This window comes from Levilactobacillus brevis ATCC 14869 = DSM 20054, assembly GCF_001433855.1.
Classification (GTDB): domain Bacteria; phylum Bacillota; class Bacilli; order Lactobacillales; family Lactobacillaceae; genus Levilactobacillus; species Levilactobacillus brevis.
On sequence record NZ_AZCP01000007.1, the window covers coordinates 71,121 to 118,231 of the forward strand.

At 46.6% G+C, this 47,111-nt stretch carries 39 protein-coding genes; 35 read left to right on the forward strand and 4 right to left on the reverse strand.

The window, feature by feature from the left end; genetic code table 11:
• From FC61_RS12430 to FC61_RS11860, 14 genes are all read left to right on the forward strand, one after another.
• A partial coding sequence (locus FC61_RS12430; protein WP_420890110.1) for a mucin-binding protein occupies positions 1–1,477 on the forward strand: 1,477 nt, incomplete at its 5' end.
• A gap of 343 nt (positions 1,478–1,820) precedes the next feature.
• Positions 1,821–3,107, forward strand: coding sequence for a UDP-N-acetylglucosamine 1-carboxyvinyltransferase (locus FC61_RS11800; RefSeq protein ID WP_024525692.1), 1,287 nt, complete (start codon positions 1,821–1,823; stop codon positions 3,105–3,107).
• A 99-nt stretch (positions 3,108–3,206) separates the two neighbouring features.
• The gene (locus FC61_RS11805; RefSeq protein WP_011667279.1) at positions 3,207–3,458 is read left to right on the forward strand and encodes a type B 50S ribosomal protein L31; all 252 of its coding nucleotides are present in this window, start codon (positions 3,207–3,209) and stop codon (positions 3,456–3,458) included.
• A 184-nt stretch (positions 3,459–3,642) separates the two neighbouring features.
• Entirely contained in the window at positions 3,643–4,356 is a 714-nt protein-coding gene (locus tag FC61_RS11810) for a class A sortase (RefSeq protein WP_021741638.1), read from the forward strand.
• A gap of 442 nt (positions 4,357–4,798) precedes the next feature.
• Positions 4,799–5,374, forward strand: coding sequence for a WxL domain-containing protein (locus tag FC61_RS11815; RefSeq protein ID WP_052256212.1), 576 nt, complete (start codon positions 4,799–4,801; stop codon positions 5,372–5,374).
• 318 nt (positions 5,375–5,692) lie between these two features.
• On the forward strand, positions 5,693–6,316 hold the full coding sequence (locus tag FC61_RS11820) for a WxL domain-containing protein (protein WP_035464465.1): 624 nt from the start codon (positions 5,693–5,695) through the stop codon (positions 6,314–6,316).
• Between the two features lie 493 nt (positions 6,317–6,809).
• Positions 6,810–7,442 (forward strand): WxL domain-containing protein, encoded by a 633-nt coding sequence (locus tag FC61_RS11825; protein ID WP_052471859.1) that lies wholly within the window; start codon positions 6,810–6,812, stop codon positions 7,440–7,442.
• Positions 7,443–7,986: 544 nt separating this feature from the next.
• Positions 7,987–10,416: a WxL domain-containing protein gene (locus FC61_RS11830; RefSeq protein WP_021741643.1), complete on the forward strand. Its 2,430-nt coding sequence runs from the start codon at positions 7,987–7,989 to the stop codon at positions 10,414–10,416.
• 606 nt (positions 10,417–11,022) lie between these two features.
• Entirely contained in the window at positions 11,023–11,442 is a 420-nt protein-coding gene (locus tag FC61_RS11835; protein ID WP_024525686.1) for a hypothetical protein, read from the forward strand.
• Between the two features lie 27 nt (positions 11,443–11,469).
• A complete protein-coding gene (locus tag FC61_RS11840) occupies positions 11,470–12,153 on the forward strand; it encodes a WxL domain-containing protein (RefSeq protein WP_021741645.1) in 684 nt (227 codons plus the stop codon).
• A gap of 34 nt (positions 12,154–12,187) precedes the next feature.
• Complete coding sequence (locus FC61_RS11845; protein ID WP_024525685.1) at positions 12,188–12,862, forward strand: WxL domain-containing protein; 675 nt, start codon at positions 12,188–12,190, stop codon at positions 12,860–12,862.
• A gap of 82 nt (positions 12,863–12,944) precedes the next feature.
• Positions 12,945–13,988, forward strand: a complete 1,044-nt coding sequence (locus FC61_RS11850; RefSeq protein ID WP_021741647.1) for a WxLIP family cell surface protein — start codon at positions 12,945–12,947, stop codon at positions 13,986–13,988.
• 362 nt (positions 13,989–14,350) lie between these two features.
• Positions 14,351–16,486: a lectin-like domain-containing protein gene (locus tag FC61_RS11855; RefSeq protein WP_042516667.1), complete on the forward strand. Its 2,136-nt coding sequence runs from the start codon at positions 14,351–14,353 to the stop codon at positions 16,484–16,486.
• Between the two features lie 338 nt (positions 16,487–16,824).
• Entirely contained in the window at positions 16,825–18,975 is a 2,151-nt protein-coding gene (locus FC61_RS11860) for a lectin-like domain-containing protein (protein WP_021742951.1), read from the forward strand.
• Positions 18,976–19,056: 81 nt separating this feature from the next.
• On the opposite strand, the gene FC61_RS11865 is transcribed toward FC61_RS11860, so the two are convergent.
• Positions 19,057–19,527 carry a low molecular weight protein-tyrosine-phosphatase gene (locus FC61_RS11865; RefSeq protein WP_035465148.1) on the reverse strand — a complete coding sequence of 157 codons (471 nt, stop codon included), beginning with the start codon at positions 19,525–19,527 and terminating at the stop codon, positions 19,057–19,059.
• 168 nt (positions 19,528–19,695) lie between these two features.
• Between FC61_RS11865 and FC61_RS11870 the strand changes: the two genes are divergently transcribed.
• The 10 genes from FC61_RS11870 (at position 19,696) to FC61_RS11915 (ending at position 29,149) form a co-directional block, all read left to right on the forward strand.
• Positions 19,696–20,271, forward strand: coding sequence for a LemA family protein (locus FC61_RS11870; protein ID WP_011667284.1), 576 nt, complete (start codon positions 19,696–19,698; stop codon positions 20,269–20,271).
• Between the two features lie 8 nt (positions 20,272–20,279).
• Complete coding sequence (gene htpX / locus FC61_RS11875; RefSeq protein WP_021742948.1) at positions 20,280–21,176, forward strand: zinc metalloprotease HtpX; 897 nt, start codon at positions 20,280–20,282, stop codon at positions 21,174–21,176.
• 74 nt (positions 21,177–21,250) lie between these two features.
• A complete protein-coding gene (locus tag FC61_RS11880) occupies positions 21,251–22,036 on the forward strand; it encodes a hypothetical protein (protein WP_021742947.1) in 786 nt (261 codons plus the stop codon).
• A 186-nt stretch (positions 22,037–22,222) separates the two neighbouring features.
• Positions 22,223–23,608, forward strand: coding sequence for a UDP-N-acetylmuramoyl-tripeptide--D-alanyl-D-alanine ligase (locus tag FC61_RS11885; RefSeq protein WP_021742946.1), 1,386 nt, complete (start codon positions 22,223–22,225; stop codon positions 23,606–23,608).
• Positions 23,609–23,797: 189 nt separating this feature from the next.
• Positions 23,798–25,369 carry a degradosome RNA helicase CshA gene (cshA, locus tag FC61_RS11890; RefSeq protein ID WP_011667289.1) on the forward strand — a complete coding sequence of 524 codons (1,572 nt, stop codon included), beginning with the start codon at positions 23,798–23,800 and terminating at the stop codon, positions 25,367–25,369.
• Positions 25,370–25,598: 229 nt separating this feature from the next.
• Positions 25,599–26,741: a baeRF6 domain-containing protein gene (locus FC61_RS11895; RefSeq protein WP_024525681.1), complete on the forward strand. Its 1,143-nt coding sequence runs from the start codon at positions 25,599–25,601 to the stop codon at positions 26,739–26,741.
• A 192-nt stretch (positions 26,742–26,933) separates the two neighbouring features.
• On the forward strand, positions 26,934–27,302 hold the full coding sequence (gene acpS, locus FC61_RS11900; protein WP_011667291.1) for a holo-ACP synthase: 369 nt from the start codon (positions 26,934–26,936) through the stop codon (positions 27,300–27,302).
• Positions 27,296–28,417, forward strand: a complete 1,122-nt coding sequence (gene alr, locus FC61_RS11905) for an alanine racemase (protein WP_021742942.1) — start codon at positions 27,296–27,298, stop codon at positions 28,415–28,417. The genes acpS and alr overlap by 7 nt, the downstream gene beginning before the upstream one ends.
• An 88-nt stretch (positions 28,418–28,505) precedes the next feature.
• Entirely contained in the window at positions 28,506–28,733 is a 228-nt protein-coding gene (locus FC61_RS11910; protein WP_011667293.1) for a hypothetical protein, read from the forward strand.
• Positions 28,734–28,768: 35 nt separating this feature from the next.
• Complete coding sequence (locus FC61_RS11915; protein WP_011667294.1) at positions 28,769–29,149, forward strand: type II toxin-antitoxin system PemK/MazF family toxin; 381 nt, start codon at positions 28,769–28,771, stop codon at positions 29,147–29,149.
• Positions 29,150–29,295: 146 nt separating this feature from the next.
• Here FC61_RS11915 and cbpA read toward each other — a convergent pair whose 3' ends face one another.
• The 3 genes from cbpA to FC61_RS11930 all read right to left on the reverse strand — a co-directional run bounded on the left by cbpA (position 29,296) and on the right by FC61_RS11930 (position 32,942).
• Positions 29,296–29,937 (reverse strand): cyclic di-AMP binding protein CbpA, encoded by a 642-nt coding sequence (cbpA, locus tag FC61_RS11920; protein WP_021742941.1) that lies wholly within the window; start codon positions 29,935–29,937, stop codon positions 29,296–29,298.
• Positions 29,938–30,240: 303 nt separating this feature from the next.
• Positions 30,241–31,629 (reverse strand): L,D-transpeptidase family protein, encoded by a 1,389-nt coding sequence (locus FC61_RS11925; protein WP_021742940.1) that lies wholly within the window; start codon positions 31,627–31,629, stop codon positions 30,241–30,243.
• A 347-nt stretch (positions 31,630–31,976) separates the two neighbouring features.
• Entirely contained in the window at positions 31,977–32,942 is a 966-nt protein-coding gene (locus FC61_RS11930) for an L-lactate dehydrogenase (RefSeq protein WP_015473349.1), read from the reverse strand.
• Positions 32,943–33,271: 329 nt separating this feature from the next.
• Here FC61_RS11930 and pth point away from each other — a divergent pair, with 329 nt between their 5' ends.
• The 11 genes from pth to dusB all read left to right on the forward strand — a co-directional run bounded on the left by pth (position 33,272) and on the right by dusB (position 46,795).
• Positions 33,272–33,829 carry an aminoacyl-tRNA hydrolase gene (gene pth / locus FC61_RS11935; protein ID WP_021742938.1) on the forward strand — a complete coding sequence of 186 codons (558 nt, stop codon included), beginning with the start codon at positions 33,272–33,274 and terminating at the stop codon, positions 33,827–33,829.
• 17 nt (positions 33,830–33,846) lie between these two features.
• Positions 33,847–37,389: a transcription-repair coupling factor gene (gene mfd, locus FC61_RS11940; RefSeq protein WP_035465145.1), complete on the forward strand. Its 3,543-nt coding sequence runs from the start codon at positions 33,847–33,849 to the stop codon at positions 37,387–37,389.
• Between the two features lie 11 nt (positions 37,390–37,400).
• Positions 37,401–38,981, forward strand: a complete 1,581-nt coding sequence (locus FC61_RS11945) for a putative polysaccharide biosynthesis protein (protein ID WP_021742936.1) — start codon at positions 37,401–37,403, stop codon at positions 38,979–38,981.
• Between the two features lies 1 nt (position 38,982).
• Positions 38,983–39,255 carry an RNA-binding S4 domain-containing protein gene (locus FC61_RS11950; RefSeq protein ID WP_011667302.1) on the forward strand — a complete coding sequence of 91 codons (273 nt, stop codon included), beginning with the start codon at positions 38,983–38,985 and terminating at the stop codon, positions 39,253–39,255.
• A gap of 109 nt (positions 39,256–39,364) precedes the next feature.
• Positions 39,365–39,775, forward strand: coding sequence for an FtsB family cell division protein (locus FC61_RS11955; protein WP_021742935.1), 411 nt, complete (start codon positions 39,365–39,367; stop codon positions 39,773–39,775).
• Between the two features lie 260 nt (positions 39,776–40,035).
• Positions 40,036–40,581: a S1 domain-containing RNA-binding protein gene (locus tag FC61_RS11960; protein WP_011667304.1), complete on the forward strand. Its 546-nt coding sequence runs from the start codon at positions 40,036–40,038 to the stop codon at positions 40,579–40,581.
• Positions 40,582–40,651: 70 nt separating this feature from the next.
• Complete coding sequence (gene tilS / locus FC61_RS11965; protein WP_035465143.1) at positions 40,652–42,004, forward strand: tRNA lysidine(34) synthetase TilS; 1,353 nt, start codon at positions 40,652–40,654, stop codon at positions 42,002–42,004.
• 16 nt (positions 42,005–42,020) lie between these two features.
• The gene (gene hpt / locus FC61_RS11970) at positions 42,021–42,563 is read left to right on the forward strand and encodes a hypoxanthine phosphoribosyltransferase (protein ID WP_011667306.1); all 543 of its coding nucleotides are present in this window, start codon (positions 42,021–42,023) and stop codon (positions 42,561–42,563) included.
• 108 nt (positions 42,564–42,671) lie between these two features.
• A complete protein-coding gene (gene ftsH, locus FC61_RS11975) occupies positions 42,672–44,771 on the forward strand; it encodes an ATP-dependent zinc metalloprotease FtsH (protein WP_011667307.1) in 2,100 nt (699 codons plus the stop codon).
• Between the two features lie 112 nt (positions 44,772–44,883).
• Positions 44,884–45,771 carry an Hsp33 family molecular chaperone HslO gene (hslO, locus tag FC61_RS11980; protein WP_011667308.1) on the forward strand — a complete coding sequence of 296 codons (888 nt, stop codon included), beginning with the start codon at positions 44,884–44,886 and terminating at the stop codon, positions 45,769–45,771.
• Between the two features lies 1 nt (position 45,772).
• Positions 45,773–46,795, forward strand: coding sequence for a tRNA dihydrouridine synthase DusB (dusB, locus tag FC61_RS11985; protein WP_021742933.1), 1,023 nt, complete (start codon positions 45,773–45,775; stop codon positions 46,793–46,795).
• Positions 46,796–47,111: the final 316 nt, after the last annotated feature.

The window sequence follows — 47,111 nt, forward strand, 5'->3', positions numbered from 1 at the left end:
CCAAACTGATAACAAGGTCATTAAGACGGAAACCTTACAAGGGGCGTACGGGACAACGGATGCGTATCGGACGGCTGATACGATTGCCGCGTATGAGAATGCGGGCTACGACCTGGTCAGTGATGGTTATCCAACAGCCGGGGTAGTCTATGACCAGGACGGAATTGTTCAAGCATATACGGTAACTTTGAAGCATAAATTGATCACGGTCACCCCGGACAATCCCGGAGTGGCGGGTGATCCAATCAACCCAGATAATCCGGATGGACCGAAGTACCCAAACGGAACGGCAGCAAAAGATTTATCCAAAAAAGTTAGTCGAACCATTAGGTATCAATTTGAGAATGGCGAGTTAGCTGGTATGGATAATGTTCAGACAGTCTCCTTTAGTCGTAATGTAACTATTGACGTCGTAGCCGGCACGAAAGTCTATACGGATTGGTTGAATGATAGTAGTTTAACCGGAAGCTATAAAGCGGTCGATTCACCGATGATTGCGGGCTATACGGCCGATAAACCGAGGGTCGGTAATACGTCAGTGTTGGGAACTGATCAAGATAACGATATCGTTGTGACGTACACGGCTAATTCAAAAGAAGCCACGGTGACGTACGTTGATGCCACCACGGGTACCGTTCTTACTACGGTGAGCTTGACCGGTAGTCCTGATACACCGTCCGATTATCGCACGGCTACGACGATTGCGGCTTACGTTAAACAAGGCTACGAATTAGTGAGTGATGACTACCCAACTTCAGGGGCGCCGTTTAGTGAGGGTGGTGTTAACTACACCGTTCGTCTGGCCCACGCAACTGACACGACGCCAGAGACTAAGACAATTACCCAAACGGTTCATTATCAAGCTAACAATGGCACACCACTGCATACGGATACGATAAGCACAATTACTTTTACCCGGACTAAAGTGGTTGATCACGTGACGGGGGCCGTTGCTTATAGTGGTTGGTCAACGAGTAAAGATGACAACACCTTCGTCAGCGTACCAGCGATAGCTATCGCTGGCTATCATCCGTCCGTCACTGGGACGCAGGCCGTAACAGTCACGCCAGATAGCGCTGATGATGTCCAAACGATTAATTATGTTGCCGACACGGTTACCATTAAGACGCCTGATCAGCCGGTAAAGGCTAAAAAGTCACAGAAGAAGCAAAAGAAAGTCGTTCAGGTAAAACAACTGAAAAAGATTAAGCAACCAGTTCAGATGGCCGGTGCGACTGCCGCGGCACTTGAATTAGGAAAGACGACTAGGCCTATAAAGCAAGCTGAAAAAAACAAGCAAGCTGTAGAAAATAAGCAAGTGACAACGCGTGAGCAGGCTACGGCACAGAAGCGAGCGACTTTGCCACAAACGAATGATAACCGACAAGCGAGTGTTACAGCCGAAATTCTTGGGCTAATTGTAGCGGTTCTACTAGCGGGACTAAGCACAATGCTTAAAAGACGTCATGAAGGCTGATAGGTGTCGATTTGTTACATGGATTATGGCGCAATTAGGTTACGGTTGTTTTACATCAGAATCTAGCACAATGCTAGATTCTTTTTTATCAGTTTAATTAGCTTTAAGCTCAAACTGGTAACGTTAGAGAATCGCTAAACGAGTTTGATTAATAACCTTTCTAACCGCAATTTGGTAGGCAAAAATTAAATTTTGCGATGATTTTCGCGCTTTTTTTGGATGTTTATATTACAATTTCGGCGAAATAGTGGGAAACGGTTGTCTTTTAGTGCGGGATTATTTATTATTGTATTTGACTGTATGGAATTATATGGAAGTAAATTTAAGTGAGGAACACATCACAATGAAGAAAATGATTATTCATGGCGGCCAACGGCTCACTGGTGAAGTGACGATTGGCGGCGCGAAAAACAGCACAGTAGCGTTAATTCCGGCAGCGATTTTGGCTGATACACCGGTGCGTTTTGATATGGTACCGGATATTCTTGATGTCCACAATTTGATGTTAATTTTGAAATCAATGAACGTACATTCTACGTTTGAAGACGGGGTCTTAACCATTGACCCCACTGAGATTGTTGAAGCGCCACTCCCAAGTAAAGCAATTAAGAGCTTGCGCGCGTCGTATTATTTTATGGGGTCCTTGTTGGGGCGGTTCCAACGGGCCACGCTGAGCTTTCCTGGTGGAGACAATATTGGGCCACGGCCGATTGATCAACACATCAAGGCGTTTAAGGCGCTGGGAGCAAGTGTTACTGAACATGATGGCACAGTGAAGATTACTACGGGTCCGGAAGGCTTACATGGCGCGCGGATCTTCTTAGATATGGTGTCCGTGGGGGCTACGATTAATGCCATTTTGGCTGCCGTTAAAGCGGTGGGCACTACGGTGATTGAAAATGCGGCCAAGGAACCAGAAATCATTGATATTGCCACGTTCCTTAATAACATGGGCGCGCACGTCCGTGGGGCTGGTACCGATGTTATTCGAATTGAGGGTGTGCCAACGCTACGGGCGATGAACACCCACACGATCATTCCTGACCGCATTGAAGCGGGAACGTATTTGTCGATGGCGGCAGCCATGGGTGATGGGATTGTTGTGAAGAATGTGATTCCGGAACATTTGGAATCTTTCACGGCTAAGCTTATTGAGATGGGTGTGCCACTAGAGATTAGTGAAGATAGCATCTATGTTCCCCGGGTGACAGAACTCACGCCAATTCAAGTGAAGACAATGCCATTTCCTGGTTTTGCGACCGACTTACAACAGCCCTTGACGCCACTCTTGTTCCGGGCAGCTGGTAGCAGTGTCATCATTGATACGATCTACCCCAAGCGCATCAAGCACATTGCCGAATTGCGGAAGATGGGGGCTAACATCCGATCTGAAGATGGGATGATTGTGGTTGACCCGAGTGATGACTTAATTGGCGGCCATGTGCAGGCGGGCGAGATTCGCGCCGGGGCCTCCTTAGTGATTGCTGGACTGATGGCAACGGGCGATACGGAGATTGATCAAGCCGATAATATCTTACGGGGGTATGACCGGATCGTGGCTAAATTAACAGCTTTGAATGCGAACGTTGAGATCGTGGAGGATAGTTTAGTTGAAAATGGTCGCGATTAGCCATTGATGGCTGGCGTAATCCATGGTATAATTCAACGGTTGACGATTAATCAATCTCTGGTTCAGTCAATGAATCAGGGCAAAGGAGCGTAATACATTATGAAGCAAGGAATTCATCCAGATTACCGCGAAGTTGTGTTCCAAGACTCAAGTACTGGTTTCCAGTTCTTGTCTGGTTCAACGGCAACTTCTGACGAAACGGTTGAATGGGAAGATGGCAACACTTACCCATTGATCCGTGTCGAAATTACTTCTGATTCCCACCCATTCTACACAGGTAAGCAAAAGTTTACCCAAGCCGATGGTGCTGTGGACCGTTTCAACAAGAAGTACGGTTTATCCAACGACTAATTATAAAGTTTATGATTTGTCTGGCCGGTGGGCAGCTTAGCTGTCACCGGTTTTTTGTTTGGCCTGGTTTGGCTGTTGGATAGCCTATCTGGTGGATTGAAGCGCCGGGCTTTGTTTTTAATCGTAAATGGCGTAAAATTCAGAACCGAAGAGATTATGAAATTGGGGATTGGAGTAAAGTAAAATGGCAGAGAAAAAACAAACACCCAAGAAGCACCGCTGGCGGTGGCTATGGACCGTTTTGTTTATCTTCTTATTAGCAATCTCGTTGGCCTTAATCTTCAACGAGCAGATTAAAAATTGGTTGATCTCTTCCTATCAACCACGGATTTCACGTAAATCGGTTCAAAGTAATCAAAAGAAGAAAGCGTCATATGACTTTAGTAAGGTAAAATCGTTGGATTTCTCAACGGTGGCCAATGCCCGCTGGAATACAGCGGATATTCATGTCGTTGGTGAGATTTTGATGCCCCAGTCCAAGGTTCATTTGCCAATCGCTAAGGGGATTAGCAATGAGGTCTTGGCTCTGACCGCGGGAACCATGCGACCGGACCAGAAGATGGGGGAAGGTAACTATCCGTTAGCTGGGCACCATATGGCCTCACAGACGATTTTATTCAGTCCCCTGTACTGGAAGACTCGGGTTGGACAAAAGATTTATCTGACGGATGCTAAGCGTGTCTATGAGTATCAGGTGAGCGTGCGGAAGTTCATTCCGGCAACGGACGTGCAGGTTATCGCACAAACCAAGCAAAAACTGGTCACCTTAATTACGTGTGATGCTACCGGTGCAAACCGCTTGATGATTCGGGGGAAATATGTGAAGCAGATGGCCTATAAGGACGCACCAACGTCTGTTCAAAAAGGGTTCCATGGTAGCTTTAACAACCGAAGTTAAAACTGATAAGTATGAGGTAATTACCGCAATGACGGCGATTGCCTCATTTTTTATGCTGTAAATAAGGATATAGGACGATTGAAAGCGCATACTGTGTTGCTTTTTTTAATCAGTTTTGGTATAAGGTATAAACGACGCGGTACATCTTTAATTTGTGTCCACATTTTGCTGAACGGCTAAAAGTAAGGTCGGTTAGTAATCAAACGATAATCTTTGAAATGCTTATACGTAGGCGTTTTACGAAAATAAACAAGATAATTGTTTATGGTCCAATCATTTTTCAAAAAAATCTCTACCACAGAAGAATAATTGTGGACAAAAAATTAATACCATGATATTATAAGTGTGGATATTGAGAGGGCCATGATAAGCTTCTGATGACTAGCAGGAGCGGCCGACGGTGAAAGCAATAGAGTGTGTTTCTGGAAAAGGGGGAGCAACGATGACCCACAAAATTTTAAAAATGTTGATGTTAACAGCTTTGTTGGCGGGCATTGGGACTAGCTCTCTGACTAATGCGCAGGCTGACTCAACCCAAAAGACCACAGCTTCAGCAACATTGGTTTCGGGGGTTAATGGTGGGATCAAGTTAGACTCCGCCCCAGATGTTAGTTTTTCCGCGCAGTTAACCGGGAACGAGATCAAAGATTTAGCTGGCGCCCAAACGGATGATTTACAAGTAACCAATGCCGGCTCAGCAACTGGTTGGAACGTGAAAGTTGCTGCTTCGGCCATGACGGACGCTGATGGTCAGCCGTTAGCTGGTGCAACGTATGGATTCACAACTACGGCGGCTAAACCTTTGGATGAAAACAATAACTCTACAGCGACTGCCAACAACCTCAGCTTTGACGGTGCTGGTAGTGGCGAACAAATTGCCATGCAGGCTGCCCCAAAAGAGGGCTTGGGAATTTGGCAAGGTAACTATGCCAAACCACAAATGACGGTGCCGGCTAACGCCATGGGTGGTGTGTACACGGCAACATTGACGTGGACGTTGGGTAACACGCCAGAATAGACTAGTTGACTGTATGTGGTAGTTGACGAGGGATTTTACAATAACTAAGGTGAACCGTGAGATGACGCTTTTATCAGCGCTGCTATCGAGTTTTGCCTTAGCTACTAGTGAATTTAACTTAAGCTAAATAAAGATTGATACCACAACTAATAAATAGTGGACAAATAGCACAAAGCGTGCTAATATGTAAATGAATCGTTGATAGGCACGAAAGATGAGCGGCTAACAGATACGCTTTAGCCATCTATAATTACGTTCATTGAGGTGCTCGTAAGTTACTAGGGGATTACAAGCAAGGATATAAAGGAGATAATGATAATGACTAAGACGACTGTGAAATTTGCTGCGATTGCTGCTTTGGTTGCTGGATTAGGATTGGTTTCTGCTACTACCGCGAATGCGGCGACGTTTGGCACAGATGCTAACAGTGGGAGCACGACAACTAAGACTACTTTGAAAGCCAGTGATACAACAACGGGGGATAATGGGGTTGTATTGAAATCTGCTCCAGACATCGACTTTGGAACGATTCAATTGAATGGTGATGCGGTTACTAGCACTGCGGATAACACAAACGTAACTGATACGTTAACGGTGGTTAACGCCGGGCACAAAGATGGTTGGAATGTTCAAGTGCAAAACGATGCCATGGTTAGTGGTTCAGATACCTTGACTGGTGCAACGATCACGTTGCCAACGGTTACACCAAGCAATGGTGTTGCTGGTGATACCAGTGTTGGTGCTACCACGAAGGTTGAACTGCCTGGTGCCGGCTCTCAAGGTGCTACTAATGTTATGACTGCGCCAGCTAAAGGCGGGGTCGGGACTTGGAATGCTGATTACTCATCAACCAAGCCAACGTTATCTGTACCAGCTAACTCAGTTGAGGGTGCTTACACCTCTAACTTAACTTGGAGCTTGGTTGATTCCGTAAAGGCATAAGCGATATTAATTGAAATCTGTTAAAGCTTGGACGATTGTTCAGGCTTTTTTTATTTTTAGTAAATACTGAAAACCAAAACTAAATTGCGGTAATAAAGCTTGCTATTTAGCGAGTAGTTTAACGTGTCGTTTATAGTGTAGTTACATTATGCAATGATACATCGAGCCTGGCAATTAGCCATATTACGGAGATGATTTCGCTACCAAAATCTATAGACAAGACCTATCCTATGGGGAATTGCTTGGCAGATTGGATACGGTGTGAAACGTATGAATGGGATTCCTGATTAATCGCAAATAATGTTGTTACCACATAAGATTAATAGTGGACAAAAATATGATTATGCGTTATACTGAATTCGAAGGTTAGGAATGAGTTAAGCAGCTCGATGAAGATAGCGAGAACAACTAGGGTATTCTCGAGCCAAGCACCTGAACTAGCCATAGTAGATAAGTTAAAGCCACTGAGGATATATTAAAGGGGATAATGATAATGAAAAAGACTTTAAGCATTATTGCGACGGTTGCTGCTTTTGCTGGTTTAGGTTTGGCTTCGGGAACAGTTGCTCACGCGGCTGTTGATTCAACTGGTACAGGGGCGACAACGGATGCTAACATTACGTTGAAGACCGGTGATACAACGCAAGGTGCCGGCGGGATTACGTTAACGGACGCACCAAGTTACACGTTTAACGCCGCTACCTTGAATGGTGAAAAGCAAGCAACTAATACGACGGCTACGGGTAACTTAACAGTTAAGAACCCTGGGGTTGCTTCTGGTTGGAATGTTACAGTGGCTAATGATGCAATGACTGACGGTACACATACTTTGGATGGTGGTAGCTTGGTATTGACGTCTACCGGGGCTACAACGACTGATTCAAAGAATACAACTACGCCGGCTACACCGACAGCATCACAAACGGTGACCCTGGGAACAGGCGCTGACGGTACAGCTGCTCAATCCGTAATGACTGCTGCAGCAGAAAAAGGTTTAGGTATTTGGAACGCCAACTATACGAATGCGACTTTGAACATTCCATCTTCTGCGATTGCTGCAGATTCAACGACTGGTTCAGCTTACAAGACGAACTTGACTTGGACGTTGGCTAACACACCAGCATAATCGACTCATTTAAATATTGAATTCAAAGGCATAGGCATTCTTAGTGAATGGTTTCTATGCCTTTTTTATATGGCATGTAATTGGTTATAAGTTCCAGTATGGCTCACTTGCAGGAAGAAACTAAATTAATGATCTAAGTATAGTGGATGAATCATTTCGACTAATTACCTAATTAATCGTGGCATTATACTAACATGCTACGCATGCAGGGGTAGCTAAGCCAAAGATTAATCCGTCAATGGAATATATTGGAATAGTTAGATTGGCCAATTGGAAAAAGGGGTTACATTTAATCTGTTATAAATGTTTCTTGCACATATGATTAATGATGGACAAGAATTGACGTCGGTTGTATACTGAACGTAGAAGTTTGAACGGTATTATGTGATTGGTTAGGTAAGATGACTAGGGTTTGCTTAATCGGACGAGCAACAAGCTAAATGACATTAGGAATACTGGAAAGACTGTGATCTTCCAGTACTAAAAAGAACAATTACATAATAATGAAGATTTATGGTTTTCGGTAGTTGAGGAGGAATCACTCATGAGGAGTAAATTACTAGGGCTAAGTGTTGTGATGATGACAGTTTTATTTGATAGTTTGGCAGGGGCGAAAACGGCACAGGCGGCGTACACAGATGATAGTGATGCGAAGAACGCTTTGGCAACTATGCCCAAGGGATTGCCGTTGTCCACTTACTTTGCTCCCGGACAAGATTACGATTCGACGGGATTGCAAGGCGGCTTTACGCCTGAAGTCCGTGATTCAAATAATAGCAGTAGTAGTGGTACCCAGGCCATGCAGTTAACGGCCGATAGTTATAACGGTGGAGCCGCAGTATGGTCCAAGGACGGCTCCAAGTTTAATTTGTATAAAAATCAAAAAGCCAGTATGTGGTTGTATTTTGGTAATAAGGGAAGCAGTGCTGGCGATGGAATGGCATTTGTTCTTCAGAATAATAGTTCGGGTGGCACAGGAACTTATAGTGACAAAGGGCAGAGCCTAGGCGTTTGGGGAAAAGATGTATCAACTGATTCCAATGGGACTAAGACACAAAAAACGATAGCCGATTCAGCGATTCCCAAGAGTTGGGCGTTGGAGTTCGATACATTCGTTAACTCGGCGAAACCGAATGGGACGGATTTTGTACTTCCAAGTCCTAATCCGGATGGAATCACCAAGATTTCTGGTAATATAGGTACAGCTACTCTGTTCAACACGAACGCACCAACTACGGCTGCTAATAATACATTAAAAGTAGCGAATAATAATATTGCGGATGCGGCTAATGGATACGATGCCAATGCGGGGAATGTTAGTTCCTATCCACACATTGCTTCTAATTATCCCGGAGAGCCAAGTACGTATACTCTTAATTCGTTAGGCTCAGTGTATATTGGTGGGTATAAGGCCTTTTTGTCAGGGACACCGACGGATACACAGCAATTAACCTACAACTGGGCTACTTTAAATCACGAAGGTGTATTATCCTATCCAAACACTGGACGTGGTGGAAAGCTATCAAATGGTAAATGGCATCACTTGTCGATTGATTACAAGGCAGCAACATCTACTAGCGATGGCGTTATGACCTACACCTATGACGATAAAGATCCGGACACAGGCGCTAAGCAAACCAATGGGACCGATCATGGTGCACTGGAAGAGAATAAAATGTCACAACAGTTTAACATTACGCCCTCAAAGCTAGGTGCATCGGAAGCTAACCCAACTGTTTGGTGGGGCTTCACTGGGTCGACTGGGATGGCAAGTGAAAACAATTTAGTCGCGTTTGAACAAATTCCTAATGTGGCTAACATTAACTCTAGTGGAACTATGACCGACACGACCACCAATAAAGATGTTACGGACAACGCTACTATTCAAGGTAATGACCACGTCAAAGTTAATTACAATGTGTCTTATGATAGTGGGACGTCTGCCTGGGAGAACATTAAATCAAAAATTGCGGTACCACAAAACATTACGTATAAAACGGCTAAGATTACCTATACTAAAAAATCCGGTGCGACCGAAACAGTCACTTTAGATTCATCAGATATTTCACAGAATGGAATCGATCTACAACTGGATCACGATCTGAACAACGAAAGTGACAGCGACTACGTTTCCGCTGATATTACGTTAACGGGGGTGGCGAAGAACCCATCGACGCAAACAACTATTGCTGCGACTACTGGGAGCTTCACGGGGACGCAAGCAATTACTTCTGTTGATATTCCGTCATTTAAGATTGCGCCATCAACGTTGAATCTGCAGTTGGATCAGTCAAAAGTAACGGCTTCCGGTGATAGTGATGTGCAGTTGACTGGGAAGATTACCTCAACGGCTACTTTGGACAGCAATGATAAGCTCATCTTGCACCCGTCTATTAACGGGAATGATTTGGCTACCAGTAAGCTGAGCGCGACTGATAAACCGGGCATCTTCACTGTGTCGGTTCCGATTAAACAGTTAAGCAGTGGCGAGAATACGTTTGAAGTTTATGCGACCGATAGTACGGGGAACTCGTCTAACACGGGTACCGTGACGATCACGCTGGGGTCGTTGTCTTTTGGCACCGTCTCTGATAGTGCGGCTTTCAAAGATACAACGTTAGATGGCAGTCAGCAGACTGCTGGTACGAATGGCGATTGGAACCTTAATGTCCAAGATACTCGGGCCGTTGGTAGTCAATGGACGTTATCTGCCAAGATCTCACAGCCGTTTAAGGTCAATGATCAAGCTTTAAAGGGCAGCTTGATGTATAAGACGGCCAACGGAACAGAAGCCATCACGGCGGATAATACACCGATTGTGACGCACACCAAAACGGCTAATGACAGTTCGACAACGAATGTCGCTGGTAGCTGGAATACGGATTCTGGCTTGCTATTAGATGTGGGTAGTAGCAATACGGCCGGCACTTACAGCGGGCAATTGACATGGACCTTACAGGACGCACCACAATAAGTTATTAATTAGGAGCAGTTTTAGCAATCAGCTAAAGCTGCTTTTTTGTCGTGGTCAACCAGCTGTGACCACTGAAGGTTGCGCCGGCTAGCTACGATTATGGCTCATGGTTCATAGAATGAATGCCCAAAAAGGTAGGGTCGATTAAGCTGGTCAGTGATAGCGGGTAAGGATTGGGTGAGGATAATGGGAAAAGATAGTTATGACAGGCAACTATCTGCCTTTGAAGATCTGCGGTATGAATGGGTGTAACTGGAAACTATATGAACGACTTTAAAAAGGGCGGATTTTACATAATCCTGATAAAAAAATATTAGTGAAATCGAATTCAATTGATAATTCAAACAATGAACAAGCCTTGACGTACCAGTAAAAAAGACTAATGGTTAGCATCAGAACGAAAGAAAGAATACCAAATTATCGAAAAAAACCGGCTATCCATTTCGATAACTATGGACAAAGTAAAAAAGACGTGCTATTCTATACATGAATCATCGATGAGTTCAACGAAGAAAGTTATAGATAATGTTGGTCTGTAAGTTAGTTAATCACAAGTTGAGAATTTGGTTTGCCATTTTCTCACCTAACGTGAGGATGGGGACAGTGATGAGATTTAAAAAAATCTGGTTGTTGCTGTTAGGCCTCCTAATCGTTGCTGGTGGGGGACAATCCGTAGTGGCTTTAGCGGATGTTCAGCAATCTACTTACCAAGTGGAGCTGACACCGAGTAAAGATGCGTCCGGCGCAATTGCCGGAGGGGATGGTGACTTTGGCGTTGGCGATAGCGGGAATCCTAGCAATAGCTCAGCAACGAAGTCACCGAGTGGTAGTCGGGTCACACCGACCGCAGCTCAGGGCCAAGACGGTGACCAGGTATCTGGAACACCGACGCGGTCCGGTTTGAGTGGACGTTTACCACAATTGTCAGAAGGCCAGTGGTACGGTTTTGGGTCAATGGCAGGTATCATCATATTATTGCTGATTTGGATCGGCATGTTGTTAAAACGTAGGAAGCAAGAAAATTAAAAAACTTTAAGTTGAGGGGATAATATTATGACTAAGAAAACTTTACAATTTGTAGCAGCTGCAGCTATGGTAGCAGGTTTGGGCTTTGGTTCAGTTTCCACCGCCTTTGCGGCTAGTGACAGTGCCAGTGGGACTAACACGGGGGATTTGCACACGACTGCTAAGGTTTCATTGACTGCCGGTTCCACTTCTGGTGGGGACAACGGTGATGGCGGTAACGCTGGTGATGGGGCATTGGCCTTAGTTAGCGCACCAAATTACACGATTGATGGTGGTGAACTTGGCGGGTCAAAGGCATTGAAATTAGCCGGTACTGCTGACGGCAGTACGCCAGTTCAAACGGTTAACCCTGGTCTTAAGACCAACTGGGGCGTTACTGTGAAGAGTAGCCAATTCGTGACAACTAGTAAAACAGAATTGCAAGGTGCTGTGTTGACCTTAACTAAGACTGGTGTTACCTCACCAACTGGTTCAACTTCTTCGACTGCACCTACTGCCGAGGATTCTATTGCATTGAATGGTGATGGGACTTCTGAACAATCTGTTGTTAAGGCTACTGGTAATGAAAATATTACTGGTGATGCCAAGGCGGTTGGTGTTGGTACATGGAACACGAACTTCGATACCGCTAGCTTGGCTGTTCCAGATGGGAACACGGCCGGCGATTACACTTCTAACTTAACTTGGACTCTAAAGAACGCCCCATTCTAAGACGTTTAGGCATCGATAGTGAGGAGGCGTCGTCGTGAAACGTTTGTTATGGTTTATGGCCTCGCTAACTCTAGGGATCATGTTTACGGCGCAGTCGAATGCCCTGGCCAATTCAGGGTCATTATCGACCACTGCTAAAGTAACCTTAAGCGGAGATGGAAGTACTAAGCCGGTTAATCCCGGTGGACCAACCGATCCAGATGATTCTGGGAATAACGGGACTGGTTCCAAGGGTAAATTAACTTTGGATTACGTACCAAATTTAACGTTCAAGCAACAGCGGGTTACTAAAGGGCAAATTGTAACGACGGCCACCAATCGTGGTGCTTACGTACAAATTAGCGACCGCCGTTTCACGGGTGCGGGTTGGCAGTTACAAGTCAAACCCAGTCCCTTAGTTGGCGAAAAAGATTTTTCTGAAATTTCAGCGGCGGCCTTACAGTTGGGTTCAGCTTCCTTTGCTAAGGCAAGCACAACCAATGTGAGTGCTAGTCCGACGGTCACCGACTCGGCGACCAGCTTGATTCCGATTGGCAGCTATTCACTGGTTGCTTCGGCGAACAAAGGAACTGGTCTGGGGACGTGGTTGTTACAGGTAAACCGTAGTACGATTGCACCAACCAAGCTATTGGTAAATAATGCTGATGTCAAGCAACAGCAGACTTATCAGGGTGCATTAACTTGGTTACTGACTGATACGCCGCAATAAGTAGAAAAGTTAGTAGCGGTGGCGACAGCCACCGCTACTTTTGTTATAATATAGGTAAAAAGTGGGAATTGGAGGCTACATCATGAAGCGTTATTGGCAATGGATTTTGGCATTGGGGGCACTGCTAACTTTTGCGGGCTGGCATACCACGACAGCCCACGCTGAAGGGGTTGGCTACACCGTATCGGCAAAGCTGCCAAAGAACCAGGATGATAAGAATGTCACCTATTTTGCTCTGCGGGTTAAACCTAATCAGCAAGAGAAATTAGGGGTGGTTATCTCTAATCAAAGCAAGAAGTCAGCAACTTTCCAATATGGTGTCAATCAAGCGATTACGAATAACAACGGGGTTATTGACTATAGTAATAGTAATCCGAAGCTTGATAGCTCATTAAAAGTGGGTATTAAGGACGTTTTTAACGAACAGAAGCTACAGAAGGTAACGGTGCCGGCGAAGACGTCTAAGACCGTTTACGTGACCTATAAGATGCCTAGCAAGAAGATTGACGGGATGATCTTAGGTGGTGTTTACGTCAAGAAGATGGCCGGTAAGGAAGCCAAGGCGAAAAAAGGGGTTACGATTACCAATCAATTCGCCTATGTAATTGGTGTTCGCCTGCGTGAAAGCAGTGTCGATGTCGCACCTGACATGAAGTTAAATGAAGTTCGGGCTGGTCAAATCAACGCCTATAACCAGGTGGAAGCGAACCTCCAAAACCCACGTCCCGGTCTGATGTCTCAATTGAAGGTTAAGACCAAGGTCACTGAGGTTGGCAAGACCAAGGTTGTCTTACAAAACGAAAAGTCGAATATGGCGATGGCACCTAATAGTAACTTTAACTATGCCATTCCATGGGGCGATACCCAATTGAAGGCGGGAACGTACACGTTAACGTTGGACGCAACAGCTAAGGGCGGTTATCACTGGCATTTCGTTAAAAACTTTACGGTGACCCAAAAGCAAATCAACAGTTTGAAGAATAAGATTAATACGCCACAACAGCACAACTACCTCTGGTGGTTTGTTGCTGGCGGGATTCTGATTATCTTATTGTTAGCGATTATCATTTACTTGTTGCTCAAGCGCAAGCGTAATGACGATGACGATAAGCAAGAGTCGAAATAACTGAGTAAGTTACAACACGGTTCTACTGACAGAGTAGAGCCGTGTTTTTTTGTGGAAATTATTAATTGGACACTTTTACAAATGTGCTGATATTATTTAACCGATATAATGGTGTTTACAGGATATAATTTGATAATTGTTTTAAAATAAACTGGTTAATGAGTGACGATACATGTTGATCCAAAAGCGTTTTAAGGGGTTTAACAATCTGGATAAAGAGTGTTTTAATGATTACTGTTAAACGGTATTGATAAGTGTGGCCTTTCATGAATTATTTTGTTATACTGTGTGTAAGTTATAGGGGAGTCATGGAAACCAACTGACCGATGAAATTCGAATTGGGGACTAGGAGATGGCATATTATGAAGTTTAAGCAACGACTGATCGGGGCGATAGGAGTACTAGTAGTCCTCGGTTTGATCGGTCAGATGTCAGTGGCCTATGCGGATGCCGATTATGATAAAGCCAAGGCTAATGCGCCGCAGGGGCTACCACTAAGCAACTATTTTAAATTTGGTGATTTTGCGGGTAATTCGGCTAAGGTTGTGGATACGGGACGAAGTGATGGGACACAGATGGTTCAGTTGACGGATGCGAAAGCGGAAGTCGGGACAATCTGGACCGGAGATGACTATGCCCTCGATCTCAATAAGAATGCCACGGCATCGATGTGGATGTACTTTGGAAACTACCCGGTGGATGCGGGGGACGGGATGGCTTTTGTGATCCAAAATGATACGCGCGGCGTCAATGCCGTATCACGGGCTTCTGATGGGACTGTCGGCAATGGGCAAACTTTAGGTGTCTGGGGAGTTGACGATAATCCGAAGGGGACAGCGGCGCAGATTGCCAGTCGAGGTATTCAAAATAGCTGGGCCCTGGAATTCGATACGTACCTGAACAGTAATAACTTTGACTTACGAACCGGAGTAGCTAAGCAACACATTGCTTCTAATTATCCAGGATATGCGGGGAGCTATGGTTCCGGTGGCGACTTCTTTTATTTGAATCACAATGGGTTGATGAAGGATAGTAGTGATCCGAATTACCTGCTTTCATCGCGAGATAACACTTGGAAACACTTAACACTTAAATGGGACGCGGCTGCGTCAACGATCACGTATGCCTTTAATGATAAGAATCCGGCCACCGGTGACGCAAAGACGGCGACGGGAACCCAGACCGTTACGATTGACCGGAGTAAGATCGATCCCAACGGTACAGGTAAGGCACGTTGGGGCTTCACGGGTTCAACCGGAGAACTCTGGGAAAATAATTTGGTGATCTTTGAGCAGTTACCCGGAATTGTTAACAGTTCGGCGTCAGCGACCATTACCAATACGCGGACTGACAAGCAGATTGCCACGGGTGATGCCATTGATGCGGGAACACCGCTTCGGGCGGATTATCGCTTAGATTATACGAGTGGCTCTAAAAGTTGGACCGGGATTAGCGCTAAGATCAATCTACCGAACAATTTTGCTGCCAACTACGCAAAGGTCACCTACGCTAATGGAAAAACAACCTTGCTTGATACGTCCCAACTGTCGGACCAAGCGTTGACGGCAGCCATTGATGACCTGAATACGACTAACAATGTGGCGACGGTTTCGGTATACGGTTCGGCAACGAATTCAAGTACGTCGTCAGCCGTGAGTGTGCCGGCCGCAACCAGTCACTTTAACGGCTCAAATGCGTTGACGATGGCGAGTACGCCGGCCTACATGATTAACCCTCGTAACAGCTGGCAACTAGGCTTGTACTTTGGTGCGGTGGGTACTGGGACGACCACAACGTCGATGACTACGACAGCGGATGGGGTCGATTTGACTGGATATTTTACGTTTGCACAAGATAATACACCCAACTCAGGAGCGTCAATCAATGGTTCAGCAGTTGACTTGTATCCTAGTATTAACGGAAAGGCGTTAAGTTCGGTTAAAGTGTCTTCCGGTACTTCGCGGCAATTCAGTTATCATGTTGCCGCAGCTGACTTAGCGAGTGGTGAGAATCGGGTGACCCTGACGGCCGGATATACTGCCTCCACGGGTACCATTTATTCAACACCAATTACTGCGACGGTAACGGCCGGAGCGCTAGGGTTTCAATCGGTCAGCGACACGCTTAACTTCGACGAGACGCTGACCGGGAGTACTGAGACGATTGCGCCGGTTAGCCAGCCAGATGTGTCGGTTAGTGATACTCGTGGGGGTCAGAACAGTTGGACCGTCAAGGCGGCATTAACAGGGATGAGCACTAATTTCCCCGGGACGTTGATCTACCAGCCAGGTGATGGTTCATCGGTGTCGTTAAATAATCAAGCGGCAACAATTGATACAGGAAAAGCCGCTAGTTCAGCAACCGATGTTAGTGATGACTGGAGCCAGACTTGGACGGGGGCCTCTTCTAAGGGCCTATTCTTGAAGGTGCCAGGGTCGTCGACTTCTGGTAATTATAACGGTCAGATTAATTGGGAGCTAGACGATACGCCTAGCTAGAAAAATATCTAAAAAGACTTGTCAGGAATCTTGAATGATTTTTGACGGTCTTTTTTGTTAATATTTGTCGTTATATGTAAGAGTTACGGATAGGCCGAATTGTCCTAAAATAAGATAAATGGTAATGGTCAATAAGTGCTGCTAGTCGACATCTTTTCTATTACCAATGGAAATGAAGCTTGATTAATTAACCGATAAATAAAGGTGTCTTTTCCTAGTTGTACTTGGTAAAATGAAAGCGGTTAAACATCTATTAGATTAATAAAATTCAAACGATGTTTTGTGAATGGTTTATATTGTACGCTTCAAAGGGCAAAGCTACATAGGGAGACGATACAATGGGGATGAAACGTTGGTTCTTAGGTGGCTTGGCGCTGGTTGTGGCGGGGTTACTAGGTGGTCCAGTTGCTCAGGCCGATAATAATGATTTGAATAATGCGATTAGTTCAGCGCCACAAGGACTGCCTTTGAATGATTATTTTAAACTGGGGACATTTAGTACCAGCACTGGCGGCGGTAATTCCGCTAAAGTAATTGATAGTAATCGTGGTGATGGGACGCAATTGGTTCAGCTAACGGATACCACGAATGAAGTGGGGACTATTTGGACGGCGGATAACTATCGGCTTAACTTGAATCAGAACGCGACAGCCTCTATGTGGCTGTACTTTGGCTATCGGACGTCTAGTGCGGGCGATGGGATGGCGTTCGTGTTACAAAATGATGCTCGGGGTGTGGACGCTATTGCTAAAACGACCAGTGGGGCGGTTGGTGATGGTGAAACGCTGGGGGTCTGGGGTGTTGACGATGGTATTACTAATCCACAAATTCAATCACGAGCGATTCAGAATAGCTGGGCGTTAGAGTTTGATAGCTTCAGTAATACGCAGAGTCGCAAGGGATCGGCCTTCGATACATCGATTGGGTCTTATCCCCATATTGCGTCTAACTATCCAGGTGCTGGTCTGACGTATGTTACGAATAATTTGAGCCCTGATAATCCCTATGTGCTTATGCAACACCAGGGTGTCATTCAAAATAACAGTTTTAATCTCCTATCCAATGGCGCTTGGCATCATGTGACGATGAAGTGGGACGCGGCCGCTAAGACGATGACGTATAGTTATAACGATAAGGACCCAAGCACCGGCAACGCCCAGACACCTGTGGGGACGAAGACCGTTTCCATCGATCCGACGAAGATTGATCCGAATAATACGGGCTACGCGCGCTGGGGATTCACAGGCTCAACTGGTACAAACTGGGAGAATAACCTGGTGATCTTCGAGCAAGTTCCGGGCGTGGTTAACAGTAGTGCATCCGTGACGGCAACGGACTTGACGGCCGATAAGGTGATTGCGGCGGGGGACACCGTTACATCGGGTGACCAGCTACAGTTGGCGTATAAGTTAAACTACGACAGTGGCTCGCAAGATTGGAAGAATGTTGTGGCCAAAATTGCGATTCCCAATAATATGACGGTAAGCTATGCGAAGGTGACTTATGCGGATGGGAAGAGTGAGCTGATTGACCCAAGTACCATCAGTGCTCAGACGCTGAAGTACCAGCTAACGCGTGACTTGAATGGCACTAATGCACCGGCCACTATCACTGTTATTGGCAACGCTATGGGGGTTAAAAACGCCACGACAGCCGTCGCAGCAGCGAAGAGCACATTTAATGGGAGTAATGCCCTAACGAATGCGACCACGCCAAACTTTACGATTAGCGCTGCCTCTAACTGGAATTTGCGGTTATTCTTTGGCGCTGCTGCTAATGGAACTAAGACGAGCCAGATTGATTTGGATGGCATCAAAGATACTACGTTAACCGGGCATTTTACCTATTCGTTAACGAGTACGGCTAGTGATGCTGGCTACGGGGGAACAGCCGGCAAGGCGGTGACCTTGCGACCCACGGTAAATGGACAGACGCAAACGTCCACGACTGCCGGAGATGGCGGCACCTTTTCGTATACGGTGCCGGCTAGTTTGTTGTTGCCGGGAGCCAATACCGTGACGCTCTACGCAACTTACAACGGTGGGACCAACGTGTCAGATGTGATTAAGGCGACAATCAATGTGGGGTCGTTAGCCTTTTCGAATGTGACCAGCAACATTGCCTTTAATGCAAAGCTAACTGGAACGTCGGCCACGATTGCGCCAAGTAGCCAACCCAATATTTCTGTCGTGGATACGCGAGTGACAGGTAAACACTGGGCCTTGAGCGCTAATCTGACGGGATTAGCGGCGAGTTTTCCGGGGGAAGTGGTGTACCAACCAGGAAATGGGAGCGTGACCACCTTGAGTAGCCAAGATGCGGCCATTGATACGGGAAGTTCGGCTGCTACCACGGACGTTAGCAAGCAGTGGTCCAGTACGTGGACGGATTCATCATCGAGGGGGGTGTTTTTAAAGATTCCAAGTGCGACGACGGCTGGAACTTACGACGGCACAATCACGTGGAGTCTAAAGAACGCACCGAGTTAAGCAGACTATCACGAGTAAAATTAAAAGAGTCGATCCCTTTAGCGTGCTTGAAAGGATCGACTCTTTAGTTGCTTTAGGGGGTTAGGCCGTCTTTTGTGACAGCTTATCTAGCCAGGCCGGCAGTGACTTAGCCAATTCCTGATAGGTCAATTCGAACTTATGCGTGTACCACGGATCGTCAATCGCTTCGTGTTGATGATCGGGTAAGATGTCTAGGCATAAATGGACCTTGGCAGCGTCTGCAGGGGTGGGTGCCAAACGTTTGAGGTTAGCGACATTGCTGTGATCCATCGTAATAATGGTATCAGCCCACGCAAAGTCGGCAGCCGTGATTGGTCGTGAACGATGATCACTAGCATCCAATCCATGTTCCCGTAACGTTTTCAAGGCGCCGGGATGGGGATGATTGCCCTCTTCTTCGGGACTAGTTGCCACTGATGCCACCGCAAACTGATCGGTCAATTGCCGGTCAGCTACTAATTGTTGGAAAATGACCTCGGCCATGGGGGAGCGACAAATGTTACCTAAACAGACAAACAAAATGTGTTGCATAAAGAAATCCTCCTAACAAATGGTAAAATAAAGCCAAGTTGCTGGTCTCGGGTGGGGCCTTTTGCTATGATTAGTTTAGCAGAAAACTCGGTCGGTTCCTAGGCCAAGCCAGTAGCCCGATACGTGAGTTTTGTAGGGGACAAAATAATTTTTTGGAGGCGTGATTTTATGGTTGCGATTATTGCGATTATCATTATTGTTTTACTCGTTATCTGGTATGTTGCCAGTTATAACGGTCTGATTCGGAGTCGGACAAATGTCCAAGAATCCTGGAGTCAAATTGACGTTCAATTAAAGCGGCGAAATGACTTAATTCCCAATTTGGTATCCACAACCAAGGGATATGCCAACTTTGAGCAATCGACGTTAAAGAAAGTGGTTGCCTTGCGTAATCAATTGACGGCGGTACCTGCTGATGACCATCAACAGACGATGGAAGTCTCTAATCAGTTATCGACGACGTTACGGTCGTTATTCGCTCTGTCTGAAAACTACCCGGATTTAAAGGCCAATGCTCAATTTAGCCAATTGATGGAAGAGCTGACGAATACGGAAAACAAGATTGCTTATTCGCGGCAATTGTACAACAGTTCGGTAGCAAGCTTGACCGTGAAGATTCAGTCCTTCCCAAGTAACATCGTGGCTAAGGTGCACCATTTCCAAGCTGGTGAATACTTGCAAGTGCCAGAAGAAGAAAAAACCACGCCCAAGGTTAACTTTGACGACTTTGGGTCAGATAAGTAGGCGATCATATGTTATATGACCAAATTGCTATGAATAAACGGCGCACGGGTTACGTCATGTTTGGCTTCGGCGTCTTAACTTTAGCGATTGGTGCAGCATTGGGTTACCTCTTTTGGAACAGTTGGGTGTCAGGAACCGTGATTGCCGCAGTGGTGGCGGTGGTCTACATGTTGATTATGATTAGCCAGTCAACCAATGTGGTGATGAGCATGAATCATGCCCGTGAGATTAAAGATGTCAGTCAGGCGCCGCAGCTATGGCATTTGATTGAGGATATGGCGTTGGTGGCCCAAGTACCAATGCCGCGGGTCTTCATCATTGATGATCCCAGCCCCAATGCGTTTGCAACCGGAAATGATCCCAAACATGCAGCTGTCGCGGTAACTACCGGTATTTTAGAACGGTTGAACCGAGAAGAGCTAGAAGGGGTTATTGGGCATGAAATGTCCCATGTTCGTAACTATGATATTCGCTTACAGACCATTGCGTTAGCCCTTTCCGCAGCCATCAGTTTATTGGTTAACTTTGCCAGTAATTGGTTCTGGTGGGGCGGTGCATCTCGGCGGCGGGATGACCGCGATGATTCGGCTGGTAATATCATTGGTTTGGTCATTTCCGTTTTTCTGATTATCTTGGCGCCATTAGCGGCTAGTATTGCGCAGATGGCCCTCTCGCGTAATCGAGAATATTTGGCAGATGCCTCTAGTGTTGAGCTGACGCGTAATCCACAAGGCCTGATTAGTGCGTTACGAAAGATTGATGACAGTCAGCCCATGAAAGCTGCCGATCCTAACAGTGCGGCCCTTTATATCAGTGATCCATTCAAGCACAAACAAAAATTTGCCGACCTCTTTGCGACTCACCCACCGATTGCCGATCGAATTGCTCGGCTGGAAAAAATGTAAAATAAGTGGGCGCTGATCGGCGGTTTCGTAGTACAATTAGGTGTGATTGAAACTAGGGGAAAGAGTGTGCAACCATGCGCGGAAATTTTATCTATATTAGTCTAGAGCCGGTGACGAATATGATCTATTCACTGGGAATTTTACCCGCTGATTTTTTGAACGGGATCCCGGCTATTCCGAACCAATTATTATTGCTGAACGAAGAGTCTGGCAACGATGTGGAAATTAATCCGCATACCCGATTGCAGACCATAACCGGGCAAGCGCAGATTCGCCGGTATTTGTTAGGTAAACACGACCACGCTGTTAAATGGCTAGATTATGCCCACGGTGATGACTTGGACTTCTTACTGCCCACGGAGATTGCTGAACTGTTATATCTAGCCCACATGGATACCCACATTCGCACGCCTTTTTATGCTAAACTTCAGAACAATTATGTTTCTTTGAGCTTAAGAGACGGGTTCTATAAGACGTATTACCGCCACTTAGGTGATGTGGATCACGTTTTAGAAGTTAGTATCAAGCGGCATTTGCGCGCCATGCACAATAACCGTTGGGTCTTTGCCCGTCCGTTGGCAATCAGCGATGTGCCGCATGAAATTCTGTTACAGCTGACGCAAGGGCTAATGGATGGCATGATTGTGGCGTTCGATCAGCTAGTTGAACGACGGCGAGTTTATGTGATTCCTGTGCGCGCGATTACCCATCCGGAGCACCAAAATGCGTGGTACACACAAGAGGATGTTTACGCCGACTCTCGTGAGGTCGCTAGTTTGCGTTATGATTTGACCACGCGTGAGTGGGCGCTGAGCATTCATGACAATCAGGTATTTAATGATGTTAGTGAATTAATTTAGAAGTTGTCAACCACCGGTGACGAGTTGTCATCGGTGGTTTTTGCGTTAGTTTTAAGATTGTCTGGCGTAATCCATGGTATAATGAAATTCAGAATTTATATCAGAGATAGCGAATACCTCTGGTCAGAATTATTTCGAGAACGTGGCGACCTTAGGCGGCCGTTTCACTAATTAGGAGTAGAAAACATGAAGATGCAGCTTGCTGAAATTGCTCACGCAGTGGGAGCAATCAATGATTTCGAACAATGGGGTAGTGTCAGTGTGACTAGTGTGGCATTTGATAGCCGACACCTCCAACCGGGAGGACTCTTTATTCCCCTGACTGGTGAACACGATGGTCATCAATTTATTCAGTCTGCCATCGACCATGGAGCTGTGGCAACGCTTTGGGCCCGTGACCTAGCGTCCGCCCCCGCTGACTTCCCAGTTATCCAAGTCGATGATTCGCTGAAAGCCTTACAAACCCTCGCCCAATACTATCTGTCTAAAATTAATCCACGGGTGGTGGCGGTCACTGGGAGCAATGGTAAGACCACAACTAAGGATATGATTGCGGCGGTTTTGAGCACGCAATTTAATGTCACCAAGACGCATGCGAACTTTAATAATGAGATTGGGGTACCCATGACGGTGTTATCCATGGAGCCCAATACCGAAATGCTGGTTGTTGAGATGGGAATGGATCGTCCCGGACAATTGGATTTTTTGAGCCAATTGGTCTCACCAGATTTAGCGCTGATTACCATGATCGGAGAAGCCCATATTGAATTCTTTGGTACCCGCGATAAGATTGCGGATGCGAAAATGGAAATTACACACGGGTTGAGTGATGATGGCGTGTTTGTCTTTAATGGTGATGAACCCTTACTACGCGAGCGTGCCACTGAATTGACCCAGCGACAGGTTACTTTTGGCCAGCAGGGCACCGATGATCTGTTCGCGACTGACGTTACGGGAACCCCGACAACGACCAGTTTTACCACGAATCAGTGGCCGGAAGTGACATTTACTATTCCAATGATTGGGACGTATAATGTCAATAACGCCTTGGCAGCCTTGTCCGTAGCAATGCTATATCGGATTCGACCAGAGAGCGCCAAGCAAGCGCTCGCGACCGTTAGCTTGACGGAAAACCGGGCGGAATGGGTGACAAGCGCCTCTGGTGCGGCCATTCTCAGTGATGTGTACAATTCAAACCCAACGGCGGCTAAGGAAGTCTTAACGGCCTTCTCGCAAACGCCAGTAACTGGTCAGCGCTATGTGGTCCTAGGGGACATGCTGGAGTTAGGCGACCAGGCTGATGCGATGCACGCTAGCTTGGCAAGCGCTATTGATGCAACGAAGATCGACCACGTTTATCTGGTCGGTCCACACATGTTGGCACTACAGGCTGCTTTGGCACAGCAACAGCCACAGTTAGTTGTTTCTCATTATGAGACGACTGATTTGGCGACGTTAACGGCTGATCTACAAAACCAGCTGACGGCGGATGATCAGATTTTATTGAAAGGGTCCCACGGGATTCATTTAGAACAAGTATTAGCGTCCTTACAGGATTCTTCTGAAAATTAGTGTGAAAACAAAGCAACTTCCGCGAGAGCTGGGAGTTGCTTATTTTCTTTCAGCGTTGTATGATGGCTTAGTTGTATTTTTTGAAACGAACCCCGTTTTAGCCAATCATCGTTCGCGTCATGGAAAACGGATTTTTTCCAAGAGCCCTGAGGCACTAAAACGACGAACTCATTTAGGAGGAAATTATTTTTGAAGTTTAAAGAACTGGGTCTCTCTGAAGACCTACTTAAAGCAATTACGTCAGTAGGTTACGAGGAAGCGACCCCAATTCAAGCCGAGACAATTCCGATGGTTTTAGCCGGCCAAGATGTGATTGGTCAGGCACAAACCGGTACCGGGAAGACTGCGGCCTTCGCCTTACCAATTTTGGAAAAAATTGATAAGAGTAACGAAAATGTTCAAGCGCTGGTTGTTTCACCAACACGGGAATTGGCTATCCAAACCCAAGAAGAAATTTACAAGTTAGGCCGGACTGAACGGGCTAACGTGCAAGTTGTCTATGGTGGCGCTGATATTCGTCGTCAGATTAAATCCTTAAAGAATCACCCGCAAGTGGTTGTTGGGACCCCGGGTCGGTTATTGGATCATATTCGGCGGCACACGTTGAAGTTAGACCACGTACAAATGTTGGTCTTGGACGAAGCCGATGAAATGTTAAACATGGGTTTCTTAGACGATATTGAAGATATTATCAAACAATTGCCAGAAGAACGTCAAACGATGCTGTTCTCTGCAACGATGCCGCCTGAAATCAAACGGGTTGGTGTCCAATTCATGAAGGACCCTAAGCATGTGAAGATCAAGGCTAAGGAATTAACCACGGACTTGATTGACCAATTCTACGTGCGCTCTCGTGATTTCGAAAAATTTGATGTCATGACGCGGTTCTTTGACGTTCAATCACCAGATTTGACGATCGTCTTTACCCGGACAAAACGGCGGGTAGATGAAATTGCCAGTGGTTTGGAAGCCCGCGGCTATAACGCTGCTGGGATTCATGGGGATTTGACGCAGAAGCGCCGGACCCAAATCATGAACGACTTCCGTCACGGTAAGTTGGATATCTTAGTGGCAACCGATGTTGCTGCGCGGGGGATTGATATTAACGATGTCACCCATGTTTATAACTACGATATTCCACAAGATCCCGATAGTTATGTTCACCGGGTTGGCCGGACTGGCCGTGCCGGGAAGCATGGGGTTTCCATGACGTTTGTGACACCAAACGAAATGGACTACTTGCGTGAAATCGAAAAGCTGACAAAGGTGCGGATGTTACCTTTGAAGCCACCTTCGGATGAAGAAGCGTTCGTCAGCCAATTGGGTGCTGCGAAGGAAACCATTGCTGACCTGGTCAACAAGGCGGATAAGGAAAAGTATGCTAAGGCAGCTGAAAGCTTGCTAAACGAATACGATGCCGAAGACTTAGTTGCGGCGCTCTTGAGTGATGTCACGAAAGATGACAATAACCAAGTACCCGTTAAGATCACGCCAGAACGACCATTGCCTAAGCGCGGTGGCAAACGTCACGGCGGTGGCGGCTACCATCATGGTGGTGGCAATCGTCGCGGTGGTAATGGCGGTGGCGGTTACCGTGGTGGACACCGTTCTTCAGATCGTCATGGTAATGATCGTGGCCATGGTTCACGCAACCATGACTCACGTAACCATAGTGATAACCGGAGTCACCGAAGCAACAATGGCGGTGGTCGGCGTAACGAAGGTGGTAGCCGCGGCTTCACCATTCGAAAGAAAGACTAGTTTTACATGAGAATTGATTGGAGAGCGCTCATCCTAGTGATGAGTGCTTTTTTTATAAAAAAATTTTGCTGCATAAAAGGTTGATTTAGCAGGCTTAAATAGCTATGTTCACACTATAAATGGATTCTGGATAGAAAAGTTGGCTTGCGTTCAATACGGGTGCATGCTATTATGTCCTTATAGATTTGATACGAATAAACTTATAGCAACCCCCCACGGAGGTATTATCATGGCCAATAACTTTGACTTACATGCTGCATTGACGCTTGCCACTAAGCCAGGTCCATTCGTTACCATGACTCTGCCAGTCACGGGAATCCCCGCGACTGACCGCACCCAATTTAACAGTTTGCTAAAACAGGGAAAAGAACAACTTGAGAAGGTTGCACCTGACAGAACGTGGTCTGCTTATGCTGAATCGTTCACGCCGTTTGAACACGGCCCATTGACTAATGGGAGTGCCACAGGTCTGCTGATTATGGCGGGCGCCAGTGATAGTTATCATTATTGGCTACACACACCGGTGGCGGCCACAGTGACGGTTACGTATCAACCGAATGTATTACCCATTTTACAGGCCCAAGATAAGACCAGTGATTATGACATCTTGCTTTTAGGTCGTGATGCGTTTGATCTGGCACAGGTGCGCAATGGGCGGCCAGAAATGGTGAACTTACCAGTCGATGCTCCCGTAACGTTGGAAAAGGCCCTGGGAAGTGAACTGCGGGACCGTGGGCGTTGGCAGCGATCTGCCGGAGAACATACCCAGTACAGTGGAACCGGGTCTTTAGATACAGCCCGGGAAGCGGATCAACGAAATTATTTCATGATGGTTGACGCGTATGTTTCCCAGCACTATTCGAATGTCGATCAAGTTCCATTGATTCTGGTAGCCAATGCAAGTGATCAGGGGAATTTCCGAAAATTTGCTCAGAATGCTTATTTAGACCATGTCGTGCGCGTTGTTCAGGGACCGAACCTGGCGGCAGCCAATCAAACATTAGCGGCGTTGGCCTTGTCAATTACGGAACAGCGACACCAGCAGGCAACACAGATTCGGCGGGATGCTTACGCTAAGGTTCGGCAGAATCAACAGGTTGTCCAAGACTTGGGTCCATTAGCGACGGCGGCCGTACAAGGGCAAGTGGCGAAGCTGTGGTTACGCGATGATGCCAGTCAACCAGGCCATTTAACTGAAAAGGGAACGGTGATGACAGCCACAGCGTTAAGTCGGCAGAATAATCTATACAATGATCTGGCCCTGCAGGTCAGCCGCTTAGGTGGACAGGTCGAGGTCTTACCAGCAGATGCCATGCCAACCAGTAATCCTGTAGCTGCGCAATTACGGCTCCGTGAAACCGTTGCGCATTAATCAATAAGTATTTACTAGGTAGTCGAACTGCGAGTCGGCTACCTTTTTTGTGCGAATGGCCAAATCTTTTAGGGGTTTATCTGTGAAATGGTCTGATAATAAGTTAAAATTCGACTTAACTCAGCAACTTGTAACCCTAATTAGGGGTGGCTGTGCTAAAATAATAGCTAGACTTTAAGCGAGGTGAACACCATGATTTATGGAACCGGTATTGATATCACTGATTTAAAACGGGTACAGCGGGTTGTTGAACGCCAACCACGTTTTTTAACTAAAGTCTTGACACCGAATGAACGCGTTGATTACCAGAAATTGAGTGGGCAACGTGCATTGGAATTCATTGCGGGACGATGGTCAGCCAAAGAATCCTACAGTAAAGCAATGGGGACGGGGATTGGGGCGACTGTGACCTTTCAAGACATTGAGATTCGGGATAATGATGCCGGGCGGCCAGTGGTGCGTCGCCAACCATTTGGGGGAATTGCGCACGTTTCGATTTCACACACGGAGACGGTCGTGATGACACAGGTTATTCTAGAAAGAGGGAACGAATCATGGTAGTTGGGGTCCATCGGCCAACACAATTAGTGATTGACCGCCAAGCGTTACACGATAATATTCAGGCTGAAGTGACACGGTTAGCGAGTGGCTGTGAGTTATTTATGGTGGTTAAAGCTAACGGGTATGGGCATGGTGCTGTTCAGGTGGCTCAGGTGGCTAAAGAGGCCGGTGCCACTGGTTTTTGTGTGGCCATTTTGGATGAAGCCCTGGAATTACGGGCAGCCGGTTTTAATGAACCGATCCTCGTATTAGGGGTGACGGAGCCAGAAGATGCGCCGTTGATGGCGCAACAGCACATCTCAGCAACCGTTGCGGCGACTGACTGGTTAGTTGCTGCGGACGCCTACTTGGCATTGGCACAACCAACAGCACCGTTACAGGTTCATTTAGGATTGGATACAGGAATGGGCCGAATTGGGTTTAAAACAACAACTGAGTTGACGACAGCGGTTACTTATTTGGCAACCCACGCAACGTTGAACTTTGAAGGTATTTTCACGCATTTTGCCACGGCTGATAGTCCAGATGAGACGTACTTTAAGCAACAAGTTGCCAAGTGGCAAACGTTGACAGCTGTTTTGAAAGAACGACCACGGTACGTCCACGTGTCAAATTCCGCTACGAGTCTCTGGCATGCAGCCTGCAATGACAACATGGTTCGTTTCGGTGTTGCAGGGTATGGTTTAAATCCTTCCGGGACTGCTATTCCAGCGCCGTATGCATTAAAGCCAGCGCTGAGTCTAACCAGCCAGTTGGTTCATAGTAAACAAGTCGTTGCCGGTGAATCAGTCGGCTATGGGGCCACGTACACCGCCCAACAGACGGAATGGGTGGGGACTGTGCCGATTGGTTACGCAGACGGTTACGAACGACGACTGCAAGGTTTTCATGTACTAGTTGATGGTCAGGCCTGTGAAATTATTGGGCGTGTGTGCATGGATCAACTGATGATTCGTTTGCCTCACGACTACGCCCGAGGAACGCGGGTGACTTTGATTGGTCGTGATGGTGATCACGTCATTACGCTTCAAGAAATGGCCGATTATTGTCAAACAATTCATTATGAGCTTGCCTGTGGCTTCACAAGTCGCTTACCACGAGTTTATCGTCACTAATTTATGACGTTTTTGTGTCCAGAAATGATGTTTCGTGGTAAACTAAGTGAGACGAAGTGATTAACAACTTGAGGAGGGGCAAAATTCCATGGCTCAATCACGACAATTGAAACCAGTAACGTTGCGGCTTCACATGACGCGTACCAAGCAGCGCCAGGCATTAGTGCCATTACGAGCGGCTGCCTCACGGGAGTTAGCTTTAATTGTTGGGTATCAGGCGATGGCGCTCATCAACCGGGACCTCGCACAGGCGTTCACGCCTTGTGAAGAGGAAGCGGAACGGCGGTTAACCCAGTTTCGTAGAGCAGAGAGTTAGTATAAAAAATTTAAATAGTGAGGGGATGGCGGCCTATGGCCCGTGTTGAAATCAAACGCGGTGACGTCTTTTTTGCCGACCTTTCACCAGTCGTTGGTTCGGAGCAAGGTGGCATGCGCCCCGTGTTGATTATTCAAAACAACGTGGGGAACCACTACAGTCCGACCGTGATTGTCGCAGCGATTACCGCCCGAATCGAGAAGCCAAAAATGCCGACGCATGTCGGCATTTCTGCCGCTCGTACTGGGATTGAACGGGATTCGGTTATTTTGTTAGAACAAATTCGGACAATTGATAAGCAACGGTTGAAAGACCAAGTGACTCATTTGGATGTAAAAACAATGGCAGCGGTGGACACGGCACTTGCAACCAGCATTGGCTTGGTGGACAAGGCACGTAAGAAAAAAGTTAAGTAGCAATTGTACATAGTGAATGACATAACCCGTTAGCAGGTGGAACACTTGCTAACGGGTATTTATGTTCACTAATAATTGTGCCCAGGTAATGATCACTGGATATAAAAAATCGACAAAGCCAGCATGCTTTGCCGATTTTTTATATACTAATTTTCGTGACGTAAGTCTTCAATTTCTGGCACGTGGAATTCTTTGCGTTCCAGAGCCTTAACGATGCGGTCGAGCTTTTCTTCATCGACTTCGGCGGGTAGGGTAAACATGGTCCGGTGAACCAGTTCGCCTTCCTGGGCGTCAAGGCTGATTACACTCGCAATGGACGTGTACTTCGTAATGACTTTGGCCATACCGGCTAAATCACCCCGTTCACCAGCAGAAACGACGGTTAACACGTAGCTGCTGATGTTGACGTTCCAAGATTGGGATAGCATATCCATCAGACGGGTATGGGTTAAAATCCCATAAAAAGCGTTCTTATCATCGAGAACAGCGATGTAAGGCAAATCCTTGATGGAGAAGAAGACGTTGAAGAAGGCAGCATTCACGGAAATGAACTTCGTCGCGTTCTTTAATAAAGATGTCACGGGGAGCTGCATATCACCGCCCCGAGATTTGTGACGATAGATGTGCATTTTGTAAATGTTGCCCCGGAAAATCTGACCCGTTTCGTCAAGGATTGGGACACACCGGTAACCGGAATCTTCCAGAACCTTTAGTGCCTGTTCCAAGGTGACATCCTCGCGAACCGTCACTAACCGTTCTTTCGGTTTCACTAGGGACTTTAACAGCATAGCTGATGACCTCCTAAAATTAGAAACTTCTAATAATCTCTTTTAATAATACCATATTTCTAAGCGAAACGGGGAGAAAATTTCGATGAAATTCGTGGTAAAATAAAAGAAAGTTTGGCTAAGGGAGGGTCAACGGATGAAACAACCAGAAGATCCTGATAATCAACGGATTATCACTAAAAAATGGCTCTATTGGACACTGGCGGCAGTCATTGCGATTATCGTTTTAGGTGCTATCGGCTTGGCATTAAATTAGGTCGAAAAAAAGGATCTCGCAAGGCGAGACCCTTTTTTAAATTTTCATTAGAAGATAATGACGGGAGTACCGACACTCACATTCTCGTAAACTGCCTTGATCTTAGACGGTGGGGTGTTAACACAGCCATGGGAGCCGTGTTTCTTATACCATGTGCCACCGTAAGTAGGTTGCCACGGCGAATCATGAATCCCAACGCCAGTGTCATCGACTGGCATCCAGTACTTCACTTTAGAAGCATAACTAGAACCGTTATCATTCTTACCACGAAGGGTGGTGTTACGTTGTTTACTCCAGATGACCCAGACACCAACTGGCGTGTGATGGGCCGTAGTTGGTAAACCAGTCACAATGTCGGTTGAAACGACGACTTTTCCGTTTTTATAAACCCACATGTGCTGATTTTGTTTATCAACTTCAACGTATGACTTGCCGATGTCGGTACCGTTACTGTGATAGCCGCTACCTTGGATAGCCGGTGTTCGAGACATCCCTTTGCCAGCGAGAACCAGCTTACTCAAGGCTGGTGTTTCACGCTTGACCTTGATACTCCAGCCATATAACCCGGCCTTGACTTTAACCGTACCACGTTTAGTGGACTTAAATGTCCGTGTCTTATTGATGGTGCCGTATTTACTGCTGAGCTTAGTCAAATAGGCCTTAACGGCTGTGGTCTTAGTAGTCAATTTACCATCTTTTAAGGTCAGCCAACTTGCTAAAGTTGCCGCCGGAATGGTTACTTTATGACCACTTAACTTGTAGAGATAAGTTTGCTTGGTAATAGCCTCAGCTTTAGTCTTAGCTGCTTTGAAGCTAGCAGACGTTGTAGTAACTTTGGGCTGCAAGTAATCTTTCGAAACGTCTACGGTATTACTACCTTGTTCAATAGCCGCTGTAATTGACTTAGCTAACTTGGCAGTGCTGAGTTGGTTACCGGCCTTTTCCTTAGTCACCACCCATTGTCCATTTTGGTAGCTAAATGAGGCACTTTTGGCCGCTGTCCGCGTCTTGTTGGCTTTGGTAGCAATTGATTTAGCCAGAGCCTGCACACTTTGTTGGTTAGCGCTGCTAGCATTGAGCTTGATGCTGTCTGCCGTGGCGGTGGTGACATGTGCTGGCCAGCTCCAAACGTTTTGTTTGGCAATCAGCTGGCTTAATGCCTGCTTGGAGGTGACTTTCAGGTTAACCTGATTAGTCTTAAAACTGGCAACGGTTTTGCTGCCATCCTTTAAGGTGTATTGCTGATCTTGCATGGCGGTCTTTAGCTTAGTAGCCGCTTGATTAGCGGTACTGCCCCCCACGTTGACCCCTGCAATTGTCGTATCTTTGAAGAAAACTTTACTAGAAGAATAATGCATTGCTTGTCCAACGTAAATGGCACCAACTGCGACAACCGCAGTGACAATCCCAATCACGAAGGCTTTCCGTTTTTTCATAGGTGTGACCTCCTAAAATAGCCAGTGGAGGAAAAGTCGTCATTTCAACTATCACCAATAGCATACTCCCAGCTTACTTCAAACTACCTTAAATGGCAACGCGACTGCTTTTATGTTATCGCTTTCATCATGATGATGTCAGTTTTCGAAGAATTTAATTAATTTGATAATTAAAACGGATAACTATGTCATGTTCATTCAGAAAACACTGTGCCAGATTAGCGGGTGATTTAGAGATAGGGCGCGGTAAACAAGTCTTGTCAGTTCTGGGCTCTTCGTGGAATTTAAGTAATCAGACAAAATAAAAAAGCCGTTCCCGTAAGGAACGACCCCTTTAAATCGTCAAATTAGTTTTCCAAAGCGGCTAAACCGTCTTGGGTAACCTTCTTCAATGTTTCAGCTGACTTAGCCATCAAGTCCTTTTCCTTGTCAGAAAGAGGAACTTCGATGACGCCACCTAAACCGTTAGCGTTAACGATGGCTGGTGTACCGATGAAGATGTCATCCAAACCATATTCGCCGTTCAAAGCAGCGCCGATAGGCAAGATAGCATTTTCGTCACGCAAGATAGCCTTCGTGATCCGCATCAAACAGGTTGCAACACCGTAGTAAGTTGCGCCCTTACGGTTGATGATTTCGTAAGCTTTGTTCCGCGTGTCGTCTTCGATCTTAGCTAAGTCATCATCGGTTAAACCGTGTTCCTTAGCAACAACCTTCAATGGCTTTGAGCCAACAGTTGCTTCGTCGTAGGCAGCGAATTCGGAATCACCATGTTCACCCATGATGTAAGCTTCAACGTTCCGTGGGTCAACGTTGAACTTCTTAGCCAACGCAACGCGTAGACGAGAAGTATCCAAAGAAGTCCCAGAACCGATAACCTTTTCCTTAGGGAAGCCAGAGAACTTCCAAGTTGCGTAAGTTAAGATGTCAACTGGGTTAGCAGCAACAACGAAGATGCCATCGAAACCAGATTCAACAACTGGCTTAACGATTGAGGACAAAATCTTCAAGTTTTTGTTAACTAAGTCCAAACGAGTTTCGCCGGGCTTTTGTGGGGCGCCGGCAGTGATAACAACCACGTCAGCATCCTTGCAGTCAGAGTAATCACCTGAGTAAACGTTCTTTGGTGACGTGAAGACTTGGGCATCTTCAAGGTCCAAAGCGTCCCCTTCAGTGCGTTCCTTAACAACGTCCACAATTACGAATTCTTCGGCAATACCTTGGTTCATCATTGAGTAAGCGTAGGCGGAACCAACGGCACCGTCACCGACTAAAACAACTTTTTGATGATTCTTAGTAGTCAAATTCTTCATCTCCTATAAAATTTTGACATCCAGGTACGCAATTCTCATCGATAATCCAGTGATTATCGCTCGTATTAAATACCCACCGCTTAGTATACCATGTAAAAAGGTGTTCGACCATGCTCCCAGTGAAAATTTGTGAAAACAATCATTTATTTAACTAAACAATTGTTTCACGGACGGGAGTCGTGAAGTTGTGAGGGGATTATGCTATACTATAGGGCATTGAATAAACTAAAAGAATAAACTGAGTCAGCTGAACGGGCCATTAGTGTCTCGTCCAGCTATTTTGCTTCTAGCGCTCAGTCACAATTTGCGTTAAGGGAGAACATGAAACGATGAAAATGATTGTTGGTTTAGGAAACATTGGGCCCCAATATGACAATACGCGGCATAATACCGGCTTCATGGTGGTTGACGCGTTTGCTCAGCAACATGGTATTGCGTTGACTACGCGTAAAATGGACGCGCGGTTTGGTAGCGGTCTTGTGAATGGTGAAAAGGTCTTGGTCGTGAAGCCTACGACATTCATGAACGAATCCGGGCGGGCCGTTCACCCGATTATGGATTACTTTAAGATTGATGTTGCCGATATTATGGTCGTTCAAGATGATATGGATTTACCTTTAGGTCGGATTCGCTTGCGGGATCATGGTTCTGCGGGTGGGCACAATGGCATTAAGAGTATTATTGCCCACGTTGGGACGCAGAACTTTGGTCGTTTAAAAGTCGGAATTGCCCACCCACAGCAACACACGGTCGTGGACTACGTATTAGGTAAGTTTACAACTGATCAACGTCCAGTCTTTAATCAGGCGTCTGATCGAGCGGTAGCGGCCCTCGATGATTGGGTAGCCGGCAGTGACTTTACGCAATTGATGAACCAGTACAACTAAGAATAGGAAGTTATCGTGTGAATTTAGAAGCATTTATGACCCAGACGGCGCAATACGCGACCATCCGTCAAACGCTTGGGATTGGTCAGCGTCAATTAGTGACGGGACTTAATGGCTCGGCGGAGACGCTATTTATTGTCAGTCTGCTCCATGAGCAACAGCGATCCCTAGTTTATGTGACGGATACCCTCTATCACGCTAGCCAGCTCGTCGACGATTTAGCCAATTTGCTAGATGATGACGAGCTCTTTGACTTTCCCGTGGAGGAGTTATTGGCGGCTGAGGTAGCGACCAGTTCGCCAGAGTACCGCTCAGCACGAATTGATGCCTTGCGGGCTTTACAGAGTGACCGGCCGGTGGTTGTCGTAACCTCGTTATCGGGATTACGGCGGTTCTTACCCACACCAGCAAATTTTGCGGCCGCCCGATTTACAGTTAGTGTTGGCGATGAATTTGATTTGGAAGCCCTCCAGCAAAAGTTGTTTGCGATGGGGTATGCGCATCAGAAATTAGTAGCGGCACCTGGTGATTTCGCTGTCCGGGGGTCCATTATTGATATCTATCCATTAGCGGCGGACTATCCGGTCCGAATTGACTTTTTCGATACCGAAGTGGATTCATTACGCTACTTTGATCCCGCCACCCAGCGAAGTATTGATAATGTACAAACGGTCGAGGTTTTACCAGCCACGGACTTTATTTTGACCGCTGATGAACGGGCCACTGGAGCGACGGCACTCCGGACAACCTTACAAGCTCAAACTGCTGACTTAGCGGCAGAAGATGCGACCACACTGACCAATCAGGTTCAACCATTGATTGATGGGTTGCAGAAGGGCTCAGTTGATCCACAGTTATTAGAATTTGCGGACTACTTATTCCCCGAACACCACCAAGTGTTGGATTATTTACCAGATGACGGTGTGGTTTTATTCGGCGACTACGTGCGGCTGCAAGATGCTGAACGACAATTATTGGAGGATGAAGCGAACTGGGCGACGGATAAATTAGCCCATCATCAAATCTTTACCCAGCAAACCTTTGGCGGTGAATTGCGGCCAATTGTCCGGGCCGATAAACATGCCCAGATTATGTTGGCATTGTTCCAAAAGGGCATGGGGAGTTTACGGTTCCAAGCGGTGACCAATATGACGACGCGAGCGATGCAACAGTTCTTTGGTCAGTTACCAGTGATGAAAACTGAAATTGACCGGTGGCACAAACAACAGCAGACGGTCGTATTATTGGTTCAAGACGAGGAACGGCTTGCTAAGATTGAACAAACCCTTGATGACTTTGAAATTCAAGCGGTTTTAACCAAATCGGCAAACCTCCAACCAGGACTAACCCAGTTAGTGCCGGAGCGACTGCAAACTGGATTTGAGTTGCCCGAAGCCTCATTAGTTGTGATTACGGAAGCCGAAATGTTCCAAAAGGTGACCAAAAAACGCCCCCGACGGCAAACGATGGCCAACGCTGAACGGTTAAAGAGTTATACGGACCTAAAGCCCGGTGACTACGTTGTTCACGTTAACCATGGGATTGGGAAGTTTATTGGGATGCAGACGCTGACGGTTGATGGCGTTCATCAGGATTACATGACCATTGATTACCAGGATAACGCGCAACTATTCATTCCCGTTACCCAACTAAATCTCATTCAGAAGTATGTCTCATCCGAGGATAAAAAGCCCAAGATTAACAAGTTGGGCGGTTCTGAGTGGGCGAAGACCAAGAGTAAAGTGGCCGCTAAGATTGAAGACATTGCTGATGAGTTAGTGGACCTGTATGCCAAACGCTCGGCTGAGAAGGGCTACGCGTTCCCAGTGGATGATAGCTTACAACATGACTTTGAAAATGATTTTCCATACGCAGAGACGCCTGACCAGTTACGAACGATTGAAGAGGTCAAGCATGATATGGAGAAGCCGCGGCCAATGGATCGCTTGTTGGTTGGGGATGTGGGCTACGGCAAGACGGAAGTTGCGTTACGGGCAGCATTTAAAGCCGTTGAAGCCGGTAAACAAGTAGCCTTTTTAGTCCCAACAACTATCTTAGCGCAACAACATTATGATACGATGGTCAGTCGATTTGAAGGCTATCCAATCAATGTCGAAATGTTTTCCCGTTTCCGAACGACTAAGCAGATTCACCAGGCGATTAATGACTTGGAAACCGGGCAATTGGACATTGTTGTGGGCACTCACCGGCTCTTATCACAAGATGTTAAATTCAAAAATTTGGGATTGGTGCTGGTTGATGAGGAGCAGCGGTTCGGTGTTAAACATAAGGAACGGTTGAAGCAACTTAAGGCCAACGTCGATGTGCTGACCTTAACGGCAACGCCGATTCCCCGGACGCTGCACATGTCAATGCTGGGTGTCCGCGACTTGTCTGTGATTGAGACGCCACCGGCTAACCGGTTCCCGATTCAAACCTACGTGATGGAACAAAATGCGGGAGCGATTCAGGACGGTATCCGTCGCGAAATGCAGCGTGGCGGTCAAGTCTTTTACTTGCATAACCGCGTGGATGACATCGAAAAGACGGTGGGGCAAATTCAAGCGTTGGTGCCAGAAGCGCGAGTCGGTTACATTCATGGTAAGATGACGGAAGCGCAATTAGAGGGTGTGTTGTTCGACTTTCTACGGGGGGACTATGATGTCTTGGTAACCACCACCATCATTGAAACTGGGATCGACATCCCCAATGCCAACACACTCTTTGTTGAAAATGCTGACCGCATGGGCTTGTCGCAGTTATATCAACTGCGTGGGCGGATCGGTCGAAGTAACCGCGTGGCCTATGCCTACTTTACTTACCAGCCCAATAAGGTGCTGACCGAAGTCAGTGAAAAGCGGCTAGAGGCCATTAAAGACTTTACCGAGTTAGGGTCGGGTTTCAAGATTGCGATGCGAGACCTATCCATTCGGGGAGCTGGTAACCTGCTGGGTAAGCAACAGCATGGATTTATTAACTCCGTGGGTTATGATTTGTACACGCAGATGCTCAGTGACGCCGTTGCCAAGAAGCGGGGGCAAAAGACACAACCGAAGACGGATACGACCATTGAGTTGGGGGTTGAAGCCTATCTTCCGAGTGATTACATTGAGGATGAACAACAGAAGATTGAGATGTACAAACGGATTCGTCAATTGGAAGATGACGATGAGGTGAGCGAGATTCAAGCGGACCTGATTGACCGGTTTGGGGAATACCCACCAGCAGTGGATCAGCTCTTGACAATTGGCCAATTGAAGTTAGCCGCGGATTTGGCTTTAGTCGATAAAATTCGGCGGGTCAATGGCGATGTATTCGTGACAGTGTCGAAACAAGGAACGGAAATCTTAGGCGGTGAAGACGTCTTTAAGGCTTTGGCGGTTACGCAACTGAAAGCTACTGTTGGCATTAATGATGATCGATTGCACATTAAGTTGGTCTTACAGCCCAATATGACGACAACTGATTGGTTACCGCAAGTGCAAGCCTTCATGGTTACGTTACGTGAGATTGTGGAGCAAACGACTAAACCTAAGGCTGCTAAGGCAACCGATAAGTAAGGAGGCCGCTGATGGGCAACCGCAATGTTAATACCACCTTACAGGGGGCCCTGATTCTCTCAGTTGCGGCATTTGTTGCCAAATTACTGAGCGCTGTTTATCGGGTACCCTTTCAGAATATGGTGGGGAATACTGGATTTTATGTGTATCAGCAAGTGTATCCACTCTATGGCATTGGCATGACGTTTGCATTGAGTGGCCTACCCGTCTTTATTTCTAAGTTGATTGCGGAAGCCCCCGATTTAGCAACCCAACAGACCGTTGCTCGGCAAGTTTACCGGTGGACTGGGGGATTAGCCGTGGTGATTTTTGGCGGGTTGATGGTGGGCGCCCCTTGGTTAGCACGAGGAATGGGCGATCACCAGCTGACGCCCTTGATTCAAATGGTGGCGTGGATGTTCTTATTTATGCCAGCACTTTCCGTTGGACGGGGCTATCATCAGGGCCGATTTGATATGTTACCAACTGCCCGCTCCCAAGTCGTCGAGCAATTAGTCCGGGTGATCGTTATTCTCGCAGCGGCTGGCTGGGCGACGCATCATGGGTGGTCAGTGTATCGAATGGGTACGTGGGCACTCAGCGGTGGTACCATCGCGGCTGTAGCCGCATTATTGACGCTACCGCGGTGGCGCACTGCACAGTCATCAGCAGGTCGTCGCTTGCCCCATTTAGGCCGGCGATTGCTGATCGAGGGTGGCACACTCTGCTTGCTAACAGCGATGATGGTGTTATTACAGCTGGTCGATTCGTTTACGGTTAAGAATGGACTGGTTGCGGGCGGCATGAGTGATCTAGCCGCCAAGAGTCTGAAAGGGGTTTATGATCGGGCTCAGCCACTAGTCCAATTAGGATTGGTGGTTGCGGTGGCCTTTGCCACCTCACTACTCCCTGCTTTGACCGAAGCCCAGCGACAGCGTCATCCTCAAGCGTTTAAACGCTTGACGACAACAATGATGCGGATTGCTTTGGTTATAGCGGCAGCAGCAACTGCGGGTCTAATCAGTCTGATGCCATGGATTGATCGATTGCTATTTGGCAATACGCAAGGAGTGGGCATGTTAGCCATCTACATGCTTAGTATCATCTTAGCGACGTTGATTCAGACTTATAATAGTGTCTTACAAAGTCAGGATACCTATCGGTTAACGGTGGTGGCTTTAATGACGGGCTTTATTGTTAAATGTCTCTTCAATCGGTGGTCAGTCATACATTTCGGCGGAGTCGGAGCGAGTTGGCTAACGGTTATGAGCTTAGGAGTCACGTTTGCCATCATTTGGTATGGCTCAGCGCGTGACTTACGGACAGGCATCTGGCAGCGGTCATTCATTCGAAAACTGCTAGGATGTACCATCCTCATGGTGGCTGGTGTTCAATTAACTGGCGACTTACTAGAACACTGGTGGCCCACTTTAGCAACTGGACGACTCGCTGCTGGTGGTGCGCTGTTGATTACGATTCCGGTGGGTGTGATCATCTTCTTTAGTTTGGCACTTAGCTGGCAGTTACTCACCGTGCGGGAATGGTTGGCGATTCCCCACGCGAGAACATTATTAAAATTGTGGCAAAAATTGCGTCATTTTGGAGGAAAATAATATGCGATTAGATAAATATTTGAAAGTATCTCGGATTATCAAGCGGCGTTCAGTTGCCAAGGAAATTGCGGACAAGGGCCGAATTGAGATTAACGGTAAGGTAGCCAAGTCTTCAACGGAAGTGGCACCACGAGATGAACTGGTGATCAAGTTTGGTAATAAAACGTTAACCATTACTGTGGATGAATTATTGGAGACGACTAAGAAAGACGATGCTGAACGGATGTACACCATCGTCAAGGAAGAATACGCCCAAGATTTCCGCCAAGAATAACCGCATAATGTGACGAGTATTTTACAATCTGCTTAACTAGCTAGACGGGGAAATTGAAACTTGCTATACTCAAGTTAAACTATCTGGTTAAATTTGAGGAGTGAGTGGGATGGCTGATGAAAAAGTACAAACGGCTAAAGTAAAACGGCTTGAAAATGACTATACCCGACAACTGGATCATCAGCAGGCAGTCCAGCACCACACGCGATGGTTGGGTCGTCGACGGATGCGTCGGGCTTTGCGTATCGGGTTGGTATTTGCTGTGTTTGCTTTAATCCTAGGCATCCAACTCATTCGGACCAATGCCAGCTTGCACAAGGTCAATCAGCAAGTGGCCACGAGTGAACGTCAATTGACGAAGACCAAGGCAGAAAATACCCAGCTGGATCTTAAAGTTAAACAATTGAATAATCAGGATTACGTCGCTCAGCTAATCCGCTCGAAGTATTATTACTCGAAGTCGGGGGAGACTATCTATAGTCTACCTGGGGACCATGCGAGTGATGTCACCGCAAAATAGTGATTGGAAAATCGAAACGTTAGGTTTCGATTTTTTTATTTGTCTAAATAGGCGAGACTTTTCTGAAAGCGCTGTGGATTCTTAATAGACTTAATGAAAAGCCGTAACATTAGGGGAGTTGGCTAGAAAGTTAATTTAACGGGCTTTACTAGGGGTGTGAAAACCAGAATTTATGAGAGGCTTTTTGTGTTTTGGCGTTTGGGATTGGTTAAAATTGTGTTATACTAAAACCACTTATTTTAAGGAGGAACTTCTTGTTTATGGCAATTGAGGTTGGAGCTAAAGTTACCGGAAAGGTCTCCGGAATTACGAACTTTGGTGCATTTGTTGATTTAGGTGACCACAAGACCGGGCTGGTGCACATTAGTGAAATTTCTGACGGGTATGTAAAGGATATTCATGACGTCTTATCTGTTGGTGATGAGGTGACAGTCAAAGTCTTGACTGTTGGCGACGATGGTAAGATTGGGTTATCGATTCGTAAAGCTACGGATCATCCGGCATCAGAACGGCCGCACCATGCGCATAATGATCATCATGAGGGCGCCCGCGGTGGCGATCATGACCATCATAGCAATGGGGGAAATCGCGGCGGTGACCATGGCGGTCGGCGTTTCGAGAATAATGGACCGCGGCCACATCATAGCTCAGCCAATGGTCGGTTTTCCGGTCATCATGCGGTTAAACATGAAGAAAATTTTGACGATATGATGTCAGGGTTCTTGAAACAAAGTGAGGATCGACTGGCAACAATTAAACGTAACACTGAGGGCAAACGTGGCGGCCGTGGCGGTCGGCGTAGCTAATTGTCTTTGATAGGGACCGCATTCGTGCGGCCCTTTTTCTTAATGGTTGAATTGTTGGGGGCAGGAACAAGTGACGCTAAAAAGTGATTTTCAACGAAATTGGCAGGCACAGGGATGGGCCGATTCACAACAACACGGGCTAGTGGCGGTGTCTACTGGGGTTGATTCGATGGTGCTGCTACAGTTGCTCATGACATTACCGGTGACCATGCGGCCGAAGCTGACAGTCGTGCATGTGAATCATCAATTGCGACAGCAGAGTCAAACGGAAGCCGCCTTTTTAAAAAAATGGTGTGCCGCCCATCAGATACCGCTGGTGACAACCAAATGGCCGATTGACCAACATCCAAGCCATGGTGTGGAAGCTGCTGCGCGGGCATTTCGCTATGACTTTTTTGCCCAGCAATTGCACCAACAAAAGGCGGATTGGGTGGCAACGGCTCATCAGGCCGACGAGCAGGTTGAAACAATCCTATTAAAGCTCATTCGGGGTGGTCAGCTGGCACAATTAACCGGTATGGCGGCCAGCCGGCCTTTAGCTGGTGGCCGAGTTATTCGGCCCTTGCTTCCCTTCACTAAAGAACGACTCAAAGCCTACGCTCGTGAGCAACAAGTGCCGTGGTACGAGGATGCCACTAATCAAGAGTTGATAGCGAGTCGTAATCGAGTTCGGCATCAGCTCATTCCGTTGTTGAAACAAGAGAATCCTCAGGTGGTTGAACATGTGATGACGTATGCCCAGCAACTGCAAGAAACGTTAATGATCAGTGATCAAGCTTTAGATCAACAGTTACAAACAATCATGACAAGGTCTGATAATGTGGCGGGATTGTTACGTCATTCGATTGCTGAACAACGGTTACTGCTAACCCGATTGATCAAACAGCAGGCGCCAACTATTTCGGCGGGATATCCGCAGATTGATCAGTGTTTGCAATTGCTGGCAAACGGGCAACATCCCACCGGTAGCGTCGTTTTTAGTGAAGGGTGGCAACTGACCAAAAGCTATACGCATTTTCGCTTCTGGCAACCGAAAAAAAACGATGAAAAATCCGTGGAACATTTTAGATTTATGGTAGACTTAGACCAATGGCAATCAATTGGACACGGTCGCCAACTTGGCTGCTTTACAACAGATACAGCGAAAATGATAACGCATGAAACAATTGCTTTGACGACAGCGGACTTTCCGTTAATGGTTCGCGAGTGGCAGGCGGGTGATCGCTTGCGGCTGCGAACTGGCCACCACCAACCAGTTCGTCGGGCACTAATTAATGCGAAGATTCCGCGTGAACAGCGGGCCCAACAACAAGTGTTGGTAACGGCCCAGGGAACTGTTTTGGCTGTATTGGGTGTAAAGTGGGCGGTACGGCCACCGCGCTCACATACCAAAAACTATCATATTGGGTTGAAAGCTGAATAGACGAAAGGGGAACAGTATGAATAACGATATTGAAAAGGTCCTATATAGTGAAGAAGATATTGCTGCCGCGTGCAAACGGTTAGGTCAACAATTGGCCGAGGATTACCGGGATAAGACCCCACTGATGGTTTGTGTTTTAAAGGGGGCTATCCTATTCATGACCGATGTGATTCGTGACATGGATATCTACGCCACCATCGATTTTATTGATGTATCTAGTTATAATGGTGGGACCGAATCATCTGGGACGATTCGTCTACTGAAGGATTTGGATACAGATGTTGCTGGCCGCGACGTTGTCTTGGTGGAAGATATCATCGATACTGGTCGGACACTGAAATACTTGGAAGACTTGTTGAAGGATCGTCAAGCGAAGTCGATTAAGGTCTGCACGTTAATGGACAAGCCAAGTGGTCGGGTCGTGGAAGCCAAAGCGGATTACGTTGGGTTTAATGTTCCTAGCGAATTTGTGGTTGGTTATGGTTTGGACTACGAGGAAAAGTATCGAAATCTTCCTTACGTCGGTGTCTTGAAGCCGTCAGTTTATTCAGATAAATAATTAGTCAATGATAGTCAATTGTGATAACATCTTATTTAGTAAAAGAGCACAAGCTCTTAATTTCGTTCCTAGACTTAAGGCTGGGAACTGTGGGTAAGGAGGCACGACATGAATAATCGACGAAACGGTCTGTTTCGTAACAGCCTGTTTTATATTGTGATCTTCTTATTGGTCATTGGTGTGGTATACCTATTCAATGGTAATAACACAAGCTCACAATCCCAAGAAATCCAATCGAGTCAGTTCGTGAAAGACTTGAATGCGAATAAGATCAAGAACTTCTCCATTCAACCATCCGGAGGCGTTTACAAGATTACTGGTGAGTACCGCAATGCACAAAAGCGGGCAACCAATACCGGTTTTAGTCTTGGCGGTTCGCAAAGTACGGCGGTAACAAGCTTTAGTACGCAAGTCTTGACGAATAACTCGACGGTTTCAGCGATTGATAAGGCCGCTAAGAATCACAATGTAAAGGTCAATACCAAGGCGGAAGAATCTAGTGGCTTCTGGATTAATCTGTTAGTCTATGTAGCACCACTACTCATCTTTTTCTTCTTCTTCTACATGATGATGGGCCAAGCCGGCCAAGGTGGCGGCAATGGGCGCGTTATGAACTTTGGGAAGAGCAAAGCTAAGCCAGCTGATAGTAAGGAGAATAAGGTTCGCTTCTCTGATGTTGCTGGTGAGGAAGAGGAAAAACAAGAACTGGTCGAAGTGGTCGAGTTCTTGAAGAATCCACGTAAGTTTGTCTCTTTGGGTGCCCGGATTCCATCTGGGGTGCTTCTGGAGGGCCCGCCAGGAACTGGTAAAACATTACTGGCTAAGGCCGTTGCTGGTGAAGCAGCTGTGCCATTCTTCTCAATTTCTGGTTCAGACTTCGTAGAAATGTTTGTCGGTGTCGGGGCTAGCCGTGTACGGGATCTCTTTGAACAGGCCAAAAAAGCTGCACCATCAATCATCTTTATTGATGAAATTGATGCAGTTGGTCGTCAACGGGGCGCCGGCATGGGCGGTGGCCACGATGAACGTGAACAGACTTTGAACCAGTTATTGGTTGAAATGGATGGTTTCACTGGTAGTGAAGGTGTCATCGTAATGGCGGCAACTAACCGTTCAGATGTTTTGGACCCAGCTTTGTTGCGGCCAGGTCGGTTTGACCGGAAGATTCTGGTTGGCCGTCCGGACGTTAAGGGTCGTGAAGCGATTTTGAAGGTCCACGCTAAGAATAAGCCATTAGCTAATGATGTTGACTTAAAAGAAATTTCTAAGCAAACGCCTGGTTTTGTTGGGGCTGACTTGGAAAACTTATTGAACGAAGCAGCTCTATTGGCGGCTCGCCGGAACAAGACCCAAATTGATGCTTCTGATTTAGATGAAGCAGAAGATCGGGTGATTGCCGGACCAGCCAAAAAGGATCGGGTAGTCAGTCCGCAAGAACGCAAGACGGTGGCTTACCACGAAGCCGGGCATACAATTGTCGGCTTAGTCTTGAACGACGCCCGGGTTGTCCACAAGGTAACCATTGTTCCACGGGGCCGCGCTGGCGGCTACGCGATCATGTTGCCGCGTGAAGACCAAATGCTGATGTCCAAGAAGGATGCTATGGAACAAATTGCTGGGTTAATGGGTGGACGAACGGCTGAAGAGTTGATCTTCAATTCGGAATCGTCTGGTGCCTCAAATGACTTTGAGCAAGCAACGCAAATTGCACGTTCCATGGTTACGCAGTATGGGATGAGTAAAGCAGTGGGAACGGTGGCACTGGAAAGTGGCAGCGGTCAACCATTTGTTGGTGCGGGCTATACCAACCAACCAGCCTACTCGGAACAAACAGCTAACTTAATTGATAGCGAAGTTCGCCGAATCATCGAGGAAGCCCATGCGACTGCTCGGAAGATTTTGGAAGAACACAAGGAAGAACACAAGATTATTGCAGAAGCCTTGCTGAAATACGAAACGTTGGATGAAAAGCAAATTCTCAGCTTGTTTAATACTGGGAAGATGCCTGAAAAGTCTGGCGACAGCGAATTTCCAAGTGAAAAGGCAGCAACTTTTGAAGAATCCAAGCGTGAATTAGAACGTCGGGAAGCAGAACGTCAGGCGTCTACGGAAGCTAAATTAGCTTCTTCTGCGGCCAATGAATCCAGCTCAGCTGATTCAGCCGTTAGTTCAGCAGCGGATGATCATGAGTCTGACCATTCTGAATAGTTGATTGCGTTGAAGGGGACCGGAATATTTCCGGTCCCTTTTGTGTTTGCAAATGGTGTGGATTCTGGTAAGGTAAGGCATGATGAAAAGAAACGAAAGGACGTTTACAGGAATGGCAGATTATTTAGTAAAAAGTTTAATTGACGGTGGCATGTTTCGCGCATACGTGGTTGACGCCACGGAAACAGTCGCTGAAGCGCAACAGCGGCATGATACTTGGAGTGCCGCCACGGCGGCCTTGGGTCGAACTCTGATTGGAACGATGTTACTTTCAACTTCCTTGCTAAAGGGGGATGAAAAGCTAACTGTCAAAGTGAATGGACATGGACCAGTGGGGGCCATTGTTGTTGATGGCAATGCTAACGGGACGGTTAAGGGATATTTACAGTATCCACATACTAGCCTGCCGCTTAATGAAAAGCACAAGATTGATGTTAAAAAGGCGGTTGGGGTTAACGGTATGCTGACGGTTACCAAGGATCAAGGCCTGGGCCAGCCATATACTGGGCAAGTGCCATTGGTGTCCGGTGAATTAGGTGAAGACTTTACTTACTATTTGGCTAAGTCGGAACAAATCCCAAGTGCAGTGGGGGTATCCGTGTTCGTACAGCCTAATAATACAGTTAAGGTTGCCGGCGGGTTCTTGATTCAGGTAATGCCTGGTGCTTCCGATGAAGCAATTGCGCGGTTAGAACAGCGGATTAAAGAGATGCCAATGGTATCAGAACTATTACTGGCTGGACAGACACCGGAAGAAATTTTGGCACTTCTATTTAAAGAAGAAAAGATCAAGATTGTCCAAAAAATGCCTGTGGGCTTTAAGTGTGATTGTTCTAAGGACCGGTTTGCCCAGTCGTTGGCTTCCATTCAACCAGCAGCGTTACAGGAAATGATTGATGAAGATCACGGTGCCGAAGCAGTTTGTCATTTTTGTGGGACAAAGTATCAATTTTCGGAAGATGACTTACGGGCCATTTTAACGGAAGCACAGGCTAAGTAGTATGGAAGGCACAAGTTGGCAGATTGGCGATGTTACGATTCCCAATCGAGTGGTGGTTGCTCCCATGGCGGGGGTAACGAATGTGGCTTTTCGGACGATCTGTAAGGCGTTCGGTTCCGGGTTGGTTGAATGTGAAATGATTTCTGGGCAAGGAATTCATTATCATAATCAACGAACGTTACGAATGATGGCTGTGAATGCGCAAGAACATCCGATGAGTATTCAGATCTTTGGTGGCACCCAGAAAACCTTGGTACAGGCTGCTCAATTTGTTGATCAACAGACGGCAGCGGATATTATTGACATCAATATGGGATGTCCGGTGAACAAAGTAGTTAATACGGATGCGGGTGCCAAATGGCTACTGGATTCACAAAAGGTTCACGATATGGTGGCAGCAGTTGTTGCGGCAGTAAAAAAGCCGGTGACAGTTAAGATGCGAACCGGTTGGGACGATCATCATATTTTTGCGGTTGATAATGCTTTGGCGGCGCAGCGGGCTGGGGCTGCTGCGGTGGCTATGCATGGTCGAACGCGGAAGCAAATGTATCAAGGACAAGCAGATTGGCAGATTTTAGCGGAGGTTGCCCAGCATCTAACCATTCCTTTCATGGGGAATGGTGATGTGCGGACGCCACAAGATGCGCAACGGATGTTGAATGAGGTTGGCGCAGATGCGGTTATGATTGGACGAGCGGTTATGGGGAACCCATGGCTGTTGCAACGGATCAATCATTACCTGGCAACTGATGAATTGCTGGCAGAACCAACACCACAGGAAAAAATCACGATTGCATTGGAACACTTGCACAAGTTGTGTGTTGCCAAGGGACCAGTAGAAGGACCACGGGATTTTCGCAATCAGGTTGCTTATTACTTGAAGGGAATTCCGCATACGGCCCGAACTAAGGTCGCTATTACGGATGCAACTGAAGAAGCTGTGATGCATGATCTGCTGGTCAAATTTTTGGAGCGGATGACGGCGACGATACAACATCAGCCGGTTCGACGATATCGAAATTAAGGGTAGGACAGTTATGTCCTATTTTTTTTGATTTATTTTGTAAATATCCTTGACCTAAGACGGGATGCTTGGTAAGATATTACCTGTTGCTGTGAACGACAGAAATGCATAAAAAACAAATTGCTGAATAGTCATACAATTTGAAAATAATGCTTGACGCGTCAAACAGCAACTGATACAATGTTTTATGTTGTCGAAAGGCATCGAGCATCTGAATATCTCAGCCACCCGGTTGAATATATATTCAAAAGTTTTAAAAAGATGTTGACATGATTTGGACGACATGATATACTTTAAAAGTTGTCACGGAGCACTT

Excerpts from the sequence above, each read along its gene's own strand:
- FC61_RS11800 (WP_024525692.1), top strand. The coding sequence starts at position 1,821 with ATGAAGAAAATGATTATTCATGGCGGCCAACGGCTCACTGGTGAAGTG.
- FC61_RS11805 (WP_011667279.1), top strand. The coding sequence starts at position 3,207 with ATGAAGCAAGGAATTCATCCAGATTACCGCGAAGTTGTGTTCCAAGAC.
- FC61_RS11810 (WP_021741638.1), top strand. The coding sequence starts at position 3,643 with ATGGCAGAGAAAAAACAAACACCCAAGAAGCACCGCTGGCGGTGGCTA.
- FC61_RS11815 (WP_052256212.1), top strand. The coding sequence starts at position 4,799 with ATGACCCACAAAATTTTAAAAATGTTGATGTTAACAGCTTTGTTGGCG.
- FC61_RS11820 (WP_035464465.1), top strand. The coding sequence starts at position 5,693 with ATGACTAAGACGACTGTGAAATTTGCTGCGATTGCTGCTTTGGTTGCT.
- FC61_RS11825 (WP_052471859.1), top strand. The coding sequence starts at position 6,810 with ATGAAAAAGACTTTAAGCATTATTGCGACGGTTGCTGCTTTTGCTGGT.
- FC61_RS11830 (WP_021741643.1), top strand. The coding sequence starts at position 7,987 with ATGAGGAGTAAATTACTAGGGCTAAGTGTTGTGATGATGACAGTTTTA.
- FC61_RS11835 (WP_024525686.1), top strand. The coding sequence starts at position 11,023 with ATGAGATTTAAAAAAATCTGGTTGTTGCTGTTAGGCCTCCTAATCGTT.
- FC61_RS11840 (WP_021741645.1), top strand. The coding sequence starts at position 11,470 with ATGACTAAGAAAACTTTACAATTTGTAGCAGCTGCAGCTATGGTAGCA.
- FC61_RS11850 (WP_021741647.1), top strand. The coding sequence starts at position 12,945 with ATGAAGCGTTATTGGCAATGGATTTTGGCATTGGGGGCACTGCTAACT.
- FC61_RS11855 (WP_042516667.1), top strand. The coding sequence starts at position 14,351 with ATGAAGTTTAAGCAACGACTGATCGGGGCGATAGGAGTACTAGTAGTC.
- FC61_RS11860 (WP_021742951.1), top strand. The coding sequence starts at position 16,825 with ATGGGGATGAAACGTTGGTTCTTAGGTGGCTTGGCGCTGGTTGTGGCG.
- FC61_RS11865 (WP_035465148.1), bottom strand. The coding sequence starts at position 19,527 with ATGCAACACATTTTGTTTGTCTGTTTAGGTAACATTTGTCGCTCCCCC.
- FC61_RS11870 (WP_011667284.1), top strand. The coding sequence starts at position 19,696 with ATGGTTGCGATTATTGCGATTATCATTATTGTTTTACTCGTTATCTGG.
- htpX (WP_021742948.1), top strand. The coding sequence starts at position 20,280 with ATGTTATATGACCAAATTGCTATGAATAAACGGCGCACGGGTTACGTC.
- FC61_RS11880 (WP_021742947.1), top strand. The coding sequence starts at position 21,251 with ATGCGCGGAAATTTTATCTATATTAGTCTAGAGCCGGTGACGAATATG.
- FC61_RS11885 (WP_021742946.1), top strand. The coding sequence starts at position 22,223 with ATGAAGATGCAGCTTGCTGAAATTGCTCACGCAGTGGGAGCAATCAAT.
- FC61_RS11895 (WP_024525681.1), top strand. The coding sequence starts at position 25,599 with ATGGCCAATAACTTTGACTTACATGCTGCATTGACGCTTGCCACTAAG.
- acpS (WP_011667291.1), top strand. The coding sequence starts at position 26,934 with ATGATTTATGGAACCGGTATTGATATCACTGATTTAAAACGGGTACAG.
- alr (WP_021742942.1), top strand. The coding sequence starts at position 27,296 with ATGGTAGTTGGGGTCCATCGGCCAACACAATTAGTGATTGACCGCCAA.
- FC61_RS11910 (WP_011667293.1), top strand. The coding sequence starts at position 28,506 with ATGGCTCAATCACGACAATTGAAACCAGTAACGTTGCGGCTTCACATG.
- FC61_RS11915 (WP_011667294.1), top strand. The coding sequence starts at position 28,769 with ATGGCCCGTGTTGAAATCAAACGCGGTGACGTCTTTTTTGCCGACCTT.
- cbpA (WP_021742941.1), bottom strand. The coding sequence starts at position 29,937 with ATGCTGTTAAAGTCCCTAGTGAAACCGAAAGAACGGTTAGTGACGGTT.
- FC61_RS11925 (WP_021742940.1), bottom strand. The coding sequence starts at position 31,629 with ATGAAAAAACGGAAAGCCTTCGTGATTGGGATTGTCACTGCGGTTGTC.
- FC61_RS11930 (WP_015473349.1), bottom strand. The coding sequence starts at position 32,942 with ATGAAGAATTTGACTACTAAGAATCATCAAAAAGTTGTTTTAGTCGGT.
- pth (WP_021742938.1), top strand. The coding sequence starts at position 33,272 with ATGAAAATGATTGTTGGTTTAGGAAACATTGGGCCCCAATATGACAAT.
- FC61_RS11945 (WP_021742936.1), top strand. The coding sequence starts at position 37,401 with ATGGGCAACCGCAATGTTAATACCACCTTACAGGGGGCCCTGATTCTC.
- FC61_RS11950 (WP_011667302.1), top strand. The coding sequence starts at position 38,983 with ATGCGATTAGATAAATATTTGAAAGTATCTCGGATTATCAAGCGGCGT.
- FC61_RS11955 (WP_021742935.1), top strand. The coding sequence starts at position 39,365 with ATGGCTGATGAAAAAGTACAAACGGCTAAAGTAAAACGGCTTGAAAAT.
- FC61_RS11960 (WP_011667304.1), top strand. The coding sequence starts at position 40,036 with ATGGCAATTGAGGTTGGAGCTAAAGTTACCGGAAAGGTCTCCGGAATT.
- hpt (WP_011667306.1), top strand. The coding sequence starts at position 42,021 with ATGAATAACGATATTGAAAAGGTCCTATATAGTGAAGAAGATATTGCT.
- ftsH (WP_011667307.1), top strand. The coding sequence starts at position 42,672 with ATGAATAATCGACGAAACGGTCTGTTTCGTAACAGCCTGTTTTATATT.
- hslO (WP_011667308.1), top strand. The coding sequence starts at position 44,884 with ATGGCAGATTATTTAGTAAAAAGTTTAATTGACGGTGGCATGTTTCGC.
- dusB (WP_021742933.1), top strand. The coding sequence starts at position 45,773 with ATGGAAGGCACAAGTTGGCAGATTGGCGATGTTACGATTCCCAATCGA.